At 44.8% G+C, this 57671-nt stretch carries 55 protein-coding genes (1 of these 55 running past the window's edge); 37 read left to right on the top strand and 18 right to left on the bottom strand.

What is annotated here, in order from left to right; all coding sequences use genetic code 11:
• Nucleotides 1–207: 207 nt before the first annotated feature.
• Together AS29_RS10095 and AS29_RS10100 are read right to left on the bottom strand one after the other, a co-directional pair.
• Complete coding sequence (locus AS29_RS10095) at nucleotides 208–387, bottom strand: hypothetical protein (RefSeq protein WP_035413651.1); 180 nt, start codon at nucleotides 385–387, stop codon at nucleotides 208–210.
• Between the two features lie 136 nt (nucleotides 388–523).
• A complete protein-coding gene (locus AS29_RS10100) occupies nucleotides 524–1066 on the bottom strand; it encodes a DUF3267 domain-containing protein (RefSeq protein WP_035413653.1) in 543 nt (180 codons plus the stop codon).
• A 168-nt stretch (nucleotides 1067–1234) separates the two neighbouring features.
• Here AS29_RS10100 and AS29_RS10105 point away from each other — a divergent pair, with 168 nt between their 5' ends.
• On the top strand, nucleotides 1235–1573 hold the full coding sequence (locus tag AS29_RS10105) for a DUF1878 family protein (protein WP_035413656.1): 339 nt from the start codon (nucleotides 1235–1237) through the stop codon (nucleotides 1571–1573).
• On the opposite strand, the gene AS29_RS10110 is transcribed toward AS29_RS10105, so the two are convergent.
• Both AS29_RS10110 and AS29_RS10115 read right to left on the bottom strand, forming a co-directional pair.
• Nucleotides 1567–2160: an HTH-type transcriptional regulator Hpr gene (locus AS29_RS10110; protein WP_035413658.1), complete on the bottom strand. Its 594-nt coding sequence runs from the start codon at nucleotides 2158–2160 to the stop codon at nucleotides 1567–1569. The genes AS29_RS10105 and AS29_RS10110 overlap by 7 nt on opposite strands.
• A 201-nt stretch (nucleotides 2161–2361) precedes the next feature.
• Nucleotides 2362–2718, bottom strand: coding sequence for a YtxH domain-containing protein (locus tag AS29_RS10115; protein ID WP_035413660.1), 357 nt, complete (start codon nucleotides 2716–2718; stop codon nucleotides 2362–2364).
• 205 nt (nucleotides 2719–2923) lie between these two features.
• On the opposite strand from AS29_RS10115, the gene AS29_RS10120 reads away from it, so the two are divergent.
• Nucleotides 2924–3109 (top strand): hypothetical protein, encoded by a 186-nt coding sequence (locus tag AS29_RS10120; protein WP_051860892.1) that lies wholly within the window; start codon nucleotides 2924–2926, stop codon nucleotides 3107–3109.
• 43 nt (nucleotides 3110–3152) lie between these two features.
• Here the strand turns inward: AS29_RS10120 and AS29_RS10125 are convergent, their stop codons facing one another.
• From AS29_RS10125 to AS29_RS10135, 3 genes are all read right to left on the bottom strand, one after another.
• Entirely contained in the window at nucleotides 3153–3668 is a 516-nt protein-coding gene (locus tag AS29_RS10125) for a tryptophan transporter (protein ID WP_035413664.1), read from the bottom strand.
• A 99-nt stretch (nucleotides 3669–3767) separates the two neighbouring features.
• Nucleotides 3768–4871 (bottom strand): 3-phosphoserine/phosphohydroxythreonine transaminase, encoded by a 1104-nt coding sequence (gene serC / locus AS29_RS10130; protein WP_035413665.1) that lies wholly within the window; start codon nucleotides 4869–4871, stop codon nucleotides 3768–3770.
• 141 nt (nucleotides 4872–5012) lie between these two features.
• Nucleotides 5013–5435: an HIT family protein gene (locus AS29_RS10135; protein ID WP_035413668.1), complete on the bottom strand. Its 423-nt coding sequence runs from the start codon at nucleotides 5433–5435 to the stop codon at nucleotides 5013–5015.
• 628 nt (nucleotides 5436–6063) lie between these two features.
• On the opposite strand from AS29_RS10135, the gene AS29_RS10140 reads away from it, so the two are divergent.
• From AS29_RS10140 to AS29_RS10150, 3 genes are read left to right on the top strand one after another with little or no spacing between them, the layout of a single operon-like run.
• Nucleotides 6064–6813 (top strand): ABC transporter ATP-binding protein, encoded by a 750-nt coding sequence (locus tag AS29_RS10140; RefSeq protein WP_035413670.1) that lies wholly within the window; start codon nucleotides 6064–6066, stop codon nucleotides 6811–6813.
• The gene (locus AS29_RS10145; protein ID WP_035413672.1) at nucleotides 6797–8017 is read left to right on the top strand and encodes an ABC transporter permease; all 1221 of its coding nucleotides are present in this window, start codon (nucleotides 6797–6799) and stop codon (nucleotides 8015–8017) included. The genes AS29_RS10140 and AS29_RS10145 overlap by 17 nt, the downstream gene beginning before the upstream one ends.
• Nucleotides 8018–8022: 5 nt before the next feature.
• Nucleotides 8023–8739 carry an EcsC family protein gene (locus AS29_RS10150; protein WP_035413674.1) on the top strand — a complete coding sequence of 239 codons (717 nt, stop codon included), beginning with the start codon at nucleotides 8023–8025 and terminating at the stop codon, nucleotides 8737–8739.
• A 46-nt stretch (nucleotides 8740–8785) separates the two neighbouring features.
• On the opposite strand, the gene AS29_RS10155 is transcribed toward AS29_RS10150, so the two are convergent.
• On the bottom strand, nucleotides 8786–10000 hold the full coding sequence (locus AS29_RS10155) for a M20 family metallopeptidase (RefSeq protein WP_035413675.1): 1215 nt from the start codon (nucleotides 9998–10000) through the stop codon (nucleotides 8786–8788).
• Nucleotides 10001–10218: 218 nt separating this feature from the next.
• On the opposite strand from AS29_RS10155, the gene AS29_RS10160 reads away from it, so the two are divergent.
• The gene (locus tag AS29_RS10160) at nucleotides 10219–11517 is read left to right on the top strand and encodes a hypothetical protein (RefSeq protein WP_035413677.1); all 1299 of its coding nucleotides are present in this window, start codon (nucleotides 10219–10221) and stop codon (nucleotides 11515–11517) included.
• Between the two features lie 646 nt (nucleotides 11518–12163).
• Here the strand turns inward: AS29_RS10160 and AS29_RS10170 are convergent.
• On the bottom strand, nucleotides 12164–12664 hold the full coding sequence (locus tag AS29_RS10170) for an antibiotic biosynthesis monooxygenase family protein (RefSeq protein WP_035413681.1): 501 nt from the start codon (nucleotides 12662–12664) through the stop codon (nucleotides 12164–12166).
• Between the two features lie 159 nt (nucleotides 12665–12823).
• Between AS29_RS10170 and AS29_RS10175 the strand changes: the two genes are divergently transcribed.
• From AS29_RS10175 to AS29_RS10205, 8 genes are all read left to right on the top strand, one after another.
• Nucleotides 12824–14965, top strand: a complete 2142-nt coding sequence (locus AS29_RS10175; RefSeq protein WP_035413683.1) for a transglycosylase domain-containing protein — start codon at nucleotides 12824–12826, stop codon at nucleotides 14963–14965.
• Nucleotides 14966–15019: 54 nt separating this feature from the next.
• Entirely contained in the window at nucleotides 15020–15235 is a 216-nt protein-coding gene (locus AS29_RS21355; protein WP_156505925.1) for a hypothetical protein, read from the top strand.
• Nucleotides 15236–15375: 140 nt separating this feature from the next.
• The gene (gene hemE, locus AS29_RS10180; RefSeq protein ID WP_035413685.1) at nucleotides 15376–16419 is read left to right on the top strand and encodes a uroporphyrinogen decarboxylase; all 1044 of its coding nucleotides are present in this window, start codon (nucleotides 15376–15378) and stop codon (nucleotides 16417–16419) included.
• Between the two features lie 113 nt (nucleotides 16420–16532).
• Nucleotides 16533–17465 (top strand): ferrochelatase, encoded by a 933-nt coding sequence (gene hemH, locus AS29_RS10185; RefSeq protein WP_035413687.1) that lies wholly within the window; start codon nucleotides 16533–16535, stop codon nucleotides 17463–17465.
• A 15-nt stretch (nucleotides 17466–17480) separates the two neighbouring features.
• Nucleotides 17481–18884 (top strand): protoporphyrinogen oxidase, encoded by a 1404-nt coding sequence (gene hemY, locus AS29_RS10190; protein ID WP_035413689.1) that lies wholly within the window; start codon nucleotides 17481–17483, stop codon nucleotides 18882–18884.
• Between the two features lie 279 nt (nucleotides 18885–19163).
• Complete coding sequence (locus tag AS29_RS10195) at nucleotides 19164–19736, top strand: TetR/AcrR family transcriptional regulator (protein WP_035413691.1); 573 nt, start codon at nucleotides 19164–19166, stop codon at nucleotides 19734–19736.
• A gap of 75 nt (nucleotides 19737–19811) precedes the next feature.
• Nucleotides 19812–22019: a YhgE/Pip domain-containing protein gene (locus AS29_RS10200; RefSeq protein ID WP_035413693.1), complete on the top strand. Its 2208-nt coding sequence runs from the start codon at nucleotides 19812–19814 to the stop codon at nucleotides 22017–22019.
• Nucleotides 22020–22287: 268 nt separating this feature from the next.
• Complete coding sequence (locus tag AS29_RS10205; protein WP_035413695.1) at nucleotides 22288–23313, top strand: LacI family DNA-binding transcriptional regulator; 1026 nt, start codon at nucleotides 22288–22290, stop codon at nucleotides 23311–23313.
• Nucleotides 23314–23432: 119 nt separating this feature from the next.
• Here the strand turns inward: AS29_RS10205 and yhfH are convergent, their stop codons facing one another.
• Nucleotides 23433–23567: a protein YhfH gene (yhfH, locus tag AS29_RS21020; protein WP_082883808.1), complete on the bottom strand. Its 135-nt coding sequence runs from the start codon at nucleotides 23565–23567 to the stop codon at nucleotides 23433–23435.
• 221 nt (nucleotides 23568–23788) lie between these two features.
• Between yhfH and AS29_RS10210 the strand changes: the two genes are divergently transcribed.
• From AS29_RS10210 to AS29_RS10225, 3 genes are all read left to right on the top strand, one after another.
• On the top strand, nucleotides 23789–24562 hold the full coding sequence (locus tag AS29_RS10210; protein ID WP_035413697.1) for an MBL fold metallo-hydrolase: 774 nt from the start codon (nucleotides 23789–23791) through the stop codon (nucleotides 24560–24562).
• On the top strand, nucleotides 24549–25538 hold the full coding sequence (locus tag AS29_RS10215) for a lipoate--protein ligase (protein WP_035413774.1): 990 nt from the start codon (nucleotides 24549–24551) through the stop codon (nucleotides 25536–25538). Before AS29_RS10210 ends, AS29_RS10215 begins: the two co-directional genes overlap by 14 nt.
• A gap of 489 nt (nucleotides 25539–26027) precedes the next feature.
• On the top strand, nucleotides 26028–27743 hold the full coding sequence (locus tag AS29_RS10225) for a pyruvate oxidase (RefSeq protein WP_035413701.1): 1716 nt from the start codon (nucleotides 26028–26030) through the stop codon (nucleotides 27741–27743).
• A 194-nt stretch (nucleotides 27744–27937) separates the two neighbouring features.
• Here AS29_RS10225 and AS29_RS10230 read toward each other — a convergent pair whose 3' ends face one another.
• Nucleotides 27938–28255, bottom strand: a complete 318-nt coding sequence (locus tag AS29_RS10230; RefSeq protein ID WP_035413703.1) for a DUF3784 domain-containing protein — start codon at nucleotides 28253–28255, stop codon at nucleotides 27938–27940.
• Nucleotides 28256–28569: 314 nt separating this feature from the next.
• Here AS29_RS10230 and AS29_RS10235 point away from each other — a divergent pair, with 314 nt between their 5' ends.
• The 3 genes from AS29_RS10235 to AS29_RS10245 all read left to right on the top strand — a co-directional run bounded on the left by AS29_RS10235 (nucleotide 28570) and on the right by AS29_RS10245 (nucleotide 31679).
• Nucleotides 28570–29217 carry a hypothetical protein gene (locus tag AS29_RS10235; protein ID WP_051860893.1) on the top strand — a complete coding sequence of 216 codons (648 nt, stop codon included), beginning with the start codon at nucleotides 28570–28572 and terminating at the stop codon, nucleotides 29215–29217.
• A gap of 126 nt (nucleotides 29218–29343) precedes the next feature.
• A complete protein-coding gene (locus tag AS29_RS10240; RefSeq protein ID WP_035413705.1) occupies nucleotides 29344–30906 on the top strand; it encodes a fatty acid--CoA ligase family protein in 1563 nt (520 codons plus the stop codon).
• A complete protein-coding gene (locus AS29_RS10245) occupies nucleotides 30903–31679 on the top strand; it encodes an enoyl-CoA hydratase-related protein (protein ID WP_035413707.1) in 777 nt (258 codons plus the stop codon). The genes AS29_RS10240 and AS29_RS10245 overlap by 4 nt, the downstream gene beginning before the upstream one ends.
• A 409-nt stretch (nucleotides 31680–32088) precedes the next feature.
• Here AS29_RS10245 and AS29_RS10255 read toward each other — a convergent pair whose 3' ends face one another.
• Nucleotides 32089–32460 (bottom strand): hypothetical protein, encoded by a 372-nt coding sequence (locus AS29_RS10255; RefSeq protein ID WP_035413711.1) that lies wholly within the window; start codon nucleotides 32458–32460, stop codon nucleotides 32089–32091.
• 79 nt (nucleotides 32461–32539) lie between these two features.
• Here AS29_RS10255 and AS29_RS10260 point away from each other — a divergent pair, with 79 nt between their 5' ends.
• The 10 genes from AS29_RS10260 to AS29_RS10305 all read left to right on the top strand — a co-directional run bounded on the left by AS29_RS10260 (nucleotide 32540) and on the right by AS29_RS10305 (nucleotide 41931).
• The gene (locus AS29_RS10260) at nucleotides 32540–33091 is read left to right on the top strand and encodes a helix-turn-helix domain-containing protein (RefSeq protein ID WP_035413779.1); all 552 of its coding nucleotides are present in this window, start codon (nucleotides 32540–32542) and stop codon (nucleotides 33089–33091) included.
• Between the two features lie 14 nt (nucleotides 33092–33105).
• Entirely contained in the window at nucleotides 33106–33828 is a 723-nt protein-coding gene (locus tag AS29_RS10265; protein WP_035413713.1) for an AzlC family ABC transporter permease, read from the top strand.
• Entirely contained in the window at nucleotides 33821–34129 is a 309-nt protein-coding gene (locus AS29_RS10270) for an AzlD domain-containing protein (protein WP_035413714.1), read from the top strand. The genes AS29_RS10265 and AS29_RS10270 overlap by 8 nt, the downstream gene beginning before the upstream one ends.
• Before the next feature lie 71 nt (nucleotides 34130–34200).
• A complete protein-coding gene (locus AS29_RS10275; RefSeq protein ID WP_035413716.1) occupies nucleotides 34201–35469 on the top strand; it encodes a M48 family metallopeptidase in 1269 nt (422 codons plus the stop codon).
• A 116-nt stretch (nucleotides 35470–35585) separates the two neighbouring features.
• Nucleotides 35586–36602, top strand: coding sequence for a DUF2332 domain-containing protein (locus AS29_RS10280; RefSeq protein ID WP_035413718.1), 1017 nt, complete (start codon nucleotides 35586–35588; stop codon nucleotides 36600–36602).
• A 21-nt stretch (nucleotides 36603–36623) separates the two neighbouring features.
• Complete coding sequence (locus AS29_RS10285) at nucleotides 36624–37790, top strand: GNAT family N-acetyltransferase (protein WP_035413720.1); 1167 nt, start codon at nucleotides 36624–36626, stop codon at nucleotides 37788–37790.
• 30 nt (nucleotides 37791–37820) lie between these two features.
• Nucleotides 37821–38357 carry a GNAT family N-acetyltransferase gene (locus AS29_RS10290; protein WP_035413722.1) on the top strand — a complete coding sequence of 179 codons (537 nt, stop codon included), beginning with the start codon at nucleotides 37821–37823 and terminating at the stop codon, nucleotides 38355–38357.
• A 345-nt stretch (nucleotides 38358–38702) separates the two neighbouring features.
• Complete coding sequence (gene aceB, locus AS29_RS10295; protein ID WP_035413723.1) at nucleotides 38703–40292, top strand: malate synthase A; 1590 nt, start codon at nucleotides 38703–38705, stop codon at nucleotides 40290–40292.
• Nucleotides 40293–40316: 24 nt separating this feature from the next.
• Entirely contained in the window at nucleotides 40317–41612 is a 1296-nt protein-coding gene (aceA, locus tag AS29_RS10300; RefSeq protein ID WP_035413725.1) for an isocitrate lyase, read from the top strand.
• Nucleotides 41613–41688: 76 nt separating this feature from the next.
• Nucleotides 41689–41931 carry a hypothetical protein gene (locus AS29_RS10305; protein ID WP_156505926.1) on the top strand — a complete coding sequence of 81 codons (243 nt, stop codon included), beginning with the start codon at nucleotides 41689–41691 and terminating at the stop codon, nucleotides 41929–41931.
• Here AS29_RS10305 and AS29_RS10310 read toward each other — a convergent pair.
• Entirely contained in the window at nucleotides 41923–42159 is a 237-nt protein-coding gene (locus AS29_RS10310; RefSeq protein ID WP_035413729.1) for an IDEAL domain-containing protein, read from the bottom strand. The genes AS29_RS10305 and AS29_RS10310 overlap by 9 nt on opposite strands.
• Before the next feature lie 256 nt (nucleotides 42160–42415).
• Here AS29_RS10310 and AS29_RS10315 point away from each other — a divergent pair, with 256 nt between their 5' ends.
• Nucleotides 42416–42937 (top strand): competence protein ComK, encoded by a 522-nt coding sequence (locus AS29_RS10315; protein WP_051860895.1) that lies wholly within the window; start codon nucleotides 42416–42418, stop codon nucleotides 42935–42937.
• Here the strand turns inward: AS29_RS10315 and AS29_RS10320 are convergent.
• Entirely contained in the window at nucleotides 42934–43287 is a 354-nt protein-coding gene (locus AS29_RS10320; protein WP_035413730.1) for a hypothetical protein, read from the bottom strand. The two genes, AS29_RS10315 and AS29_RS10320, sit on opposite strands and share 4 nt — an antisense overlap.
• 237 nt (nucleotides 43288–43524) lie before the next feature.
• On the opposite strand from AS29_RS10320, the gene AS29_RS10330 reads away from it, so the two are divergent.
• From AS29_RS10330 to AS29_RS10355, 6 genes are all read left to right on the top strand, one after another.
• On the top strand, nucleotides 43525–44142 hold the full coding sequence (locus AS29_RS10330) for a TVP38/TMEM64 family protein (protein ID WP_035413734.1): 618 nt from the start codon (nucleotides 43525–43527) through the stop codon (nucleotides 44140–44142).
• A gap of 170 nt (nucleotides 44143–44312) precedes the next feature.
• Nucleotides 44313–47804: a helicase-exonuclease AddAB subunit AddB gene (gene addB, locus AS29_RS10335; protein ID WP_035413736.1), complete on the top strand. Its 3492-nt coding sequence runs from the start codon at nucleotides 44313–44315 to the stop codon at nucleotides 47802–47804.
• A complete protein-coding gene (gene addA, locus AS29_RS10340; protein WP_035413737.1) occupies nucleotides 47797–51504 on the top strand; it encodes a helicase-exonuclease AddAB subunit AddA in 3708 nt (1235 codons plus the stop codon). Before addB ends, addA begins: the two co-directional genes overlap by 8 nt.
• 20 nt (nucleotides 51505–51524) lie before the next feature.
• Entirely contained in the window at nucleotides 51525–52706 is a 1182-nt protein-coding gene (locus AS29_RS10345) for an exonuclease SbcCD subunit D (RefSeq protein ID WP_035413739.1), read from the top strand.
• On the top strand, nucleotides 52703–56068 hold the full coding sequence (locus AS29_RS10350; RefSeq protein WP_035413741.1) for an AAA family ATPase: 3366 nt from the start codon (nucleotides 52703–52705) through the stop codon (nucleotides 56066–56068). Before AS29_RS10345 ends, AS29_RS10350 begins: the two co-directional genes overlap by 4 nt.
• A 15-nt stretch (nucleotides 56069–56083) precedes the next feature.
• The gene (locus AS29_RS10355) at nucleotides 56084–56386 is read left to right on the top strand and encodes an HNH endonuclease (RefSeq protein WP_035413743.1); all 303 of its coding nucleotides are present in this window, start codon (nucleotides 56084–56086) and stop codon (nucleotides 56384–56386) included.
• 146 nt (nucleotides 56387–56532) lie between these two features.
• On the opposite strand, the gene AS29_RS10360 is transcribed toward AS29_RS10355, so the two are convergent.
• The 4 genes in view from AS29_RS10360 to gerPC are tightly spaced (at most 41 nt apart) and all read right to left on the bottom strand, a layout consistent with a single transcriptional unit that may run on beyond the window.
• Nucleotides 56533–56751 (bottom strand): spore germination protein, encoded by a 219-nt coding sequence (locus tag AS29_RS10360; RefSeq protein ID WP_035413745.1) that lies wholly within the window; start codon nucleotides 56749–56751, stop codon nucleotides 56533–56535.
• Between the two features lie 41 nt (nucleotides 56752–56792).
• A complete protein-coding gene (locus AS29_RS10365) occupies nucleotides 56793–57200 on the bottom strand; it encodes a spore germination protein GerPE (protein WP_035413747.1) in 408 nt (135 codons plus the stop codon).
• A gap of 2 nt (nucleotides 57201–57202) precedes the next feature.
• On the bottom strand, nucleotides 57203–57379 hold the full coding sequence (locus AS29_RS10370; protein WP_035413749.1) for a hypothetical protein: 177 nt from the start codon (nucleotides 57377–57379) through the stop codon (nucleotides 57203–57205).
• Nucleotides 57376–57671, bottom strand: the 3' portion of a protein-coding gene (gene gerPC, locus AS29_RS10375; RefSeq protein WP_035413751.1) for a spore germination protein GerPC. It continues 319 nt past the right edge of the window; 296 of the gene's 615 nt are visible here — the last part of the coding sequence; its start codon lies beyond the right edge, outside the window; its stop codon occupies nucleotides 57376–57378. Before gerPC ends, AS29_RS10370 begins: the two co-directional genes overlap by 4 nt.

Consider the following 57671-nt stretch of genomic DNA (forward strand, 5'->3'; position numbering starts at 1 on the left):
GTTTATACATAAGGGCACCTCCGATAGTTATTGTGTGGTAACTTTAATTTTATCAGAAGGTGTCCTTATATTCTTCATTAAAAAATGAACACTAAACATAAAAAGAGAGGCCGTCGCAAACTTAATTGCGACGGCCTCTCTTATTTACTGAGATTTGTCCCAGCCTCTTTTTGTGTATAAGTTGATCGGAGCTGCAGATTCCGAGTTCTATGTATAAAGAATTTCAATATACGAAGAGATCAGCAGAATCGTAACAAGGACATTAATCATACGAAACACTCTCGTTTGACGGTCTTCAGGAATCTCACGAACTAAACAAAGCCTGTTCGTTAAAGTGTTGATGTAAAACAGAATGAAGACAGCAAAGAAAATGAACAAGATGATCACATGAGATCCCCCTTTCCTTACTGATACATATAAGATTACCAAATATTCGCTGAAAAAGATAGGAAAATGCCGGCACTCGCACGTGTTCTTCCAAAAGAAAAGAAGGAACCGTTATTTGCGGGTTTCCTTCTTTATTTTACAGCTTGTTTTCTATTAATATCTCTAATGCATTTCGGTCCTCTTCAACAATGCATGTTCTTGGTGCAGCTATAACTTGTCGGGCGTATATTAAATCCGGAACACACCAGCCGATGTGGAGGGCTGCAGCCAGGCAGAAGTAGTGTACGTATTCCGGCATTAGGATGCTTGCCTGAATACTCGCTGCCGTAAAAATAAGGAATGGAGAAAGCAGTGTGGCAAGCATGACTTGCTTAGTAATTCGGGCGCATGGCTTGAGCCGTACAATGGGAATCATTGCTGCATATTCCATTTTCATTTTTGGGATTTTGCCGCAAATCATTAGTGGAAGCGCATGGAGCAGTTTATGCAAAGGCAATATTAGAAATAAAATTGCTGCCAGGTAAAGTATATGTCCTGCAGCAAGCTTCCGGCTGGGGTCTACCAGCGATAGAGGAAGGTATAGGACAATAAAAGCCGTAATTGATGCCATTATAAAATATAGAAAGAGACGCTGAAACCCATAATCTTTTGATAGGTCGATGGTTTTCCAGCAGTTCATATCCGATCACCGTCCCTTGAAAAATAAATCCTTACCTACTGTACTTCCGGCTGAGATAAAAATCAATACGTTTGGAGAAATTGAGTGCAATATTATAAGAAAATCTTTTTCTGAGGAAGCTCTTCCGCTAAAATATGAGTATGTAAGAGAGAGAAAGAAGGGGTTTACGTGGACTCGTTTGAAGAACGGCTGAACCGGATGGAATTTCAGGTTCGTCTTCTTGCCTCATTGATTAAAAAAAATGAGCATCCATTTATGTATATGGTTATAGAAAAACAGCTGTCTGAAAAGGAACATCAGCAGGTTATGGAATTATGTGATAAATTGGATCGGCTTTACCAAAAACAAAAAGCGCAGGGATTTGTCCGTTTTGAAGGACTCCTTACGCTTTTTGTTCAAGAGTTAAATGAGAAGCTGGAGGTGAAGGAAACCGCTCAAGCCCTCTTCAAACAGGGATTATTTTCGCAGTTGATGAGCGATTTCCTGAGTATGTTAAACGATTATTGATTAGCAGCAGCTTTAGGCTGCTCCTCTTCCGTAATTTTCTTCAAGCGTCCATTCTCTTCGCCGAATTCCTTTTCGATATTGCTGAAAGAGCGCTCAAAAATCTCCATAAAGTCATCACCGTAAATGTTTCGGATGATGGCCATCATTTCGATAATCTCCGGGAATTTCCCATACAGATTCTGCAGAGGCATGGCCCCTTTAAATACGGCATTTCGGGTAGGATCATAATCCTCCATTAGCTGCAGAAGAATTCCCTCACCCTTAGGGGTCAGCTCGATGTACGTATTTCTTTTGTCATCCAGCTTTTTGGAGAATTCCAGATAGCCTCTTTCCTCAAGCTTTTTCGAAAAGTTGAAGGCAGTAGAGACATGCATCACTCCGAACTTAGCAATCTCCGAAATGGATGCTCCTTTCAGGTGGTAAGCAATCCAAAGAATGTGGTGTTCGTTTATGTTCAAATCATAAGGCTTGATCCATTGCTGCCAGTCTTTCTCAATTGATTTCCACAAGGCTTTGCTTAACTGAGCGATTCTCTGGCTGAAGAGCAATGCCTCTTTTACCGTGTAATCCTTTTCATTTGTCTTCAAATTCACTCACCTACTTTTCCGCATTTCTAATATTCTCTATTATCCCAAAAAAGTAAAGATTAATAAAGATGTAAATTAACAAAATTTTTAAAAAAATATTTTGAATCCAGTATTGTTATAAAAGAATACGGAAAAAAGGTGCTAAACCGACAAAGTTTGAGCACCTTTTTGTTACAGATATTTCTTATATGGAAATATTCATCAATTTTTAATTGTGTCTTCTAATTGTTTAATTTTTTCTTCAATGGCTTCAATTTCTTTTTGAAGATTCTCACGATGGGGCTCAATTTCTTCCTGGAATTCTTTTAAAGAGGTTTGAAGTTCTGTAGATACCTCTTTAATAACGTCTGCACTTTCCTTAGCAGCCTGAACCACCTGCTCCTTTAGGGCAATGCTTTCTTCTTTTAGCTGATTGATCGTATCCAGCATGCGATCTTTGCTGTCTTTAATTTGTCCTCGTAAATCTCTGCCGGAAGATGGGGCTGAAAGCAAAGCTGCTGCGCCGCCAGCAACGGTTCCGGCTAGAAGTCCAAGTAGTATGGATTTGGCTTTTGACATTAACTCATCACTCCCGTTCTCCGTTCTCTTAACACATTCAACATCATCATGAAGAAATCCTTCTTTACATGATACCCGTCATACGGGGACTTAAACGAAAATTCTTTCAAAGAAGAAGGACAGAATTCACAGCCAAAATCAAACATGTCTCATAGCGCGGATTTTATGGCATATACATAAGCGTAAAAGGAGGAGAATGGGATGTATGCTGGGGATACTATTCTACTTAATAAGTCTTGTTTTCTTATTGGTTTCTTTGCATTATATGAGGCAGGCGCAGCAGGCCGCTTCCTATCCGCCTAAATGGATACTCAAACAAAGGGCTATGATTATGGCTGGAGGAGCGGGGGTTACGCTGCTGGTTGGGATCATGCTGTCCTTGCTGCATTGACATAAAGAAAGGGACTGGCCGCAGTGGGTCAGTCCCTTTTAAGTTAAGCTGAAATTGGCTTTGATCGTTTATGAATGGATGTAACAATCGGGTAAATCAAGCTGATTGCAATCGTATTGAGTGCTGTGGCTGGAAGAACCACTGTAATAAACAGAGCGGTAAATCCGCCAGGAAGCCCAACGATCAGCAGCGCGCTTCCAAGGAAAATAACTCCTGAAAGGATTGTTCCGGCTGCAGTAAGGATGGATACTGTTGCAAGTTTAGAAGCCAGTTTGCCAGCCACTGTCAGCAGCAGGAAGAATGCCAGTGCTGTAAGGGGCTTGTCAACGATGTTCGGCAGCTGTCCGCCTGGGAATCCAGTCGTCAAGGCTGATAATATACCCGTTAATACTCCCAATAATAGTGTGTTTTTAAGGGTTGGAAAAAGGGCAATTCCCAAAAACATCATCGTCAGCATCATGTCCGGCTTCATTCCAAGGAATATAGGCGGGATAATACTGTGCAAAGCAAGGCCAATGGCAACAAACAGCGACATTGTAACAAGTTCTCTCGTTTTCATAACTCAACTCTCCTCTTCTTGGCTCAAAAGTATGCTTTCCAATGGTGAACTATTTTCCCATTGCAAAAGCGGTTAAATAGATTATAACAGGGGCCGCTCTTATTGAAAAGTAAAAGAACGGGCAGGATGATTTTTCCTGTAGCTGTTCATAAATTCGGCCAGCTTTTCACATGCTTCATAGGGGACTGCATTATAGATGGAGGCGCGGCAGCCTCCGATACTGCGGTGTCCGTTCAAACCGATAAATCCATGCTCGGAAGCTTTTGCAAGAAAATCCTTTTCGAGATCCTGATCAGGAAGAGTAAAGGTCACGTTCATATAGCTCTCGCTTCCATTAAGGGCATGCCCTCTGTAAAAGCCTTCGCTGCTCTCAATTGAATCATAAAGAAGAGCTGATTTTTCCTTGTTCTTCCTTTCGAGGCCTGCGGTGCCGCCTTGTTCCTCTGCCCATTCCAATACAAGTCCGAGCATATAAATCGCAAAAGTCGGCGGTGTATTATAAAGAGAATCAGCGGAAGCGTGAGTGTTGTAATCCAGAAATTTAGACAGGCTGTTTGTGCTCTGGCTTAGCCACTGTTTATTCGCGATGATGACGGTCACTCCAGAAGGACCGAGATTTTTTTGAGCACCGGCGTAGATGAGACCGAACTTCCCTGTATCCACTGGACGGGACAGAATATCACTCGACATATCCGCAACAAGAGGAACGTTTGTGTCAGGGAACTCATGCCACTGCGTTCCATAGATGGTGTTGTTGGATGTAATGTGAAGGTAGGCAAGATCTTTCTCATCACCCCATTCAGAACGGGAAGGAATGGAACGGTACAAACTTTCTTTTGAAGAAGCGATTACTATTGTCTTGCCTATCTTTTCGGCTTCTTTCAATGCTTTCTCCGACCATGAACCAGTCAATATGTAGCCCGCGGTTTCATTCTTTTTTAGAAAATTAATCGGAACCATTGAAAATTGAAGACTTGCTCCCCCTTGGAGGAACAGGATCTCATGTGTATCCGGAACATTCATCAGGTTTTTTAAACGTGCTTTCGCCCCGCTATGGACTGCATCATAATGCTTGCCTCTGTGACTCATTTCCATGATTGACATACCGGTGCCCTGGTAATTAACGAATTCCTTTTGTGCTTTTTCAAGTACTGGCAGCGGCAAGGCAGCAGGACCTGCGCTGAAATTCAAAGCTCTCACCATTTGTATAGCCCCCTAAAGCGTTAATTGAATAAATTAGTTTTATGGTATCACAAATAACTGAGAGTTTTGAATATTAATTGTTTTTTGTGCTTTGCGAAGACAGCAAAAAACAGCCCAATGAAGAGCTGTTCTATAAATAACTTATACGTTTATTCCATCACGAATTTGTGATGCGATTTCCTGAAGTTTTTCTGGAGTGTAGTCATTCGTATGAGTTTTCCATACTGCCCCAAACCCATCTCCTTTTCCATAGCGCGGGAGGATGTGCATGTGATAGTGAAAGACGGACTGTCCAGCAGCTTCACCGTTATTGTTAAGCAAATTTAATCCTTCAGGCTGAAATTGTTCTTTAATGGAGCGTGTAATAGCAGGGATTGCTTCAAAGAAATGACGAGAAATTTCAGGTGTCATTTCATAAATGTTTTCTTTATGTATTTTAGGAACAACAAGAGTGTGACCTTTCGTCACCTGGCTGATATCCAGAAAAGCAAGAACATGTTCATTTTCAAAAACTTTCGCTCCGGGAATTTCTCCGTTAATAATTTTGCAGAATATACAGCTCATCGAATCATTCCTTCCATAGGACTTGTTTAAGGGTAGTTTATCATAATGGAAAGACAGAGTGAAACTTCAGCGGGGTGTTTATCGTATATGAACAGAGCAGTGAAATAGGAGAGGAAGATTACGCTGATTAAACCATTGGATGTCAAAAAGGCAAACATGATGGCCGAAGAAATTCTCCCTGTGCAGCACCTGGCTTGAGGATGATAAAACGTTGCACAATAGGAAAAGCAGGGCCAAGCCGATCAGCTAGCCCTGCTTAAAGAAGAAGGGAAGGACTCATTTATAACGGTAACATGTCTTCGACAAACACCTCATTTACAGAAGTGACTGGCTTAAATTCGTTTCAATCAGAAATCTGGCCTTTAACAAACACCTCATTTTTAAGCGATGTGCTCGCGGATAAAATCCATGACTTTCCCTCTGGTGAAGTTTTAAGCAAATGCGTCTTTGACAAACACCTCATTCGCAAAAGTAAATGAACTTCCTTCTTCCTTAACTAGAATGTGCAGTTATCCTAATGGTTATGCTTGGATTATTTTAGCAATTAGATGCGCGGCAGCAAGACATGAGTCCTTCTGTTTTGATATGATGGGAACATAAAGTCTTATATATAGAAAGGAATAACGAGATGACACTTTTGCATGTAGATGGCGTAACGGGGGGATATACCCGAATCCCAGTTTTAAAGGATGTTTCGTTTACCTTGGAAAAAGGCCAGATCGTCGGACTGATCGGCTTAAACGGAGCTGGAAAGAGTACAGCAATCAAGCACATAATCGGATTCATGGAGCCCAGGAAAGGCAAAATTTCCATTAATGGGCAAACATTTGATGAAAATCATGAAGCCTATAGGCAGCAATTTACATTTATCCCTGAAACGCCGATTCTTTATGAAGAAATGACGCTGCATGAGCACCTTGAACTCACGGCGATGGCATACGGTCTTTCTAAAACGGAATTTGATGCAAGACTCACGCCGCTAATCAAAGAATTCAGGATGGAAAAAAGGCTGAAATGGTTTCCGGCTCACTTTTCAAAAGGAATGAAGCAGAAGGTAATGATCATGTGTGCCTTCCTGGTGGAGCCTGAGCTCTATATAATCGACGAGCCGTTTGTTGGTCTGGACCCGCTCGCAATCAATTCATTGCTTGAGCAGATGAACACGGCTAAAAAAAGGGGAGCGGGCATCCTCATGTCCACACATATTTTGGCAACAGCAGAACGATACTGTGATGCCTTTATTATTTTACATAACGGAGAAGTCCGTGCAAAAGGGACGCTTAGTGATTTGCAGAGAGAGTTTGGAATGACCGGAGCCAATCTTGATGACTTATACATTGAGCTGACAAAGGAAGAAGAATATGAAGAACGTTCTTGACCTTTGGGGTGCCCGTCTTGAGGAGCACATTAAAGAAATCCGCTCTTATCTAAAATACATGCTGAATGACCATCTGCTCATTGTTATGATATTCCTTCTCGCTGGGGGCGCATTAGGCTACCAATCATGGCTGAAGCAGCTTCCTGATGATTTTCCTGCCGAGATCATCATCTCGATTGTATTCGGGGCATTGCTAATTTTCTCAAGCGTGAGAACACTGTTTAAGGAAGCAGATCTTGTCTTCCTGCTGCCGCTTGAAAAGGAAATGGAGAAATATTTAAAGAAGGCAAAGCAGTTCAGTTATTTTCAGTCACTGCTGCCGCTGATCATTGTGTATCTTCTGCTTGGTCCGCTTTATCTGGCAGTATCGAATGATGGAATGGTTTATATGTACACAGGGATTTTGCTCCTCATCCTGAATTATGTGAATATGGAATGTGATTGGTATGTTTATTTTTCCCAAGAGAATTCGTCCGCTCTATGGGATCGTGCGGTGCGGTTTGCATTGAATACGGTGCTGCTGTTTTTTGCGCTCTCTCAGATGCCTGTTTATGCATTGATTGTAGCTGTGCTGATTGCTCTGTTTGTGCTCTATTTTAAACGGATTTCAAAAGGGAAAGGTCTGAAATGGGATCGCCTCATCCGTTCTGAAAACCGTAAAAAGCAATCATTCTACAGGCTTGCCAATCTTTTCACAGATGTGCCGAAGCTGAAAAAAGAGGCGCACAGGAGAGCGTACCTGGATTGGATATTGAATACTATTCGCTATGGAAAAGAACATGTCTATATGTACATGTTTGCCAGAGCTTTTATTAGGGGCACCGACTATCTCGGAATCTTTTTCAGGCTGACGGTTATATCCGGTCTTATTTTGGGCTTTGTGGAAATGAGTGTAACCGGTGCGGTTCTTCTAACGGCTGGAACGATCTTTTTAACAGGCGTTCAGCTGATTGTGCTCGTTCGGCATTTTGATATGCTTTCCGTGCCGGACCTATATCCTGTAGCTGAAGAAAGCAAAAGTAAAAGCTTTCTTGCTTTGCTGAGGAATATCCTGTTTGTTCAGGGGCTGATTCTGGGAGCCGTTCTTTTAATGAAAATGGAATGGATTGAGGGAGCAGCCGCTATTGGTGGGGGCATCGTTTTCGTCTTAATTTTCGTAAACGCTTATGCAAGGAAACGAATGGATAAGATGTACAGGGGGTAACAGCCATGAGCTACGAAAAAGAAGTTCTGGAGGAAGTCCTGCTCTGGAAGAAGAAATTTTCGAAACGTCCGGCATTCCTGCAAAGAAAATCAAAGGACATTCAAGCATACGTGACTGCCCGCATACCCGGAAAAATACATGATGCCCTGACAGAAAGTATCCGGCTTATGACAGAAATGACGATAAAAGGTTCCCAATGGACCAATATAGAAGTGCCGAACCTCGCAACTCTTAAGGAAAAAGATGATGCCGTCCGGTCGCTTCTATCCACGTATAAAAAAGCAGCGGCGCTTGAAGGAGCAGCAACAGGTGCGGGAGGATTCGCAGCGGGTATGGCCGATTTCCCTCTGCTGCTCGGCATTAAAATGAAATTTTTATACGAAGCAGCGAGCATCTATGGTTTTTCACCGAAAAACCTGCAGGAGAGGGTCTGTATTTTAATGGTTTTCCAGCTTGCCTTTTCAAGTGAACCTGTGAGGGAGAAAACGCTCAGTATACTGGAACGGTGGGAGACACAGCCTCTGCCTGTAGAAGATATGAACTGGCGTGAATTTCAGCAGGAATACCGGGATCATATAGATTTGGCTAAAATGCTTCAGCTCGTTCCTGGAATAGGAGCAGCAGTTGGAGGTACTGTAAATTACAGACTGCTCGACAAGCTTGGAGAAACCGCGATGAAGGTTTATCAGATGAGAATTTTGACTAACGGTGATTTGAATTAATCGATTAAAATAGAAGCGCCTGCCTCTTTCCGGCAGGCGCTTTCGTTTATTTGAATGCTGCACTTTCAGTACTAGTCTGATCGGCTGCTGCATGCTCATAATTCACAAAAAGAGAGGCAAAGGTCTTTGCTGCAATCAGCATGGCCTTTTCATCAAAATCAAATTTGGGGTGATGATGAGGCTGGGCTGCTTCTGGATCCGCCGGCATTGCTCCTGTGAAGAAGAAGCTGCCTTTCCGATCCTGAAGATAATAAGCAAAATCCTCCCCTCCCATTTGCAGGGGACTTTCCTCAACATTGTTTACACCGGGAATGCCGCCTGCGATTTCTTTCACAAACAGAGTTTCTTTCTCATGGTTGACGACAGCCGGATATCCCCTGTCATAGAGGCATGTATAATCTGCATCATAAAGCATGCATGCCGCCTTTACGGCCCGTTCAACTTCCTGCTCCGCCTGGTCTCTTACTTCTTCCTTAAAGGTTCTGGCTGTACCGATCAATTTTGCTGTATCCGCAATTATGTTAAAGGCATTTTCCGCTTTAAACGTGCCCACTGATACGACGGCCGCTTCAACAGGATCCACTTTTCTGCTGACAATCTGCTGCAGGTTTAAAATCACCTGAGAACCAATCACAATGGCATCCTTTGTTAGGTGGGGCTGTGCGCCGTGACCGCCCTTTCCTTTTATCACAATCTCAAAACGGTCAGCAGCGGCCATAATGGGTCCGGTACGGTATTGGATCGTTCCAAGAGGGGCTATGGACCAAAGATGAGTGCCGAACACGGCATCGGCACCTTCCAGACATCCCGCCTCTATCATGCTTTTTGCTCCGCCCGGCGCATATTCCTCTGCATGCTGATGAATAAGAAGAATATTCCCGCTTAACTGTTCCTGATGCTTCAGCATGACCTTTGCAAAAACAAGGAGCAGTGCGGTATGTCCGTCATGGCCGCACGCATGCATGACACCTGGAACGGTTGATTTGTAAGGAACCGATTTTTCATCGTGAATGGGAAGTGCATCAAAATCTGCACGGAAAGCTACTGTTTTCCCTGGTTTACCGCCTTTAATTAATGCAGTCAGACCATTGCCTCCCACTTTATCCTTTACTTCAACTCCAAGGCGTTCATAGTAGTCCTTAATAAAGGCAGCAGTTTTATATTCTTGGAACGAAAGCTCCGGATGCTGATGTAAATGCCTGCGGATCTCAACCATTTCTTCATAGTATCCGTCCAATTCCCCGTAAATTTCTGTAAGCATAAAACTCCCCCTATGTAAGATTTTACTATTCATGTTATAGAAAAAATCGGAAAATTACAACAATTAAAGACCCTAATCTCTAACTACAAAGTCTTTGTTAATGATCTTCTATATTAAAACTAAAAAAATTCTTGTACTAAAACACTATAACTTTATTGTCAATGCAATCAAATAATGGTATTATTTTAAATTCAAGGAAAAAATAGGGGGATTTTTAATTGTTTAGAAAATTGTCAAGTAATGCGTTTTTTTATGCGGTATTCTCATTCTTATTGATTTTTAGTTTTTCAGTGGAAGTTTTTGCAGTAACTGGGAATGGTACGCAAGAAACAGCGAGAAATGGCCACTTAGAAGTTAAAGAAGCTTATTTCTATGATCCCAATAAAGAATTACTAACAGAAGAACAAATAGTTAATAGCGATACTGATCAATACAATGTAACTTTAAGAATATATGACAATAATAAATTAAAATGGGCTGAGGCTGGAGAAAAAGTAGACATTGCATTAAAAGACTTTGATGGAACAGTTTTATTTAAAAAAACATTCTACACAAATAATTCTGGATATGTTTATGGACATATATTAACTAGCGAACTACCAGAAGAATTTTATCTTGATGTTTATATGGAAGCAAAAGTTATAAAAATAAACGGTGTAGCATCAGACGTATACACATCTCCTAATTTTAGTATTGATTTATTAAAAGAGGAACCAATAGATAATGAGCTTGAAGATAATGTCATTCATCCAATTACTCTAAATCCTATTGAAAGAGATAGAATGTTGAAATTAGGATTTAGTGAGAATGAACTGAATACCATAACCCAGGAAGAGTATTCAAATTACATTAATTTGAGCGGGGACCTAGTATCAGTTGAAGACACATATGTTAAAACAATATATAATCAGACTACAGATACTGTTTCTGCTGAAAAGGTTACAGAGCAGCAAGCACTTAATGAACTTCAAATGGCAACAGCTTCTGCAATTACTTGTAGAAAACCTAATGATTGTGTTCAAAATACAAGTTGGATGAGAATGCGAACTACTGCAAGTAAAACAAAAATTGGAAGCGTGTTAATCAAAAACTCTTTCCAATGGTTAAAAAACCCTAATTTTACTATGACCGATGCAGTTGCTCTGACTCACTCTACAAGCGTTGCTAAGATTCCTAGTTCTGTTAAATTTTCCTACAAATACACTGATACTAGAGGGGTTCACTCGGTTAAGCCAAAGCAGATAATTGTTGATCCTGTAGGTATGGCAGCCACATTTAATCTTAAAACATATGGCTCTAATACTGCACCCCGTAACCATAATGGTTATATATCTTATGAAGTCTTACCACAAAATAAGTATGACGTAAAAGCAAATGTATATGGTCATTATACACATACAGAAATTTCTATTCTGGGTATAGGACTTTCAGTAGCTCTTAAATCAGGAAGTATGAGTATTACTGGTGTAGCTAAAACCACTAAAATGCCTGATACCTATATTCTCTTTAACTGGTAATGGTAAATGTGTACATGGAGGAAATATTATGAAGTCAATAATAAAAAGCATCTGCTTAGGAATGCTTTTCAGTTTAATCATATTCTTTATAGTTTTTTCTATATTAGATAATAACCTTATAGTGGGATTGTTATTAATATCTCTTTTGTTAGGAACAGTAATTGGCTTATTAGTAGCTATTTATAAAAAGGTATCCATTATAGTAGATAGAAGAAATGAAAATTAATTATGAATAGCGAAAGTGGGGCTCTCTTGAAAAGAGAGCCCCTTTTTACGTTCTTAGAAAAATTGCTAGTAACCTTCTCTATTGTATAGACAGTTCTTGATATATCGCCTATCTTCCATATTATTTGATCAAAAGTTACCGTGAAATGAATCGATAGTTCCCAAATAAGCACATATAAACCATGCAAAACGATAAGCTCTACCCCAATGCAATCACTCCCAATAAAGGCTGCAATACACCTTACGCAAACAGCACAATTGGGTGACGCAATAAGAATTGACATGAAAAAAGGGGAAAATGGCGGAATTTTGTCATTTCCTAAGAAATAACCAAAAACCAAACAATATACTGTCAAATTAAGCCGGGCATGTTATAGTGATTTTTGAATAAAAAAAGGATCCGAATCCCGGATCCTCTTCCTTATTTGATTACTTGATACGTTGTTACATAGGACGGGCGGGGGAAGATGGATTTCTGATCAACGCCATCGCTCGTGCCTCTTTTTTTATGAGCATGCTCATAAGCTTTCGACTGCTGCCAATTTTTGAAGGATGCTTCATCCTCCCATAATGTCAGGATCACGTAAGTGTCATCGCGCATTGGACGAAGCACTCTGATTGCCGCAAAACCCGGCTCGCTTTCAATCATTCTTGCTCTTTCGCTAAATCGCTGTTCGAAGAGCGGTTTTCCTTCTTCCGTAACCGGAATGTTGTTCAGTACCGCAAAGCCTGCCCGTTCGAATGAACCGGTAGAATCCAGGACCTCATACTTTTTAGGTTCCTTCAGCACTGTCTCTCCGTCCGTTTCGTGAATCAGCATCGCATTGTCATCCGTATGCATAAGCAGCATGCTTTCATGCGAATTCGATTTTACAATACCTTCTAAATAATCAGCCGTTCCAAATGTCATGTACAAGTTCATCTGAATCACCTCGTTATTAATTATAAACTTTTAATGGGGTTTGAAAACCAATATGCCGCGTGGAGCGATTTGAAAAACGATTCTGCGTACATATTAATACCTTTAATTAACAATCCTAAAACATAACAGATTGGCCACATAATGGATCGGGGTGAAATAATGAAGCGTCTAATCGTAAGGGCAGGTACTGCAGCAGCCATTTTAATAGTTATTTCCATCGCCGGATACTTATTTATCCTGCTCGCCGGCAGTGCAATGATGGACGAGAAGAAGCTGGTTCTCCCATCAGCTACGAGGCTTGTAGATATGAATGGAAAGGAAATCACCCGGCTGTATGAGCAGAATCGGGAAATTGTCTCCATTAATGAGGTTCCGGAGCATGTTCAGCAGGCTTTTATTGCCGTAGAGGACCGCAGATTTTATGAGCATAGCGGGATTGATTTGAAATCAATCGGACGAGCTGTTTACAAGGATCTTACCGCAGGAAGCAAGGTAGAGGGCGGAAGTACGATAACACAGCAGCTCGCAAAAAATAGTTTTTTATCAAGGGAAAAGTCATGGCTTCGAAAAACGAAAGAAGCGATGATCGCCATAAATCTCGAAAATAAATACAGCAAGGAAAAGCTGCTGGAAATGTATTTAAATCAGCTGTATTTCGGTCACGGAGCCTATGGTGTCGAAGCTGCTTCCCGGTATTTTTTCCAGAAGAACGTGTCCGAGCTGACCGTTGCCGAAGGAGCCATGCTCGCCTCCCTACCGAAGGCGCCGTCCTCATATTCTCCCATTTTACACCCCGTAAAATCGAAAGAACGAAGAGATACAGTTCTTTCATTAATGCAGGAACAAGGTTATTTGACAGCTGAAGATACAGTCAGACTTCAAGGACAAACCCTTGCACTCAATCTCAGCAAAAAAATGGATCATCCCTGGCTTTACAGCTATGTCGACCTCGTCATGGATGAAGCTGAGAAATCGTACTCCATCTCCAACCAGGAGCTGTTAAGAGGAGGATATACCATCCAGGTTCCTCTGCAGCAGGATATTCAAAAAAGAGCGTATGACCTGTTCCAATCGAACAGCTACTTTCCGGGAACCGATCAGCATGCACAAGGGTCCTTTGTATTGCTCGACAACCGTTCAGGAGGCGTTATGGCTGCTATTGGCGGAAGGGACTATACACCTAAAGGGTACAACCGAGTAACTTCGAGAAGACAGCCTGGCTCTACTTTCAAACCGCTCGCAGTCTACGGTCCGTCAATGGAGGAAAAGCTTTATGAACCATATTCCCTGCTCTCTGACTCCTATCAAACCTACGGTGGAAGCTATGCTCCAGAAAATAATGATGACCGTTATTCAGGCCAGGTTACGATGTATGATGCTTTAATCAAATCCAAAAATGCTCCTGCCGTTTGGACAATGAATGAGCTTGGGGTAAATAAGAGCAAGTCCTATCTTGAAAAGCAGGGAGTTCCTGTTCCGGATAACGGACTGGCCATTGCTCTCGGCGGGCTCAAGGAAGGCGTCAATCCTTTGCAGCTCGCCAATGCGTATCGGATTTTTCCGGAGGCAGGAATGTATTCAGAGCCTTATTTTATTGAAAAAATAGAGGACCGTGACAAAAAAGTTATTGCTGAGAAGCAGCAGAAAGAAGTCAGAGTATACTCTGCTCAGACTGCCTGGAATATGACAAGGATGCTGCAGCATGTTGTTTCGGAAGGGACAGCCAAAAGCGGCAGCTACCCAGGAGAATTGGCGGGCAAAACAGGGACGACCTCTTATCCAGAACCAGCAGGGGCGGTCATGGATGCCTGGTTTGCAGGGTATACACCGGATGTAACCGGTGCTTTATGGATGGGCTACGATCAAACTTCCAAGGATAAGCATCTAACAGGCGGGAGTGCCTATCCCGCCAGGCTGTTCAAGAAAATTTTGAATGAATCGGAAACCGTACAGAAAACGGCCTTTGCTGTTCCCAAGGGAGCGGATGATCTCGAAAGCCCAATCCGATTAAAGCCGCTGGAACAGGTTGACGCGGATTTTGCTTTTAACCCGCTGGGACTCGTTACGGTTTCGTTAAAATGGAAAAAGCAGGAGGACCCGCGTGTAGAGTACAGAATCTATGAGAAATCCGGAGAGAATGAGAAGCTGATTGGGAGAGTGAAAAATGACAGCAGCTATGAAATCCCATTCAGCAACGTCTTCTCATCAGCATCCTATAAAGTGGTCCCGTTTAATGAGCAGACCAAACAAGAGGGGAAAGGAACCCCATACGCAGAGCCTAAAATCTTTTCGGGCAGGTAAAAACAGGAGCTCCCGGGCTCCTGTTTTTGTTCAATTAACTGGCAGGTTAAATGAATGATTCCTTTAATTTGTTTATTTGTTAAATATTTGGCTTTTTTAAAGAAATATGTTGATTTATTAACACCTGTTGATTGGAGCGGAAGGCGTGAGACTCCAGCGGGAACAGCGGGACAGGTGAGACCCCGCAGTGGCGAAGCCAGGAGGAGGATCACCGCCCGCCCAAGGATAAGCGAACGCCTGCAGCGTAAATCAACAGCCAAGTTCAACTGAGCTCAATATATAAGTCTTGCAAAAACGGCTCCTGTTTTTACGGCGATTTTTTGACAATTACAGTCATCTGCTATACTAATTGAATGATAAAGTTTATATTGTTAACAAATACATACGAGATCAAGTAAGGTGGGAGATTCATGGAGTCTAAACAATTCAATGATGCTTTTTTAAAGGCATGCAGAGGGGAAAAAACAGATCACGTGCCGCTATGGTTTATGAGGCAGGCAGGACGCTCCCAGCCGGAGTACCGCAAGATAAAGGAAAAGTACGGTCTTTTTGAAATTACCCATCAGCCTGAGCTATCCGCCTATGTGACGAGGCTGCCGGTTGAGCAATATAATACAGATGCAGCCATTCTTTATAAAGATATTATGACGCCGCTTCCTGCAATCGGTGTAGATGTAGAAATTAAAACAGGCATTGGTCCTGTAATCAGCAATCCAATCCGGAGCCTTAGTGATGTTGAAAAGCTTGGAGAGATAAATCCGGAGCAGGACATTCCCTATATTCTTGAAACCATCCGGATCCTCACACAGGAACAGCTGAACGTGCCGCTTATCGGTTTTGCAGGAGCGCCATTTACCCTTGCGAGCTACATGATAGAAGGCGGCCCATCAAAAAATTACAATAAAACGAAAGCGTTCATGTACGCAGAACCGAAAGCATGGTTCGCTCTTATGGACAAGCTTGCTGATACGATGATTACGTATGTGGAGTCACAGGTGAAAGCAGGAGCAAAAGCGATCCAAATTTTTGATTCCTGGGTTGGTGCCTTGAATGTGCAGGATTACCGTACCTTTATAAAACCAGTGATGAACCGGATTTTTACAAGCCTGGCACCTCTTAATGTTCCGCTTATTATGTTTGGCGTAGGTGCAAGTCACTTAGCGAAGGAATGGCATGACCTGCCGCTCGATGTAGTGGGTCTTGACTGGAGATTGCCGATTAACGAAGCACGTGCAATGGGTCTGACGAAGACGCTGCAGGGCAATCTGGATCCAGCGATATTGCTTGCTCCGTGGCATGTCATTGAGGAGCGTTTGAAGGAGATCCTGGACGAGGGAATGAAATCCGACAGCTATGTATTTAATCTTGGTCACGGAGTATTCCCGGAAGTTCAGCCGGAAACGTTAAAAAAAGTAGCCTCCTTTGTTCACGAATATTCCGCTTCAAATAAATGATTGAAAAACATTCCAAGAGCATCCCGCTTGGAATGTTTCGGTCTGAAATGGCAAAATGGATACCATAGGGAAAAGGATTGTGTTTCTTTTCACAAAACAGAAGAGGTGCATGAATGATGAAAAAGAAGATGGGACTTCTTGTGATGGCTTACGGAACTCCATATAAAGAAGAGGATATTGAGCGCTATTATACGCATATCCGCCGCGGCAGACCGCCTGCTCCTGAAATGCTGCAGGATTTAAAGGACCGCTATGAAGCAATTGGGGGGATCTCTCCTCTTGCCAAAATCACTCGTGATCAGGCAGAAAAGCTTGAGAAGCACTTAAACAGCATCCAGGATAACATTGAATTTAAAATGTATCTTGGGCTGAAGCATATTGAACCTTTCGTTGAAGATGCAGTAAAGCAAATGCATGAGGATGGCATAACAGAGGCCGTAAGCATTGTTCTGGCTCCGCATTATTCTACCTTCAGCATCAAATCCTATAATGGACGGGCAAAGGAAGAAGCCGAAAAACTTGGCGGGCTTACTATTACTTCTGTTGAAAGCTGGTATCAGGAGCCGAAGTTTATCCGCTATTGGTCGGACAGAGTAAAAGAAACGTTTAATGCCATGTCCGAAGAAGAACGGGCAAAAGCAGTACTGATTGTTTCTGCCCACAGCCTGCCGGAGAAAATTATTGCAGCAGGCGATCCTTATCCGGATCAGCTTAAAGAAACAGCTGAGCTGATTACAGAGGCAGCCGGCGTTGAAAATTATGCCATTGGCTGGCAGAGTGCAGGAAATACCCCGGATCCTTGGATTGGACCGGATGTTCAGGATTTAACACGCGAGCTGTATGAGGAAAAAGGCTTCCGCAGCTTTGTTTATACGCCAGTTGGATTCGTTGCTGATCACCTCGAGGTCCTTTTTGATAATGATTACGAATGCAAGGTTGTAACAGATGAACTAGGTGCTGCCTACTACCGTCCTGAAATGCCGAACGATCAGGCTGAATTTATTGATTGCCTGGCAGCGGTCATAATGAAGCATCTTCAAAAGTAATGTAAAGAAGGCGAAATGATGGAAAAGAAAAAAAGAGTAGCGATCCTCGGCGGAGGGTTGACCGGTTTATCCGCTGCTTACTATCTTCAAAAAGAGCTTCAGGAGGATGTGGAAATCACACTTATTGAAGCAAGTCCGAGGCTCGGGGGGAAGATTCAGACGGTCCAAAAAAATGGATGCATCATTGAAAGAGGACCTGATTCTTTTCTTGAACGAAAGGCAAGCGCACCTCAGCTCGTCCGGGAACTTGGTCTTGAAAACCAGCTGGTCAACAACTCTACCGGCCGTTCATATGTCTTATTGAAGGACGGTCTTCACCCCATTCCTGGCGGAGCTGTTATGGGGATTCCCACACAAGTCCGCCCATTCGTCACATCCGGTCTGTTTTCGTTGTCCGGGAAGCTGAGGGCAGCTGGAGACTTTGTTCTTCCTAAGGGAGAGCATAAAGGTGATCAATCGCTCGGCCAGTTTTTCAGAAGAAGACTCGGGGATGAGGTAGTAGAAAATCTGATCGAGCCGCTTCTTTCAGGCATATACGCCGGAGATATTGATAATCTTAGCCTGATGTCTACGTTTCCGCAGTTTTATAAAACGGAACAGGAGCATAGAAGCCTGATTTTAGGAATGAAAAAATCATTGCCTTCCGCGAGTCAGAAACACGATCCTTCCAGGAAAAAAGGAATATTTCAAACTCTGACCGGTGGACTCCAATCATTGATTGAAGCGCTTGAAAGCAGCCTCAATACAGTCAGCATAATGAAAGGCACTAAGGTAACTGCTCTCAAGAAATCGCCGTCTGGAACTTATACAATCGAGCTTAGCGGGGGAACTGTTATGGACGCGGATGCTGTCATTATGACAATTCCGCATGAATCCGCCGGCATATTGATGAAAGATCGCGAGTTTGATTATTTCAGAACAATGCCGTCTACATCGGTTGCAAACGTAGCGATGATTTTCCCTAAAGAAAACGTTCGAATGCTGAAAGAAGGCACTGGCTTTGTTATATCAAGAAACGGCGGTTATTCCATTACTGCCTGCACATGGACGAATAAGAAATGGCCGCATACAGCACCGGAGGATAAAGTAATTTTGCGGGCGTATGTCGGCAAACCAGGAGATGAAACCATCGTCGATCAAACGGACGAGCAGCTTGTAAACATTGTCCTGGAAGACTTGAAAAAAGCGATGGATATAACCGGATTGCCGGAAGACTACGTCGTAAGCCGCTGGAAGCAGGCGATGCCTCAGTACAATGTCGGCCACCGCGACAATGTTCAGCGAATCTATAATTATGTCAGCCGAGAATATGCTGGTCTTTTCCTTGCAGGTGCTTCCTTTGAGGGGGTTGGACTGCCCGATTGCATCGATCAGGGGAAAGCTGCAGTGAAACAAGTTAAGCAATATTTGTCTTTTTAGAGCCAGCTGAAAAAGCGGCTTTTTTTCTTGGCTAGCCCCTCGGCCGCTTCACCGGTTCAATCAAAGTCAAAAAGCGACTTTGCCTATCCCAGTTTCACCGTCTTTAAGGGAGGCCTGCACGATGCAGGTCAGTTCTGCGTTGCGGCAGGACGCCGAGCTTTTAGCAGAACCTCCTTACGCCGCTTCCACTTTTCTTCTTGCAATCTTTTCTTAAGGAGAGTATATTGAAAGTACTAACTGACTAAAATGTTCATTTGGTCATTTTTAGGGGTGGAATTGGTGAGTGTAGACCGGAAGCAGTTAATTATCGAGGCGGCAACAAAATCCTTTACGCAGTTTGGATACAAAGCAACGACGATGGATCTTGTAGCGAAGCATGCTAATGTAGCAAAAGGAACGATTTATACGTTCTTTAAAAACAAGGAAGAACTGTTTGATGAAATCATTACCACTCTTTTAGCCGAAATCAAGCATGCAGCTGATGAGGCGATCAGTCCGGAATGCAGCTTTTTTGAGAATGCTCACCGTGCACTGTACAGCGTACTTGAGTATCGGAAAAAGCATCAGCTGACGATCAAGATCTTTCAGGAGAGCACCGAGCTCGGTACTCCTGCAGTCCAGGAAGTTGTAGCCCGTCTAGAAGGAATGGTGACCGGCTATATAAAGCAAAAGATTCAAAAGGCGATAGCTAAAGGAGAAATCCGGCCATGCGATCCGGAGCTGACCTCGTTCTTGATGCTGAAGCTTTACATCTCTCTTATTTTTGATTGGGAGAAACATCACGATCCTCTTCCTAAAGAAAAAATAGCCGAACTATTTGAACTTTATTTTCTAAAGGGATTATCCGCTTAGGGTATCCTGTCTTTTTTGCTGAAAAATGACTAAATGAACAAAATAGTCAGATGTACAATACAGGAGGTTTTATACATGTCACTGCTCGCAAAAGAGTGGAAGGCGCTAATTACCAATAAGAAAGTACTGATTCCCGTCATAGCGGTTCTGTTTATCCCCGTCTTGTATGCGGGAATGTTCCTCTGGGCGTTTTGGGATCCATACGAAAATCTGGAAGATCTTCCAGTAGCCGTAGTGAATCAGGATAATGGCGCTGAATATGAAGGTGAAAATCTTCAAGTCGGTAAAGAGCTTGTGGATAATTTAAAAGATAATCCCAAGTTTAAATGGCAATTTGTAGATGAAAAAACAGCAGATCAAGGTCTTAAAGATCAAAAATACTACATGAAAATTGAGATCCCGGATAATTTTTCAGCAAATGCGACAACCTTGCTGGATGATCAGCCGAAAGAGCTTGAAATGAAATATGTTCCGAATGAAGGATTTAACTTCCTTTCTGCCCAAATTGGGAATACAGCAGTGGAACAAATCAAGGAAGAAGTAGCAAATGAAGTAACCAGGACCTATGCCGAAAGCATCTTCGGAAAAATTGGAGAGGTAGCAGACGGACTTGGTGAAGCAAGCGACGGTGCAGCAAAAATTGATTCCGGAACAGGTAAGCTTAAAGACGGATCTGGAAAATTAAAGGAAAATTTAGCGAAGCTTGCAGAAAGCTCCGTTACCTTTAAGGAAGGCTTGCAATCAGCTTCTGACGGTACGACAAAGCTTTCTAAAGGTGCCGCTGATCTTGATAAGGGACTTGGCCAGCTGAACCAAGGATATTCAAAGGTTGAAAACGGCTCAAAGGCTCTTGCGGATGGGAATGCCAAGCTGGCTGCAGGTTCAAATGAACTGTACAGCAAAATGCAGGAACTAAATCAAGGTGTGCCTCAGCTTACGGATGGAACAAAGAGAGTAAGTGAAGGTGCCGCTGCCCTTAACCAGGGATTGACCCAGTTTGATGCCGGACAGCAGGATGCGAAAAAAGGTGCAGAACAGCTTGCAGCTGGCATCGATCAGCTTCAGGCAAACATGAAGCAGCTGGCACCTGTACTTGCAGCTCTTCCGGAAGAGAAGCGAAACGAACTCACTGCTGCGCTTGAACAGCTGAACCAGGGCAGTGATAAACTATCAGCCGGAGTCGGCAAGCTTGCTGAAAATTCAACCGTTATTGCCGGAAAATCTGGTGAGCTTGCTCAGGGAGCTTCTGCTGTTTATGATAATCAGCAAAAGGTTCAAGACGGTGTAAGTAAGCTGACTGAAGGTCAAGGAAAGCTAAACACTGGTTTGACTGATGCTTCCAACGGAGCTAATGAATTCAGCCAGGGCGTAGCATTATTCGGACAAAAATTAGGTGAAGCAAAAGAAGGATCTGCGCAATTGGCAAGCGGAAGCACGGATCTGAATTCCGGAATTTCCAAGCTTTCAGATGGATCTGGACAACTTGAATCCGGAGCAGGCAAGCTTGCAGATGGAGCTTCTGATCTGGATAAAGGGGTCGGCGATCTTTCTGGCGGTACCTCTGAACTCAGCACGGCACTGGCAGATGCTGCAGACCAAACGAAAGATACAAAAGGATCAGACCCGCTTTATGACATGATGGCAAAGCCTGTTGATGTCAAAAACGAAAAGATTAATGAAGTGCCGAACTATGGAACAGGCTTTACGCCTTACTTCCTGTCACTTGGATTATTCGTAGGAGCATTGCTGATCTCCATTGTCTATCCTCTTAGACAATCGGTGGGTGAGCCAAAATCAGCCCTTTCCTGGTTCTTCAGTAAATTTGGCGTATTGCTTGCAGTAGGAATTATTCAGTCCTTAGTGGCAGACGCAGTTCTGCTGATGGGTCTTCAAATTGAAGTGCAGAGTGTTGGTATGTTCATCCTGTTCAGCATCCTGACCAGCTTAACATTCCTTGCACTGATTCAATTCTTTGTCACTTCTCTCGGCGATCCTGGTCGATTTGTAGCCATTATTATTTTGATTTTGCAGCTGACAACCTCAGCAGGAACCTTCCCGCTTGAGCTTATTCCAGAGCCGCTGCAAATCTTTAACTACTGGCTGCCGATGACGTACTCTGTTGCTGGATTTAAAGCCGTTATTTCAAGCGGCGACTTCAGCTACCTTGGTACCCAATCTCTTGTACTGATTGGCATGATGCTGCTTATGATAATTGGTACGATCACTTATATGTTTTTCCAGGTTCGGAAAAACAGACAAGAGGTTTCTGAAGAAGCTCTTTAATAGTGGAAAAACCCCGGTTCCTTTATAAGGACCGGGGTTTTTTAGTTTAATATACTACTTGGCTTTCATAAGCATTGATGTAAGAGATCCAACCTCACTGGCCAGCAGCTCCAGCTGAGATCAGCAGTTGAGTTTAATAGGCTGCTTGTTCATGAACAGAACAGCATGAAAAAGTATTCTCTATGAATCTTATATTGAAATTATGAAAGCATTTTCATATAATGGAAAATGTAAGCGCTTGCTTATGTTGGAGAGAGGTGGGAGAGAAATGGCAACGATCGAAGACGTGGCAAGAAGGGCAGGGCTTTCCCGGACAACTGTGTCAAGGGTGATCAACGAACACCCCTATGTATCTATCGCGAAAAAAAAGAAAGTGATGGAGGCCATGGAGGAGCTGGGGTATGTTCCTAACTCGGCTGCGAGAAGTTTAAGAAATCAGCGAACAGGTGTGATTGCGGTTCTGATTCCACGGGTGATGAATCCTTTTTTTAGCCAGCTCATTGAAACACTCGAGCACGCAGCATCAGAAAGCTTCCACCAGCTCATTATATGCCAAACACAATATTCCGCCAAAAAGGAATTAATGTACTTAAATCTGCTCAAAACAAGGCAAGTGGATGGAGTTATCCTCACATCAGCTGAGAATGACTGGAGTGTTATTGAGGAATACCTCGATTACGGACCAATCGTTCTGTGCAATGAATTCGAAGAAAGAGCCAATGTCCCCATGATTTTTATGGATCAAAAGGAAGCGGGCTATAAGGCAACGAAGCACCTGATTGAAATGGGGCACCGTAAAATTGCTTACTGCTGCGGGAGATATCGAAGCAATGTTGCCAATGCCCGCGAGGAAGGGTTTAAAAAAGCACTGGCTGAAGCGGGAATTGCTTTCGATGAAATAGATGCATTTCGTGAAGCGATAACGAGTGAAGATGGAATCGATATTTTCAATGCCATACGATCAAGAGGTTCTAACAGGCCGACCGCTATCTTTACAGGCTCTGACGAAGTTGCAGCAGGGGTTATATCAGAAGCAGCACGCTGCAATTGGAACATTCCGCGTGACCTTGCCGTAACAGGCTTCGACAATCAAGTGATTACTGAACTAATGCATCCAAGAATCACGACTGTAGAGCAGCCGGTTTGCGAGATGGCACTGAAAACAATGGAAGTCATGATGGAAAGAATCAGATTAAGGCAATTCACCGGCAGGGAAATGCACAAATTTTCTATGAAGCTGATTATCCGTGAATCTACGAAAATGCAGGCTGAACTGGCAAGGATTCCATATTAAATGGAAGAAGCCGGTTTGGCTTTTTTTATGGCATTGAAGAGTGGAGTGGGGATCTTTAAATTTCCTCCGCCTCCGTTAATCGGCCACAAAAAAAAGAGCCTCACCGGCTCTTTTTTCTATTACAGATCCTGCACATTCATACAGCTGCTGCAGGTATTTCCATAGCATTCATGCTGTTCTTCGATTTCTTTTCCGCATTCTGCGCATTGTTTTCCGGGTAAGTTTCTGAAAAATTCAGTCAACTTAACTAACATGTTATCCCCTCCATGTCGTTTTGATATTTATATTGTATTATAACAGTGAGTAAAAGGTCAATACCTGTTTTGTAACAAAGTGTGAAAACAGCAAAAATGGGCAGATGGTCTCCGCATATAAATTGTTGCTGAAACACATAAATGCTTTGAGCTTGCGGTTCCGAGGCTGAATTGGGTATATTGAACGGTAGGGAATCATTTAGAAAGCGGGTGAGGGAACGATGAAATTAACCGTAATCGGGCACTGGGGCGGTTTTCCCGGTCCGGGAGAAGCTTCATCCGGGTATTTGCTGCAAAAGGACGGTTTCAATTTGCTGATTGATTGCGGAAGTGCTGTATTATCACAGCTGCAGTTTTATATATCTTTGAAAGAGCTGGATGCGGTACTGATTTCCCATTATCACCATGATCACGTTGCAGACGTTGGCCCCCTTCAATATGGTCGGCTTGTGGCCGGTTATCTGGAAGAGGACATTCCCGTTTTGCCGATTTATGGACATAATGGAGATATAGAGGGCTTCAGCAGGCTAACCTATAAACAAGCAACGCTTGGCAATGTTTATCATCCAAACGAAAAGCTTGAAATTGGACCCTTTCAAATAAGCTTCCTGAAAACAAATCATCCGGCAGAATGCTATGCGTTCCGGATAACAGATGGAGAGTCTGTCATTGTTTACACAGCGGATTCAAGTTTTAAAGAGGAATTTATTCCTTTCGCTAAAGGGGCTGATCTGCTGATTTCCGAGTGCAATTTTTACGCAGGGCAAGATGGAAAAAGCGCAGGACATATGAATAGCCATGATGCTGCAGTTATTGCTAGAGATGCCGGTGTAAAGCAGTGCATCCTGACACACTTGCCGCATTTTGGAAATCATGAAGATTTACTTGCGGAGGCACAGACCCTGTACGAGGGGCCGCTTTCTTTAGCAGCAAAAGGGTTAACATGGTACCGAGACAAGGGAGGAAACGCGAATGGCTCAAATGCTGTTTATTGATAATAACCATATTACAGATCCAAGAATGAATCTTGCAATTGAGGAGTACTGCCTCAAAAATTTGGACCCCGAACAATCCTATCTGCTGTTTTACATTAATGAACCTTCTATTATCATCGGGAAAAATCAGAATACAATAGAAGAAATCAATACGAAATATGTGGAGGAAAAGGGACTCCATGTAGTAAGAAGGCTATCGGGCGGAGGAGCAGTGTATCATGACCTCGGCAACCTGAATTTTAGCTTTATAACGAAGGATGACGGGGACAGCTTCCATAACTTTAAAAAATTTACCGAACCGGTAATTGAAGCCTTGAAGAAACTTGGTGTCGATGCTGAGCTCAGCGGACGCAATGATATTCTCGCTGAAGGACGGAAGATCTCTGGCAATGCCCAGTTCACGACAAGAGGGAGAATGTTCAGCCATGGAACACTTTTATTCGATTCTGAAATAGAGAATGTCGTGTCAGCTCTCGTTGTGAAAAAAGATAAGATTGAATCAAAAGGGATAAAATCAATCCGCAGCCGCGTTGCAAACATCAGTGAGTTTTTGGAAAAGAAAATGACGATTGAGGAATTCAGATCGCTTCTGCTAAGCTATATTTTTGATACGAACGGGGAAGTGCCTCAATATGTTTTAACAGAGGATGATTGGAACAAGATTCGCAAGCTTTCAGAAGAACGCTATCAAAATTGGGATTGGAATTACGGGAAGTCTCCGAAATTCAATCTCCAGCATTCCCATCGCTTCCCAGTGGGACAAATTGATGTCCGTATGGAAGTAAGCAAAGGAATGATCCATGAGTGCAAAATTTACGGAGATTTTTTCGGCGTAGGCGATGTTACTGAAATAGAAGAGCTGCTAACCGGATCGCGCTATGAAAAATCCGAGCTTGAAAAGATGATGAGACCCGTCAATGTCCAGCATTATTTCGGAAATGTATCGAAAGAACAGTTTTTGGATTTGCTTTATTAATTGGGAGGCTGGCGTATAAGGGATTCCTTAGACGTCAGTTTTTTTGTGAGAAAAAAGGCTGGGGCGGTGCCTGACCCGCAATTCTTCACCGCAATGGGGGACAGAGACGAAGGATGCTGAACCCTTGTGTATCAACAGATTGAAGAGGTGGGTGCCAGAGCTTTAGTGCGATAAAATTTTCGGGGACTGGCACGGTGCCAGTCCCGTTCTTCTTCACCGCAGCGGGGGACAGAGAGGCAGGCCGCTGAATCCTTACGTACCAAAAGTTTGAAGAGGGTGGTGCCTGAGCTTTAGTACGGTAAAATATTTGGGGACTGGCACCTCCACCGCCACTGTCATCAAATAATTCCTTTTTTTGCGTTTTACCCAATGATTTTAAGCAAAGCGTCTTACCGTTTCCTGCTCCAGCCTTCCTTTCTAAGATTCAAAATTCTCGAAGCGGGTATGAAAGAAAGTAGGCTTTCTTGATACAGAAAGGGATGAATAATCATGGCCAGAACTGGGGAAATCATGGCTGAGATCCTGGAAAAGTGGGAAATCGACCATCTTTACGGAATGCCGGGAGATTCCATTAATGAGTTTGTAGAAGAATTAAGAAAAGCGAAAAATGAATTGCAGTTTTATCAGGTTAGACATGAAGAGGTAGGGGCCCTTGCAGCAGCTGCCTACGCAAAGCTCACAGGAAAAATTGGCGTTTGTCTTTCTATTGCAGGACCGGGAGCTATTCATTTGCTTAACGGACTATATGATGCAAAAGCCGACGGCGCTCCTGTATTGGTATTGGCCGGGCAGGTACATAGCACGCAGGTAGGAACCGACGCCTTTCAGGAAGTCAATTTGGAGCGTATGTTTGACGATGTCGCCGTATATAACAAGCGTGCCGAATCCCACGAGCAGCTCCCAGATATGCTGAATCAGGCAATCCGAACAGCTTATGCTGAAAATGGGGTGGCTGTTTTAATCGTGCCGGATGACCTGTTTGCTGAAAAAGCGGATTGGGATCAGCCCTTAACCTCTGATATATTAGCAGATACAACCGGATTCCCGGATCAAAAAGACATGAAGCTTGCTGCAGAAATGATTGAGAGGGCCAAACGGCCGGTGATTCTCGCAGGAAAAGGCGCTCTCGGTGCAAAAGAAGAATTGGCCTTATTTGCCGAAAAAATTGGCGCACCTGTCGCCGTTTCCCTTCCAGGGAAAGGCGCGATTCCAGATTTGCATCCTCATTGCCTTGGTCATCTCGGACAGCTCGGGACTAAGCCATCCTATCAGGCAATGCAGGAAACCGATTTATTGATTATGATCGGAACGTCCTATCCTTACCGGGAGTTTTTGCCGGAAAAGGCGGACGCGATTCAAATTGATCGTGAAACAAAGTTTATTGGCAAGCGGTATCCGGTTGCATGCGGGCTGAATGGGGATTCAAAACGAGTCCTGGAATCGCTGACAGCCATTATTCCGTATAAAGAGGATCGGAAGTTTCTTGAGGAAAGCCAAAAGCGGGTGAAAAGCTGGAGGAAGGAAATCGAAAAAGATAAATCAGAAGAAACCGATCAACTCATGCCTCCGCAGGTTATGGCAGAGGTGCAGCAGGTTCTTGATGACGACGCAATTCTCTCTGTAGATGTAGGTAATGTTACGGTCTGGGCGGCGCGGTATCTTGACCTCGATCGGCAAAAAATGGTCATTTCGAGCTGGCTTGCCACAATGGGCTGCGGTCTTCCTGGAGCAATTGCTGCCAAGATTGCCGAACCGGATAAGCAGGTTTGGGCGTTTTGTGGAGACGGCGGCTTTTCAATGGTCATGCACGATTTTGTAACAGCGGTCCGCTATAAACTGCCCATCGTCATTGTTATTTTCAATAACCAAAAGCTCGGTATGATTCATTACGAGCAGCAGGAAATGGGCCACATTGAATATGGAACTGAGCTCGGCAGCATAGATTTCGCAAAGTTCGCGGAGGCATGCGGCGGAATTGGTGCCCGCATCCAAAACCGCGAGGAAATGAGGCTTGCTCTCAAGCAGGCACTGAAAGCGGATAAACCGGTGATCCTGGATGTTCAGGTTGAAGAAGAACCCCCTCTTCCCGGAAATATTTCGTACGGTCAAGCTGTTCATTACACAGAATACATGGTCAAGAAATTCTTTTCAGATAAAAGTGTCACACTTCCTCCGATTGGGAAAAGCATCAAGCGATTGTTTTAAAGAAGGGCCTGCGGGCTTTTCTTTTTTTATTTTTGACCGTTTTCGCAAACCGTTTGCTTTGAATAGGAAAAAGCATGGCTGATTTCCGCTTCAATTAACTAAACTATTTTTTTCTTTTGGCTATGTTAATGATTAGTGTGGATTCAATTAATGTATTCAGGACTTCAAGATGTGAAGTCCACTTTTGATTATCATTAAACTTTCTTTTTGAATCTATCTCTTGTATTGGAATACACCAATGCAAAAATAATTAGAGTTAAAAGCAGAATAAGACCAATAACAAATAAAACTTGGTTTTCTAACATCTCATTCAATGCAAATAATAATATGCTCAAGCTAATACCATACATAATTTTACCCATAAATTTGCACAAAGCTACTTCATCGTATTGAGCCTTTTCAATGTCAGACATTGTATTATAACCTGCAAGTATTGATGCTCCTTTTCCTTTCGATAGTGTGATAGCGAAAATAAAGAAAGGTATTGAAATAACAAGCATAGCAGCTCCCATAAAAATTTGCCTCCTTTCTATAAGTTTCTCTATTGGCCAGAGAATCGAAGTTTAAAATATTTATACGTTCTTAGTGAATTATAAGTTTCATTAATTGGAAATAGACAGCTCTCTTTTCAATGTATGATCACTTCGGTGCTAACCTATATCTAGGAATTAAACCAAATGAAATAATGGTTGAGGTCTTTTACCAGATGTTGATCTGCTGATTAAAATTTTTTCGAGTTATTGAACAAGAAAAGAGTTATATTTTTTAAAAAATTCCGCCTTTTCCCGTGTTAAAATGGAATTATCAAGAAATCAGGAGGCGGAAAATGACATTATTAACCTGGATAAGTATTTTATTGCTTGCTGTGCTGATCTTTATGGTTATGCGGCTGCATGAATCGGCTAAAAGAAAAATTGCGATTGGAGCAGCTGGAATTCTTGCTGTCTTTTTCCTCATGCTTGACCAGCCGGTGACAAACAGACAAGCCTCTGTGGTAGAGGAAACGCCGGTAAAGACAGACTCCTCCTCTGACGAAGAAATTGTAAAGCTTAAGCAGCAGCTGAAAGAGGCTGAGAGCACCGGAAAGGAAAATGAACAGACTGCTGAAAAGCTGAAGCAGCAGCTTGCTGATGCAGAAGCGAAAAAAACGCAGGACATTCAGGCAGCCGTTAAAGCAGCGGAAGACAAAATGACTAAAGCTCATCAGGAAGAGATGAAGCAGGTTCTGGATCATGCCTTCAAGCAGTCTCAAGAAAAAGCAGAGCCGGTCCAAGCTTACGATGACAGTGCCGGCGAGCCTGAAACACCGTCGGATAAGCCGTCCGAATTCGATCCTTTTGGACCTGACCTGGATTGCGGAGATTTTTCGTCACAGGCTGATGCACAGGCGGTTTATGACGCTGCCGGAGGCCCTGGAAAGGATCCGCATGATTTAGACCGTGATCATGATGGCATGGCTTGTGACGTCAATTAAGCTCTCCATTTTTAGGAAGAAAGTCGGTTTAAGCCTTGTCCATTTCGTTTTCTTTTAATATAATATATTTAGAATTTTTTTAAAATATAATGAATGACTATTCATTCATTGTTAGGGGTTGGGAGAATGAATGTAAGTTCACGGTTATCTGAAACAGCTGGGCAATATGGGGAAAAGCCAGCTTATTATTTTGAAGGGCAAGCTGTTTCTTACAATCAGCTTGATGGGATGGTCAGCCAATTTGCAGCAAATCTGCAGTCAATGGGCATTGAAAAAGGGGATCATGTGGCATTATTGCTTGGGAATTCTCCTTATTTTGTCATTGGCATGTATGGAGCATTAAGAGCAGGTGCAACCGTTATTCCGGTGAATCCAATTTATACACCGGCTGAGATTGGCTATATCCTGAGCAATGGAGATGTCAAAGGGATCATTGCACTGGATTTGCTGCTGCCGATGTTTGAACAAATGGATGCTCAGCTCCCTGGACTTGAGCATATAATTTTTTGTGAAACACCTCCATCAGAAAATAAGCCATTCAATATAGAAGACGCATCGATCCGGACAAAAATGAAATCGTTTACAAGTATGCTGTCAGCGGGCAGTTCTGTCTTTAGCCCTCCAAAGCTTGATGAAGAGGATCTTGCTGTCATTTTGTATACATCCGGAACAACAGGGAAGCCGAAGGGCGCCATGCTGACTCATAAAAATATTTACAGCAACGCTTCGGATGTTGCCGCGTATTTAAAAATGAATGACCAGGACAAAGTCGTTGCTACCCTCCCGATGTTTCATGTTTTTTGCCTGACAGTGTCTTTAAATGCCCCGCTAATGAACGGTGCTTCGCTCATTATTGTTCCGCGGTTTAGCCCTAAAGAGGTCTTCAGGCTGATCAAGGAATATCAGGCAACCGTATTTGCGGGAGTTCCGACCATGTATAACTTTATGCTTCAATATGAGAATGGACTTCAAGAAGATGTGGAGTCGCTGAGGCTGTGCATTTCGGGAGGAGCCTCCATGCCTGTTGCGCTTCTGAAGGGCTTTGAGCAGAAATTTAAAGTGGTTATTTCCGAGGGGTACGGATTATCGGAGGCGTCGCCGGTAACGTGCTTTAATCCTCTGGACCGGCCGCGAAAAGCCGGATCAATCGGGATGAACATCCTGAACGTTGAAAACAAAGTGGTGAACGAACTTGGCGAAGAAGTCCCTCCGAACCAGGTAGGAGAACTGATTGCGAAAGGGCCTAATATCATGAGGGGCTATTACAAAATGCCGGAGGAAACCGCCCACACGATTCGTGACGGATGGCTTTATACGGGTGATCTTGCCAGAATGGATGAGGAAGGCTATTTCTACATCGTCGACAGGAAAAAGGACATGATTATTGTCGGCGGGTATAATGTATATCCGCGCGAAGTAGAAGAGGTTTATTACAATCATCCTGAAATTACAGAGGCTGCGGTGCTTGGAATACCAGACCCGGAGCAGGGGGAAGCGGTTCTATGCTATATTGTGACGACGAACCCGAATTTAACAGCGGAGTCACTAATTGAGTATGGGAAAGGGCAGCTTGCAAAATATAAAGTACCATCCGTCATAGAATTTTTGGATGAACTGCCTAAAAATACAACCGGCAAAATTCTTCGCCGTGCACTCAAGGAGCAAGTTGCGGAAAGATCACGTTTATGAGTCTGATTGATTTTTCAAAGGGAAATGGCATAGCCCATGTCACCATTAATCGTCCGGACGTACTGAACTGCTTCAGCTACCAGACGCTCCTTGATCTGGAACAGGCAGTGGAAGAAATCCGGATTGACCGGGAAATTCGAACCGTCATTATCAGAGGAGCCGGCGAAAAAGCGTTCAGTGCAGGAGCGGATCTGAAGGAAAGAAAGACACTTACAGATGAACAGGTGAAACGGAATCTGTTTAAAATGGGCGAAGTGCTGACGAAAATAGAACAGCTTCCTCAGCCTGTCATTGCAGCGATTAACGGCTTTGCATTTGGCGGAGGGCTGGAGCTTGCATTAGCCTGCGATTTCAGGATTATGTCGGATCATACTCAAATCGGCCTTACCGAAACAGGACTTGGCATTATCCCCGGAGCAGGGGGAACGCAGCGCCTGCCAAGATTGATTGGTACGTCCAAAGCGCTCGAACTTATTGTAAAAGCGAAAAAATTGACTGCAGCAGATGCGCTTGCTTACGGCTTAATTAATGAAGCCATTCCATCTGAGCAGCTGATGGATACATGCATGGACTGGGCTGCAGCTATCGCCCAAAACGCGCCTATTGCCGTCCAGCAGGCTAAGTTCGCAGTGAAAAATGGAATGAACACTGATTTGCAGACAGGCATGCAGATTGAACGGAAGGCATACGAAGTAACCATTCCAACGGAAGACCGGTTAGAAGCGCTTCAGGCATTCAGCGAGAAACGAAAACCGGAGTTTAAAGGGAGATAATGAATGAGCGGCTGGCTTAAAAAGGGGAAACGATGCCTCTTTTGGGGTCAGCTTTTTTGTGCGGAGTCGGTGCCCGGAGGACTAGTTGGCTGGGTTTTACTACACTGGGTGCGGCCGGTGCCAGTCCCGTCATGCTTCACCGCATCAGGGGACAGAGGCTCCATCCGATTAACCCTTGTGGCTCAATGGCTTTCGGAGGAGGTGCCGGAGCTTTAGTGCGGTAAAAACTTTGGGGACTGGCACGGTGCCAGTCCCCTTATGCTTCACTTCAGCGGGGGACAGTGGCATCTGCCGATAAACGCTTATAGCCCAACGGTTTTCAAAGGAAGTACCAGAGCTTTAGTACGGTAAAATACTGCGGGACTGGCACCACTTCTTTGAGCTCCGCCTTCCATCCTTTTTTCGTTTTTCATTTAGCCCAAGCCTCATCTGCAATAGAACTTACTTCAGGATTAGAATGATAATTATAGTCTTTTATCCGGTTGGTGCTAAAAAACAACATCTCCGTTTTCCCCTCAAAAAGCTTGATTGAATAGGCATATCCGGCTCCTTTATCCTGGTTTTTATCCGGTATGAATTTGACATTTTTCAGGTTGGCAAGGAATTCTTTTACTTTGGATTTTTCCTTTATGGTTTTCGTTTCGCCATTTCCTTTTGTAAGGTGAATTTCCGTTACCTTATTCAAATTTTTCCCGTAAATTTCAGAAAATGTTTCGGTCTGAGGCATACAGCCGGCTGCTATGCCTGCTAACAGAATCGCCGATATAAGAATTTTTTTCATGAATATCCCCTTAAATAATCAAACTTGTTCAAAAAATCAAACAATTGTATACTATATAAAACAAATTGAAGGAGCAGAGATGATTGATATTCAAAAGCAGATTTCGATGAATCTAAAACGGATCCGTAAGATGAGGGGCTTAAGTCTGGACCGGGTTTCCGCCCTTTCCGGGGTGAGCAAAGGAATGCTTTCCCAGATTGAGAACGGGGATTCGAGCCCTACCGTGTCCACTCTTTGGAAAATTGCCAATGGTCTGGAAGTCTCTTTTTCTTCTTTAGTCGAAGAAAAAGAGAGTGAGGTTTCAGTTGTTAGGGGGATAGAAGCAGCGGCGATTAAAGGAAATGAAGGTTTGTATCAAGTATTCTCCTATTTTCCTTACGAGGAATCCCGCCGGTTTGAAATTTACCGGATGGAGTTGCTGCCAGGCTGCCGTCAGGTATCGGACCCGCACCATGGAGGAGCAGAGGAATATTTGTATGCGGCAGAAGGCAGTATTTCAGTTGAAATTGGAAGCCGGGTAATCACTCTGGGTAAAGGGGACGCATTGAGATTCAGGGCTCACGAGAATCATATTTATGAAAACAAGACCAATGATAAGGCGGTTTGTCATCTGCTAATCTATTATCCATGATAGGAGGGGATCGTATGCAGCCAGCTGCTGCATATGAAAGAAAATCATCGTTCGGAGAAGGGATGCAGGCGGGCATTTCGATTGCGGTCGGGTATATGCCGGTTGCCCTGACGTTTGGGTTAATTGCAAAATCAACCGGCTTAAGTTTGGCTGAAGCGGTGATGATGAGCTTGTTTGTTTTTGCGGGAGCGGCTCAATACATATCATTGAATCTGATTGCAGCCGGAACGGGAGCTTTTGAAATTGTCTTTACCACATTTATTTTGAATATCCGCCATTTTCTGATGGCTGCATCTCTAAATGAGCGGGCGGAGGAAGCTCCTTCATGGAAAAAAGCACTATATGCATTCGGGATAACGGATGAGACGTTTTCGGTTGCATCGCTGAAAGAGGGCAGGCTCACCACAGGCTACATGTTTGGATTAATTTTCATTTCTTATTCAAGCTGGGTTGTGTTTACCGGAATTGGCCACTGGGCAGGAAACCTGCTGCCGGTTCTCCTCCAGGAGAGCATGTCGATTGCTTTGTACGCACTTTTTATCGGTCTCCTTGTGCCTTCACTAAAAGGCCAGCGCAAAGTCATGGTCCTTGCGGCAAGTGCGGCCGTCTTTAATTCCCTCCTTGTTCTATCTGGATATTTATCAGGAGGCTGGTCGATTGTGCTTGCCACGCTTATCTCTGCTATAGGGGTCGAACTGATCTGGAGAGGGAGGAAGGAGGCAACGGAAAATGAGTGAATCCATGATTCTCCTTATTGCAGGTATGGCAGTGGCTACCTACATTCCAAGAATGGTCCCTTTTCTTGTTTTCAGAGGTTCGGCTCTCCCGGATTTCCTGCAGAATGTATTGAAAAATGTCCCTTATGCCATTCTTGGGGCATTGATTGTTCCCGCCATCTTCATGACGGATAAAGGATTTATATTCGGTGCTGTGGGAGCGGCTGCCGCATTCGCGGCCGGGTACCTTGGCTGGAATGTTATTTTCGTTGTGCTTGCTTCAATTCTCGCAGTCATGGGATACGCGTACTTTTTTAGCTGAGCAGTTCTATTTAGGCCCTGTTTGACTTACACTAGTACAAACAGGGCTTGGTTCATGAGGAGGACGGCAGCATGCGAAGATGGCTGACTGCATCGGTACTTGGTTATTTTCTGTACGGCCTTTTTATTTATTGGTATTTATTTATGACGTCAGATGGAGCTCTCCCGCAGCATTTGGAAGGGACACCGGCTGATCCGAAAACTTTTATGAATGGCAGGGAGCTGCTGCTTTCTGAACAATATTCGAAAATAAAAGACTTTCTCTTTTTTGTGACAGCACCATTTGAATGGTTTTTGTTTTTAGTCATGCTCATAACGGGACTTGCGCGCAAGTTTCAGCATTGGGCAGAAGGAACATCCCGTTTTTTTGCAGTGAGAACCGCCATCTTCTGGTTCTGGGTTTCGCTTGTCATAAGTACGGTGTCTCTGCCGGTTGAATACATCAGCTATTATTTATCCAAATCCTATCACATTTCCACACAGTCCTTTCCGAGCTGGATGAAGGATCAGCTGATTGATTTTTGGACAAATTACGCCATTATGGTCCTGATTGTGGGAGTACTCGTCTTTCTAATCCGTAAATTTCATAAGCGCTGGTGGCTGGCAGCATGGGCGCTGTCGGTTCCGTTTTCCTTATTTATGATGTTTCTGCAGCCAGTCGTTCTCGACCCTCTATACAATGATTTTTACCCTCTTAAAAATAAAGAGCTGGAGACGGAAATCCTGGAAGTGGCAAAGCGGGCTGATATACCGGCCGAGCATGTGTATGAAGTGAATATGTCGGAGAAAACGAACTCGATGAATGCATATGTAACAGGAATCGGCTCCAACTCAAGAATCGTCTTGTGGGATACCACGCTTGAAAAGCTTGATGAAAAGGAAATTTTGTTCATCATGGCCCATGAGATGGGGCACTACGTAATGAAGCATATTTATATCGGAATCGGCGGATATCTGCTGCTTTCGTTTGCAGGACTTTTCCTCGTCAAACAGCTAATGGAGTGGCTGATCAGTCAAAGAGGAAAGAGGCTGAACATTCAGTCCTCTGGACAGCTGGCTGCTATGCCTCTTTTCTTCCTGCTGATCGGGGTGCTTTCCTTTGCATCCAGTCCACTGACAAACGCAGTTTCCCGCATGCAGGAAAAATCTGCGGATATGTACGCAATTGAAATGACCCGGAATAAAGAGTCCGCGGTCCAAAGCTTTCAGGCGCTGACTAAAAGCAGCTTAAGCCGGGTGAATCCGCCTGAGCTTGTAAAGCAATTCAGCTACACCCATCCAACGATGGCCGAGCGGATTACGTATATGGATGAACTGGTTATCCTGGAAAATAAAAAGTAGCTTGTTGGAGTGCGCAATCCTTAAATGGGTTCGCACTCTTTTTCATACGAAAGGAAAAAGGGAATGGGGGAGGAAGTGAAGAAAGTAGTATAGTGGATCATTCGAGGGGGGATGGAATGAGAACAGCTAAGCCGTCGCAATTATTTTTGAATTTCTCGGCAAACGAATGCAAAGGCTCAAGCAGGCTGTACGAAATTCTGTCAAAAGAGATGGCTCAAGACGAAGAGCTGCTTGTGCTTTCCTTAAAAGCGAAAACGGGACAGCCTCTTCCGAATCTGTTTTTTGGAGCAGTCCATTATCTGCTGCTGAAAGGAGCAGATCACAGGCTTTATGACATTTATCAAAATCCTGTGGATGAGGGGATCTGGTTTCCTATGTTTAAAGAGTTTTGTCTTGCGCATAAAAAAGAAATTGCCCTTTTGCTTGAGACGAAGCTTGTCCAAACGAATGAAGTGAGAAGATGCGCTTATCTTTTTCCTGTTTTTCAATACATATATGAATGGACGAACAAACCGCTTGCCTTGCTTGAGATAGGTACGAGCGCCGGGCTGCAGCTGCTTTGGGATCAGTATGCCTATTCGTATGGAACGGGAGAGGTGTATGGGAACACCTCATCCGATTTACGAATACAGTCGGAATGGATTGGGGGAAAAGAGCCTTCTTTGAAAAAGCACGTTCCTCCGGTCTCTGTAAGAATGGGATTTGATTTAAATATTGTGGACCTAAAGGATCAAGAGGAGTACTTGTGGATGAAGGCACTCATTTGGCCCGAACACAAAGAGCGTCTTGCAATGTTTGAGCGGGCAGCAAGCTTAGCGGGCTCGCAGCCTGTCCAATTTTTTGAAGGGGACGGGACGGCGCTGGTGGCATCCGCTGCTGAAGCCGTTCCAAATGACTCCGTCTTATGTGTGTTTCACACACACGTTGCCAATCAGATGCCTGATGAAGCAATAGAGCGGCTGCTTTCAAGCATACAGGAAATAGGACGGAGACGAGATGTGTTCCACCTCTACAATAATATAGAGGATCGCTTTCTGCACTTAGATTATTGGCTGGATGGGAAAGAGTATACGCAAACAATAGCGGAAACCGATGGCCATGGGCGCTGGTTTAAATGGCTGCTGGAAAAATAGCTAACTATAGGAGGCAGCATAATGAACGTTATTCAGCTAGGAAAAGAATGGTTCAAAGAAGCAACGAAGCTATCAGAATATGCATTTATTTATAAGGTTCCTGAATCCGAATTGGAAGAAAGATTGCAGGTAATGGAAAGGCATCATCAGCTGTTCGGAATTTTAGAGAAGGAGGAGCTTGCCGCAAAGTTCCATTTCCTGACCCATGATATCTATTTTAATGGACAAACATTGAAAATGGGCGGATTGGCTGGTGTGGCGACCTACCCTGAATACAGAAGACAGGGACATGTAAGGGAAATGCTGACGTTTGTCCTTGAAAAAATGAAGAAGGAACATATAACGGTATCTATGCTTCATCCGTTTAATGTTGCGTTTTATCGAAAATACGGATGGGAGCTTTTCAGCAGCCGCCAAAAGACGACGTTATCGGCTGGTGACCTGAAAATCCAGAAGCATGTTGGGGGTAAGGTTAAGCGCTACAACAAAGAAACACATAATGAAGATATTGAACAAATTTATGAGTCCTTCGCATCCCGCTATACCGGGATGCTTGTCCGTGACCGGGAGTGGTGGATGCGTGCCATTTATGATGAGGAAACAACTGCCGTTTATTACAATGAGAACGGAGAGCCAACCGGATACATTCTCTATCAGTTTAAGGAAAAGAAACTCCTTGTAGATGAATTTGTTCCGCTGGATCCGGAAGCAAGACATGGCCTTTGGAATTTCATTTGCCAGCATGATTCGATGGTTAAAGAAATAGAAATGGACACCCATGAAGCGGAGCCGCTCTTTTTTACCCTGCCTGAGCCGAGATTAAAAACCGATCGCAGACCATACTTTATGGCGAGGATTGTAGATGCGGAAGCGTTTCTTTCAAACTATGCATTTACGCCTGGAGCAGAGGTACTGGTTCATGTAACCGACCATCATGCACAGTGGAATAACGGATCATACTTAATTGGACAAAACGGAGCGGCTAAAAAAATATCAGATGCTGAAGCATTAGCATCAGATCTTGAGGGAGTAGATCTTTCCATTAACGCACTGACAGCCATTCTCTTTGGCTACAAATCCCCTTCAGAGCTTTTTCAGCTTGGACTGGCAGAAGGCAGCGCTGAAGAAATCATGCTGATGGAAAAAGCTGTACCTAAGCATGAGCCATTCTTTTATGACTTTTTTTAAATGATGATGAAAGAGCAGGAGGATTCTTACATGCTACCAGGCAACAAGATTTACCTTAGATTCTTTACACTCGAGGATGCCTCTGAAAGGCTTCGTCTGCAGCTGGAAAACAGAGCTTTTTTCGAAAAGTTCTCTATGGAGCGGCAGGAAAGCTTTTATACTTTGGAAGCCCAGGAACAAGCGATTGCCAATCAGATTGAAGGCAGGGAAAAGGATGAGGAATACCAATTTGGTATTTATACAAAAGACGATGTCCTTATTGGAACCATCAACCTCTTCTTCGTTGCGCGCGGAGCGATTCAGAGCGGATTCATCGGATATTTTCTTGATGAACGGTTTAATGGCAGAGGGTATACAACAGAAGCTGTAAATTTGCTTGTTCAATACGCATTTGAAGAATTAAAGCTTCACCGGATTGAGGCGGGAGTGATGCCTCACAACATCGGTTCCATTAAGGTCTTGACCAAGGCCGGCTTTCATAAAGAAGGTCTGGCGAGAAAAAATGTGAAAATCAATGGCAGGTGGGAGGATCATGAGCTGCTGGCGATTGTGAATCCGAAGGACTGAAATAAATACTAAGATTAGCAGCACAACCCAAGGACATGGATTGTGCTGCTATTTTTATGCAGAGGTAAATATACGGTGACTGCCCCTGGAACGTTGAGTCCGCACAGATATAGTTAAACACCTTCGAAAAATAAGGTACATTGCTGCCGCTATTTTTCGGAGGTTTTTTTGCGTGGCAGTACTGCGTGACACTTCAATTTCCTATTGTTAGTTTTTTACAAAATCAACTTTTAAAAAAATAATTCTACAAAGTTATCAAAAAAGTGTTTCTTTTTCAAATAATCTGTTATATATTAATCTTAGATTTTTAAATCTGTATTATAACAATTTGGAGAGGTGATATTCGTGGCAACCCAAACAGCCGGTATTCGAGTGATTGGGGAATTGGAAGATGCATACAAGGATTTGCTCAAACCTGAAGCCCTCGCACTTATCGGGCAGCTTGAAGAAAAATTCGGGCCCAGGCGCAGAGAGCTGCTTCAAAAAAGGCAAGAACGCCAAAGTCAGCTTCAAGCAGGAAAATTATTTGATTTTTTAAAGGAAACCGAAAGCATTCGAAACGGACAGTGGACCATTGCTCCGCTTCCGGACGATCTTCTGGACAGACGGGTTGAAATCACAGGCCCTGTTGACCGGAAAATGATCATAAATGCTCTGAACTCCGGTGCGAAAGTCTTTATGGCTGATTTTGAAGATGCAACCTCGCCTGCCTGGAGCAACATGATGGAAGGGCAGCTGAATTTAAGGGATGCGGTTCAGCGGACAATCCGTCTCCAACAGGCGGACGGAAAAGTTTACAAACTGAACCCGCAGCCTGCTGTCCTAAAGGTCCGTCCAAGAGGCTGGCATTTGGAAGAGAAGCATGTCCTGCTTCATGACGAGAGGATTTCGGGGAGTTTGTTCGATTTTGGATTGTATTTTTTCCATAATGCACGGACACTCATTGAGAACGGAAGCGGTCCATACTTTTATTTGCCGAAGCTTGAAAGCCATCTTGAAGCAAGACTTTGGAATGATGTCTTCATTTTTGCGCAAGAGGAGCTTGGAATTCCACGCGGCACGATAAAAGCAACGGTACTGATTGAAACGATACCTGCAGCCTTTGAAATGGATGAAATTCTTTATGAACTGAAGGAGCATTCAGCGGGCCTTAACTGCGGCAGATGGGATTATATCTTCAGCTATTTAAAAAAGCTCCGCGGCCAATCGGATGTGATTTTGCCAGACCGGGCGCAGGTGACCATGACCTCTCCATTTATGAGAGCGTATTCTCTGCTTGTCATTAAAACGTGTCACAAGCGGAACGCTCCGGCAATAGGGGGAATGGCGGCACAAATCCCGATTAAGGACAATGCGGAAGCAAACGAGGCAGCGATGAACAAGGTGAAAGCTGACAAACTCCGCGAAGCAAGCGACGGTCATGATGGCACTTGGGTTGCTCATCCGGCACTCGTCTCCATTGCATTGGATGTGTTCAATGAATACATGCCGGGCAAAAATCAAATCGAAAAACAGCTAGAAGAATTGGAAGTGACGGCATCCGATTTGCTTGAAGTACCCGGTGGAACGATTACAGAAGCAGGTCTTAGGATGAATATTGATGTCGGCATCCGCTATCTGGCTTCCTGGCTTTCCGGAAGAGGAGCCGCCCCGATTCATCATTTGATGGAGGATGCGGCCACCGCTGAAATATCCAGAGCCCAGGTTTGGCAGTGGATTCGGCATGATAAAGGGAATCTGGATGACGGAAGACCGGTGACGATGGAGCTTTACGAGCAGCTTAAGAGGGAGGAAACGGCAAAAATTGCGGAAGAACTCGGGGATAAGTTTTATACGCAAATGAAGTTTCCAGAAGCCGCTGATGTATTTGACGAATTAGTAAAGAATGACGAATTTACCGATTTTCTGACACTGCCAAGCTACGAAAAAATTTAACGAAAACAAAGGGGATGGATTTACATGGGGAGAAATGAACGAATCAATCAGCTGAATGAACAGTGGGAAATGGACAGCCGCTGGAAGGACGTTACCCGCACATACACGGCAGAAGAAGTAATCAGACTGCGCGGCTCACTTGATGTGGAGCATACTTTGGCAAGACGCGGCTCTGAAAAGCTTTGGGATATGCTTCATAAAGAGGATTATGTGCATGCACTTGGCGCATTAACGGGGAATCAGGCGGTTCAGCAGGTGAAAGCGGGCTTAAAGGCCATCTATTTGAGCGGATGGCAGGTAGCGGCCGATGCCAACCTTTCTGGCCATATGTATCCGGATCAAAGCCTGTATCCGGCCAACAGTGTTCCAAGTGTTGTAAAGCGGATCAATCAGGCGCTGCAGCGCGCGGATCAGATTCAATACTTGGAGCAAGAAGGAGAGATTGACTGGTTCGCCCCGATTGTAGCTGATGCGGAAGCAGGCTTTGGCGGGCAGCTCAATGTATTTGAGCTTATGAAGGGCATGATTGAAGCGGGAGCCGCGGCTGTCCACTTTGAAGACCAGCTTTCCTCTGAAAAAAAATGCGGGCACTTGGGAGGCAAGGTTTTGCTTCCAACCCAAACAGCGGTGAAGAATCTTATATCCGCAAGACTTGCAGCAGATGTAATGGGTGTACCAACTTTGATTATTGCGCGTACGGATGCGGATGCGGCTGACCTGATCACAAGCGATGTTGATCCTGCCGACCACCCGTTTATCACAGGGGAACGCACACCGGAAGGGTTTTTCCGCACTAAATCAGGCATTGACCAGGCGATAGCAAGGGGACTTTCCTATGCGCCTTACGCGGATCTGGTCTGGTGTGAAACGAGCGAACCTAACCTTGAACAGGCTCAAAAGTTCGCGGATGCTATTCATGAAAAATTCCCTGGCAAGCTGCTTGCTTACAACTGCTCCCCATCCTTTAACTGGAAGAAAAAGCTGGATGAAGCGACGATTGCAAGCTTCCAGAAGGAACTCGGCAAAATGGGCTACAAATTCCAATTTGTTACACTTGCCGGCTTCCACGCTTTAAATCATGGCATGTTCGAGCTTGCCCGCAAATACAGAGACTTCGGCATGGCCGCTTACTCCGAGCTGCAGCAGGCTGAATTCGGCAGTGAACAGTACGGCTACACGGCAACCCGCCATCAGCGCGAGGTCGGTACCGGGTACTTTGATGAAGTATCGCAAACAGTAAGCGGAGGAACCTCCTCTACTACGGCATTGAAAGGATCAACAGAAACAGAGCAGTTTACGTCTGAGACAACAACTGTATAAGAGGTAAGAAGCGGACGTGTGTGACGACCGCTTCTTTTTGTTTGTGGGATTTGCGGCACGAGGAACGGGGAGCTGCATGTCGATTGCAGGACGTAATTTGCTGCTAACGGGCAATTTTTTGCCGATAACGAGCAATTCCGTGTCGATTACGGGCAGGTTCATGTCGATTACGGGCAGTGTCGTGTCGATTACGGGCAGGTTCATGTCGTTAGCGGGCAATTTCATGTCGATAACGGGCAAAACGGTCATGATCCCCCTATCGGCCAGGCTCGCACCAAACAAAAAAGCCGATCCAAAAGGATTGGCTTCGTTATTGTAGACAGTGAATCACGTCGGCGTATTGCTTGGATAAATCCATAAATAATGGCTTGTTTCTTTGATCGAGAGCATCATTGATTTGAGTTTCGAGGAGCGCCAGTTTTCGTTTCAGTCCTGCTTCGTCCAGAATCATTTGAATGTAGATATCCAGCATTGACGCGGCTTCTGCTTCGTTCTTCATTGTGTGACGGGACTTCATAAGCTCTGCATACGATTTTTTGTTTTTCATAGGATCACCCCTGATGCCTTTTTCTTATTATATGGACTGAGTGGAAGAAAATCAACTAAATATTTATAATTTTTAGATAATTTATATTCGAGGTTATATTTTGCATTAGATCTGCAGTAAAATCGCAATTTGAATTGATTTTTTGTTAAAAGATTACATTTCTATTAGGTTTATGTAAATTTGTGGATCCGTGTAAGGTCGGCGTGGTAAATTTTTCTTGGTTAAATATACCTAACAAATTCGGGGTGAATCAATCATGGAAAAAATCAGTCAATATGAGGCAAATCGGTTAACAATGGCAATTTTAAGCAATGAAGGGATCGGATCATCTTTTGTTTTGGAGGTGGAAAAGGAATATGAGGTTTCCATGAGACCTTTGGATATCGTAGATCGGAGCTGCCGTTATTTTGGGTCAAGCTATCAGGGGAGAAAGACTGGCACGAAGGACACGATCGGCATCACCCATAAGCCTCCGATTGTTGTAGACGCAGGAAACTCCATCTATCTTTTCCCGACAGCCGCATCTTCCAGACCGCATTGCTCCTGGATTTCTCACCAGCATATTGAGGACTTTTCACCAGCTGGGGAAGCAGAAACACTTGTAATATTCTCAAACCGTAAATCATTTACCCTGCCTGTATCCATCCACTCTTTTGAAAACCAGCTTTATCGTACCGCCCAGCTTCGTGCTGTAATTTCATCCAGGGTGGAAAATGAAAAACGGTTATTCACCCAGCTTTTATACAGCAGAAGTCCAGGCGAAACGTTTCATACTTAAACCTTAACCAAATACTCCGTCAGCAGCTCGCACACTTTATTGCGGATCCTGGGATTAAAATAGTTGTGCTGTTCCTCATATCCCTGGTAGAGGAAGGAATACATCGTAAACGCTTCGTCATGCTTGATTTTGGTGACTTTTATTTTCTGGCGGTGAAGCTCCCGTTTGACCTGCTGAAGATCCTTTTGGGCAAGCTTGAGGGATTCTTCGATCAGGTGAAGGTATGGCTGCTTCAATTTGAATGGGCTTTTTTCAACAACGGAGAGATCGCGGTTCAGGATAGAGATGGTCATGGGCAGGTAGATGGCCTGGTCGATCATATCTCTCACTTCTTCAGGTATTCTTGTCATGTTCATTGGCCTCGCTTTATCCTCTGTTTTATCCTCTTTGACAGGCGGTCGTTCACCTGATGCAGAAATTTCAGGACAGAGAAGTTCTATCTTTTATTATAGAACATTTGTTCGTAATTTATTCTATTCCGATTTAAAAAAAATTTCAATAGTGATTTCATTTCCAGCACCTGCTTATTTAAGTTTTCCCCGAAAAACGGTAAAATAGGAGGATACATAAATCTTAAGGAGCTTGGAATGGACCTGCATACGCTGTTTGATTCGTTTACTTTAGAAAAAATGATGAAAATCTTTGAACAGTACCGCTCATTCGGGCCCCTTCTTGGAATAGGCCTGCCGATGCTTGAGGCATTTTTACCCTTCCTTCCGCTTGTCGTTTTTATTGTGGCAAATGTGAATTCGTTTGGCTTTGGCCTGGGCTTTTTTTTATCATGGCTTGGGGCATCAGCTGGTGCTTTCATTGTTTTCCTGCTGGTGAGGAAATTTGGACAGGAGCGCTTTTTCCACTTTTTAAGCCGGCATAAAGGAATCAGCCGGATGGTAAGCTGGGTAGAAGAAAAGGGATTTGGCCCGCTGTTCATATTACTGTGCTTTCCGTTCACTCCTTCAGCCGCAGTGAATGTTGTCGCCGGATTATCAAGGATCAGCATCTGGAATTTTATGCTCGCTGTTTTTACCGGAAAGCTGGTTATGATTTTCATTGTGAGCTATGTGGGCCAGGATTTGCACGCCCTGATCACAGACCCGATGAAATCGATAACGGCTGCTGCGGTTCTCTTGGTCATGTGGATTGTCGGCAAGATTCTCGAGAAAAGACTGAACACAAAAATGGGTCGGAAATTGGACAAGCGGTAAGCTCGGATGATGATACGTCCGGGCTTTTTATATCCCCATTCCGGTACTAAAGAGAAAAGATAAGACGCTTTTAAAACTATATGCAGTGGACTTGTCCATTTATTTGGAAGATGAAAACGAACGTGTATTCGTATATAATGAATACACGTATTAAAAAGGAGGCTGTTTATATGACAATCCGCTTTTTGGCGGGACGCTCCGGCAGCGGCAAAACCACAATGATTTTGAACGAAATTAGAGAAAAGCTGAATGAACAGCCGGACGGTCCGCCGATCCTTTTTCTTGTACCTGATCAGATGACATTTGCCATGGAGTATGAGCTTGCCCGCACTCCGGGATTAAGCGGCATGATCCGGGCTCAGGTATTCAGTTTTTCACGGCTCAGTTTAAGAATTCTTCAGGAAACGTCAGGCGCGGCCAGACAGCCGATTACATCAACTGGTGTCCAGATGATGCTGAGGAAAATTATAGAAGATGAGAAACAGAACTTTAAAGTGTATGGAAAAGCCAGTGATAAGACCGGTTTTATTCAGCATGTAGAAGCGATGATTACGGAATTCAAACGATACAGCATAAACCCGGCTGAACTGCTTGGGCAGATCCAAGCGATTCAAAAACAGATGAATGAAAAGGAAAGAGTTCTTTCAGGAAAGCTTGAGGACTTGCATGCCATTTATGAACGGCTTGAAGAAGCGCTCACGGGCCGGTATGTAGACGCCGAGGATACGCTCGGAATGCTTTCGGAACGAATTCCCGAATCCTCCTATCTTGAAAAAGCAGAGATTTACATAGATGGTTTTCATCATTTCACGCCAATGGAAATGGAGGCGGTGAAAAGCCTTCTCGCAAAAGCAGCCCGGGTAACCGTCAGCATTACGGCGGATAAATTGTTTGACAGGCATTTGCCGCATGAGCTGCATTTGTTCCGGATGACAGGGATGACATACACCCAATTCAAGAAAATGGCCGAGGATCTTCACATTGAAACTGAGGAACCGGTCTTGCTGAATGAGCTTCCAAGATTCATCGGTTCTCCCTCTCTTCAGCACTTGGAGCAAAATTATGATTCAAGGCCATCACAGCCATTCAAAGGGCTGACGGACATCTCCATCTGCCAGGCGGCAAGCCACCGTGCGGAAATAGAAGGAATTGCCCGCCGGATTCAGGAGCACGTCAGGAAAAGGGGAGCCCGTTTCCAGGACACAGCGATTTTACTGCGCCATCCATCCAGCTATCATGATTTAATTGAACAGGTATTTACAGATTATGAGATTCCTTTTTTCATAGATCAAAAGCGTTCCATGCTTCATCACCCTCTTGTAGAATTGATCCGGTCTTCCCTGGAGGCTGTTACGGGCAGCTTTCGATACGAAGCAATGTTCCGTACGATAAAAACGGATCTGCTTTTTCCAGCGGGAGCGGATAAACGTTCCTTAAGAGAAGAGATGGATCTACTCGAAAACTATGTGCTTGCACATGGAATAAACGGGTCAAGATGGACCTCCGAAAAAAGGTGGATTTACAGAAGGTTCCGTTCCCTGGAGGGCGGAAACGCAGTGACGGATGAAGAACTGAACAAGGAAGAACAAATCAACCGGCTGAGGGAGCTTGCAGCGAAGCCGCTTAAAGAATTGGCTGCAGGGCTCAAAAAAGCAAAAACGGGAGTACAAAAAGCAACGGCTTTGTTTCTGTTCCTTGAAAATCTTGAAATTCCTGCGAAGCTCGAAGAACTTAAACAGGAGGCAGAATTGGCCGGAGGTCTTGTTGAGGTCCGGGAGCATTCTCAAGTTTGGGATGCAGTAATTGGCCTTTTGGATGAATTTGCAGAAATGATCGGAAATCATCCCATATCCTCCGCGCAGTTTACGGAAATGATGGATACCGGTTTGGAAAGCTTAAAGTTTTCTCTTGTTCCTCCGGCGATTGATCAGGTGCTGATTGGGGACATGGAGCGTTCCCGTTTTTATGGTTTGAAGCATACATTCGTGGCCGGTGCAAATGATGGGGTTATTCCGGCAAGACCGGTCGAGGATGGCATACTCTCGGATGAGGACCGCGAGCTTCTTGAACAGAATGGGGCTGCAATGGCGCCGTCAGCAAGACAGCAGCTGCTGGATGAAAATTTCATAATTTATATGGCGCTCGCGAGCGGATCGGAGCACCTGTCTGTTTCGTATCCATCGGCGGATCCGGAAGGGAAGACGCTGCTGCCTTCTATTTTAATCAGCCGTCTGGAGGAACTTTTTCCGGATGCGGTGAAAGAGTGGTTTGTAAATGAACCGGAATCCCTGGAGGAGCATGAACAGTTATCCTTTATGCCGAACAAATCTGTTGCACTGACATACTTAAGCTCCCAGCTGCAGACGTGGAAGAAGCAATATCCGGTGCATGACAGCTGGTGGGATGCTTACAATTATTTGATTGAGCACGATCAGAGCGGCAATGTGGAGATGGTCATCGGAAGCCTGTTTTATAAGAATCAGGCAAAGCCGTTGAAGCAGGCTGTCACAAAAGAGCTTTATGGCCAGCATATATTGGGAAGTGTGTCCAGGATGGAGCAATTCAGAAGCTGTCCGTTCTCCCATTTTGCGAGCCACGGACTGAAGCTGAGGGAACGCGAGCAGTTCCGTCTTGAAGCTCCGGATGTCGGCCAGCTGTTTCACTCGGCGCTCAAGATGATTTCTGACAGGCTGGGCGAAATGAACGTATCCTGGAGGGATGTCACGAAGGATCAATGCAGATCTCTATCGAGTGAAGCAGTAAACCGGCTGGCTCCCATGCTCCAAAAAGAAGTGCTTATGAGCTCGAACCGTCATCAGTATTTGAAAAGCAAACTTGAAAAGATTATTGCCAGGGCGGCGGGTGTGATTGCTGAACAGGCAAAGGCTTCTCTATTTACGCCAATCGGACTGGAACTTGGCTTCGGCAAGGGCGGCCCGCTGCCGCCAATGAGATTTAAGCTCGATAACGGCTATACGATGGAGCTGACGGGTAGGATTGACCGGGTAGATTCAGCTGAAAGCTCCAGAGGCCTTCTGCTTCGAATCGTGGATTACAAATCGAGCGACCGCGCCCTGAATCTAAGCGAGGTTTACTATGGTATCGCTCTGCAAATGCTCACCTACTTGGACGTTATTATTTCCTATTCCAAAACATGGCTTGGCGTGGAAGCGAGTCCTGCGGGCGTGCTCTATTTCCACGTTCATGATCCAATGATTCAGGCCGGCGCAAAGCTTAGTCTTGAGGATCTTGAGGAAGAAGTATTTAAAAAGTTTAAAATGAAGGGTCTGCTTCTTGGAGAAGAGGAGACGATTCAGCTCATGGATCAGACGCTTGAAAGCGGTTCGTCCAATATTGTGGCAGCCGGCTTCAAAAAAAGCGGCGGCTTCAGCTCAAGCTCCTCGATCGCGAGCAATGAAGAGTTCGATATGCTGCGGCGCCATGTGAGAAGTGAATTTAAGCAGATTGGAACGGAAATTACCAATGGGGTGACAGATATCAGCCCATACAGGATGAAGGATAAAGTGCCGTGCACATTTTGTCCGTATAAAGGAGTCTGCCAGTTTGACCAATCCCTTAAGGACAATGATTACCGGGTTCTGAGAGAAGAGAAGAATGAGCAGATATTTATGCGTCTGAGAGAGGAGGCCGACAATGAATAATCACATTCCCAAACCGCCGGGTAGCCAGTGGACGGATGACCAATGGTCAGCGATTGCTTCTTCCGGACAGGATATTCTTGTAGCGGCGGCGGCAGGATCCGGAAAAACTGCGGTTCTTGTGGAACGCATGATTCGGAAGATTACGAGCCGGGATAACCCGGCTGATGTCGACCGGCTTTTAGTCGTTACGTTCACCAATGCATCGGCTGCTGAAATGAAAAACAGGATTGGCGAAGCGCTTGAGGAAGCATTGAAAAGCAATCCGGCTTCGCTTCATTTAAGACGACAGATTACCTTGCTGAACCGGGCATCCATTTCAACGCTCCATTCCTTTTGCCTGAATATGATCCGAAAATATTACTACATGATTGACCTTGATCCCGGCTTCCGAATTGCCGACCAGACAGAGGGAGCCCTTTTAATGGATGAGGTGCTCGATGATTTATTTGAAGAGGAATATGGAAAAGAGAATAATGAATCGTTTTTTGACCTGGCAGACCGCTATTCCTCTGACCGGAGTGATCTTGCCCTGCAGGACTTAATCCGTACGCTTTACGATTTTTCGAGATCAAATCCGAATCCGGATGAATGGCTTAGCCAGCTATCAAGTCTTTACGATGTGAACGAGAATTGCCGCTTGGAAGACCAGCCATACTTCCCAGTCATCAAAGAAGATATCGAGATAAACATAGGTCTTGCAAAGGAAAGGCTCGAACAGGCGATGCGGCTGATCCGGATGCCGGGCGGCCCAGCTCCGAGAGCCGATGATGTTTCCGATTATCTAAATCAGGTAAACAGTCTCCTGGAAAAGGAATTTTCCTGGGAGGAGCTTGCAGCAGGCATGTCCTCCCTCAAACCGAAGCGGGCAAAGCCTGTGAAGGGTGAAGAGTACGATCCGGTTCTAACCGAAGAAGTGAAAACATTAAGAGACAGTGCCAAGAAGCAGCTTGAAAAAGTGGAAGAAGACTGGTTTAAACGTGATATCCGCCGCTCACTCCATGACCTTGGCGAATTGAAGCCCGTTATTGATACGCTCGTTCAGTTTGTGAAAAGATTTGGGGAGCATTTTCAGCAAAAGAAAAAGGAAAAAGGCCTGGTGGACTTCTCAGATCTTGAGCATCTGTGCCTTTCCATCCTTTCAGTAAAAGATGAACATGGCCGCCTTCTTCCCGCCGAACCGGCTTTAGCGTGCCGTCAGCAGTTTACGGAAGTCATGGTGGATGAATATCAGGATACGAATCTTGTGCAGGAAGCGATTCTCCAGCTCGTCAAAAAAGAATCGGAAGAAGCAGGAAATCTATTTATGGTAGGGGATGTCAAACAGTCTATCTACCGCTTTCGTCTTGCGGAACCGATGCTGTTCTTAAATAAATACAAGCGGTTTACACCGGGCGCTGAGACCACCGGACAGCGCATTGATTTAAATAAAAACTTCAGGAGCCGTTCGGAGGTGCTGGACGGCACAAACTTTCTATTTAAACAGCTGATGGGAGAGAAGGTTGGCGAGATCCATTATGATGACCAGGCAGAACTGAAGCTTGGTGCAGCCTATCCGGAGAGTGCAGGAATGGAAACCGAGCTTCTGCTTGCTGATCGGAGCGGCCTTGAAGAGCTGGAAGACGAGCCGGGAGCTAATGCCATGAATGAACCGGAGGCTGATACCGTTCAGCTTGAGTCAAGGCTGATAGCAAAAAAAATCCGGGAGCTAGTTGACAGCCGGTCTCCAATCTATGACCGGAAAAAGAAGGGAACCCGCGGTATCATGTACCGGGATATTGTTATCCTGCTCCGTTCCATGCCATGGGCGCCGCAGATGATGGAGGAGCTGAAAAAACAGGGAATTCCGGTGTATGCAAACCTTTCCGGAGGATATTTTGAAGCGACAGAGGTGGCAATTATGATGTCGCTTCTGAAAACGATCGACAATCCGTCCCAGGATATTCCGCTTGCCTCTGTTTTAAGGTCGCCAATTGTCGGTTTGAATGAGACCGAAATGGCGGCAATTCGTACGTACGATAAAAAAGGACCCTACTACGAAGCGTGCAAAGCAGCGCTTGAGCATCCTATTCCATCGGACAGGGCATTAGCAGAGAAGCTGCTTCGCTTTTTCACCCGCTTGAATGAGTGGAGAAGCGAAGCGAGGAAAGGTGCAGTATCCGACCTGATCTGGAGAATTTACAGGGAAAGCAAATTTTTCGATTTTGCAGGGGGGATGCCGGGCGGAAAGCAGCGGCAGGCAAACCTCCGTGCCCTTTACGACAGAGCCCGTCAATATGAGGCTACTTCCTTCCGCGGCCTGTTTCGTTTTCTGCGTTTTATTGAAAGAATGCAGGAAAGAGGGGACGACCTCGGGGCTGCGAGAGCGCTTGGCGAACAGGAGGATGTTGTGCGGATCATGACGATCCACAGCAGCAAGGGACTGGAATTCCCGGTTGTATTTACAGCGGGGCTTGCCAGACAGTTCAATATGATGGACATGAACAAAAGCTTCCTGCTTGATAAGCATCTTGGATTCGGTACGAAGTACATCCATCCGGAGCTGCGATTCAGCTATCCGACTCTTCCGCTTCTTGCGATGAAAAAGAAGCTGAAAATAGAGCTGCTTTCTGAGGAACTGAGGGTTCTTTATGTGGCATTGACGAGAGCGAAGGAAAAGCTGTTTCTTGTCGGAACCGTGAAGGATCGGGAGAAGGCGCTTCTCAGCTGGAAAAGGGCTCTTTCCAATCGGGACTGGCTGCTGCCTGACGGCGACCGTCTTCAAGCAAAGTCCTATCTGGACTGGATTGGTCCTGCCCTGACACGGCACTCGAGCGCCATTGAGCTTCACGAGGGGGAAGCGCCAGAGTCTGAACTGGCTGAGCATCCTTCCAGATGGAAGGTTCAATTCGTCCATCAAAGCGAATTGCTGGAGCCTGATGCGCAGCGCGAGGAGATGGAGCTTAAAATTATGGAGGCTCTTTCGGAAAGAAAGCCCATTCCGCTGACGACTCCCTGGAGTGAAGAAGTGGAAAAAGAGTTGTCATGGGTGTACCCTCATTTGGCATCCTCCCATCAAAGCTCAAAGCAGTCAGTTTCTGAGATAAAGAGAATGCAATCCTTTAAGGATGAATTTTCGGAGCAGCCTCCTGCCAAGGAAGGGACTGTGATTTATGACCGTCCGAAATTCCTTCAGCAGAAGATGCTGACAGCAGCAGAACGGGGAACCGCCATGCATGCGGTCATGCAGCATCTGCCGCTTGGAGGACCTGTCACACGTGATGTCGTTCTCTCGACGGTTGACGATATGAGAAGGAGAGAGCTGCTGACGGAAGAACAGGCAGACATTATTGAACCGGAATCAATCGTATCCTTTTACTCATCAGAAATCGGACAGAAAATGCAGCACGCAAAACGGGTGCTGAGAGAGGTACCATTCAGTTATGCCCGTACACCAGAACACACCTCCGCAGAGGACAAGGTACTTGTGCAGGGAGTCATCGACTGCCTGATTGAGGATGAAGATGGGTTGACGATCGTAGACTACAAGACGGATTCCATTAAAGGGAGATTCGGAGGGTTTTCAGAAGCGGAAAGCACGATGCGAAGCCGCTATGAAATACAGCTCCAAATTTACAGTGAAGCCGTTGAATCTATTTTTAAAAAGCCGGTTACTCGAAGGGTGCTGTATTTCTTCGATGCAAATCAGCTATTGGACGTATAAATGCAGAAAGGGGACGGAAGATGAGGATATTGCACACAGCAGACTGGCATCTGGGGAAAACTCTGGAAGGCCGCAGCCGCATCCCGGAACAAGCCGCTTTTTTGGACGAGCTTGCCGATATTGTGGAAAAGGAGAAAATCGACACAGTCATCATGGCGGGGGATGTGTTTGATACCGTCAATCCTCCATCCGCAGCAGAAAAATTATTTTATGAGAGTTTAAGCAGGCTTTCCGACAAGGGCAAAAGACCGGTTGTTGTGATTGCCGGGAACCATGATAACCCTGAAAGACTCGCAGCAGCTTCCCCTCTTGCCGGGGACCATGGCATCCATTTAATCGGCTACCCGGATGATCACATGCTGAAGGTGGATGTTCCGCTTGCAGGCCAGACAATGAATATTGCCGCGCTTGCCTATCCATCTGAGTCACGGCTGGAACAGGTTTTATCTGAGAACTTTGATGAACTCCTGATGAGAAACCATTATGATACAAAAATTAAAAGTCTTTTTGAAAGCATGTGCCGCGGCTTCGGATCCAATACGGTAAATGTGGCGATGAGCCATCTTCACGTAGCGGGAGGCAGCACCTCGGATTCCGAGCGGCCGATTGAAGTAGGGGGAGCCTATACAGTCGCAGCAGACAGCCTCCCAGCTGCCGCTCAGTATGTGGCGCTCGGCCATCTTCATCGTCCGCAGACGATTAAAAGAGCTTTAACTCAGGCTCGCTATTCCGGCTCTCCGCTTGCATACAGCTTTTCTGAGGCGGGCTATGCTAAATCAGTGACAATCATTGATGCAGTGCCGGGGGGAGCAGCGCACGTGGAGGAGATCTTTCTTTCCAGCGGCAAGCCTCTAGTGCAGTGGAAAGCGGTGAGCGGAATGGCCCAGGTACATGACTGGCTTGAGCAGGGCAAGGATGCGAACGCATGGGTAGACCTTGAAATTCATCTTACAGATGCTCTTTCCATTGAAGATATTCAGAAGCTTAGAAAATGGCATCCCGGGATCGTGCATATCCGTCCGGTATTCCAGTCAGATGGTGCAGTCCTTCAGCCTGAGTCCAGATCGACCGTTCCGATTGACGAGCTTTTTGCCAGGTTTTACGAAAGGCAAACAGGGGGAGCCAAGCCGGATGAGAAGCTGATCCGGCTGTTCAGGGAACTCGTCAGTGAAGAAGACACGGAGGAGGGAGAAGGCGCATGAAACCAATCGAGCTCACTATATCCGGTCTTCATAGTTTCAGAGAGAAGCAGACCATTGATTTTGAAGGTTTATGCGATGGCGGGGTGTTCGGCATTTTCGGTCCAACCGGAAGCGGAAAATCCTCAATCCTGGATGCAATCACCCTCGCCCTGTATGGAAAAGTGGAACGTGCTGCAAACAATACCCACGGCATCCTGAATCATGCAGAGGACCAGCTCTCTGTTTCTTATACGTTCGAGCTTCAAAATGGAACATCTGTCAAACGGTATAAGGTGGAAAGAACCTATAAAAGAACGGATGAGCACCGTGTGAAAGGCTCCATTTCCAGGCTGGTGGATTTGCAGGCGGAACCGGTTGTTTTAGCTGATAAAGCAAGTGAAGTGAATGAGAAGGTTCACGAATTGCTTGGACTGACCATTGACGATTTTACAAGGGCTGTAGTTCTGCCACAGGGCAAATTCGCTGAGTTTTTATCATTAAAAGGCTCTGAACGCAGACAAATGCTGCAAAGGCTATTTCATCTCGAACAATATGGAGATGAACTTTTAAAGAAGCTTCGCGGCAGGCTTTTCAAAGCAAAATACCGCCTAGGTGAAACAGAAGCAGAGCAGGCAGGCCTCGGTGACGCTTCAAAAGCTGCTTTACTAGCCGCGGAAACCGAATGGCAGTCAAGCTCACTTCTGCTGGAGAAACGGGTAGCTGAACGGAGAACGGTAAGAGACACATACGAGGAACAGAAAAAAGTATGGGAGCTTCAGCAGGAAGAGAAGCAGCTGAAGGAAAAAGAAGTGAAGCTTGAGCGACAGGCAGAAGAGATGGAAAACATTGAGCATCGCTTGAAAATTGCCGATCAGGCTGAGAGGCTGAAGCCGTATGCTGATCATCTCGAATCATCTGAAAAAAGACATGCTCTGCTAGTAGAAGAAGAAAAGAAATGGTCCGCCCAATGGGAGAAAGAAAAGGAAAAAGCGGCGGAAGCAAAACAGGCATTTGAAGAAGCAAGGAAGCAAAAAGAAATAAATGAGCCTGTTCTGGCGGTTAAAAAAGAGCGTCTGACCCAGCTTCTTGAAGTAGAAAAAGAGCGCGATCTGCGCAAAAACGAAACCGGAAAGCTGACAATAGAACTCGAGCGTTTGGAGCAAGCCCGTCAAGCGGCGAAGCAGGAGTTTGATCACGCAGGGCAGCAGCTGGAGAAAGCAAAGCTTAAGCAGCAGCAGCTAAAACTCGAGCTCGGAAAACTTTCGGTTTCTTCGGCTTACAGGCAGAACATACAGGCTGCTTCCGATTTGCAGAAGGAATGGAAGCATGCGGAAGACCAAAAGAAGGAAGCGGAACAGCTTCATTCACAGCTGCTTCTTCAGCAGCAGAGTGCAGAAAAGGATATGAAAGACCGGACAGGCAAAAGAGAGTTAGAAAGTGAAAAGCTCATGTCGGTTTACAGCGGACTTCTTCGCACATTCGAACGGACGAGTGAACTGAAAAATAGGCTGGAACGCATCATTGCTTTTGGCAAGGAAAAGACAGCAGCTGCTAAAGTGAAGCTGGAACAGGAACGGGTGCACTCGATTGCCCGACAGTTATCCGCTTCCCTTCAGGAAGGAGAGGCTTGTCCTGTCTGCGGATCAACAAGCCATCCTATGCCTGTTCATGGCGAGCAGGAGGAAGGAAGCCGGCTGCAGCTTGAACAATTGGAAAAAGAACTGGAAGATAATCGAATGCTGCTGCAAGAAACAGAGCTCTTAAGAGTCAAAATGGAAGAGCTCTCAGCCTACCTTATCGGTGAATTCAGCTGGATTGCAGACGAAAGCGTCCATTCAGAAAGTGCGGCTGCCCTTGAACAGACAGAAGCGGACTTCCTCACTGACTTAAAGGGTTTAAAACAGGATCTGCTGCACATCAGAGACAAGGCATCTGCAAGTGTGAAAATGCTTCAGCAGCTGAAGAACGAGGAGCAGCAATCCGCCCAGCTTATGGAAAGATGCAAGCTGGATCTTAAAGAAGCATTGGCTAAGCTTCAGCTGCTTAAGGAAAAAGACCAGGCATTTGAAAAGCAGTGGGCTGCTTCTTATCCAAATATGAAGCAGGAAGAAGTTCCGGATCGACTAAAGGAGATGCTAGAGAAGGATACGCAATTTGAAGGACTTCAGACGAGGGTAAATAAAAGCGTTGAGTATATAGAAGAACAGGAGAAGCTCAGGCAGACCGCACAGGAAAAGCTGGCAGAAATCGATAAACTTCAGATTCAGACAGCTGAGAAAAAACAAGCCTCCCAGGAAAGACTGGATGAAAAAGAGCGTGTGCTTGAAAAAGAAAGTCAAAATGGCACCATTCCAGCTCAGCTTGCAGGGATTGAAAATCAGCTATCCCAATTAACAGAACGCGAGAAACAGCTTCGCTCTCAATATGAGAAAAAAGACAAACAACTAAAGGAAGCGGAAAAGGAATTGGCAGCAGCAGGGAAAGGTCTGATTGATGCCGCAAAGTCTGTTGAGGATGCAAGGAACAGCTGGCATAAACAAATTGGACAAACGGCTCTTCGTACAATGGAAGACGTTCATTCAAACCTGCTTAATCAGGAGGAAAAGGAAAGCTTTGCTTCCCGACTGGAAGCATTCAGGGATAATTGGAAGCAATGCAAGGCAGACTTAAAACGACTGAGCGAACAGCTTCGTGATCGGAAGCTGGATGAAGAAACATGGCTGAAAACGAATGAGCTTATCTCGGAATGCGAAGCGCTTGTAAGCGAGGCGGAAGGACTGAAAGGTGCTGCAGCTAAAGCCCTGGAGCTTTTAAAGGAAAAGCATGATCGCTTTGAAAAGCTTGAAGAGCAGCGTCTTGAAGTTTCCGGCCAGATTGCTGATCTTGAAAAACTACAGGCTGTTTTTAAGGGGAATTCCTTTGTAGAGTACATTGCAGAGGAGCAGCTTCACCATGTAACAAGAGCGGCTTCAGAACGTCTCGGCCTTCTTACACGGCAGCGATATGCTATTGAAGTGGATTCACAGGGCGGCTTTATTATGAGAGACGATGCCAACGGAGGAGTCAGAAGGCCTGTATCAAGCCTTTCCGGCGGAGAAACCTTCCTAACCTCGCTCGCGCTTGCTTTATCGCTTTCCACTCAAATTCAGCTGCGTGGAGAATACCCGCTGCAATTTTTCTTCCTTGATGAAGGATTCGGGACACTCGATGCTGATCTGCTTGATACGGTTGTAACAGCCCTTGAAAAGCTGCAATCCAATAATCTGTCTGTCGGCGTCATCAGCCATGTTCCGGAGCTGCGGGCAAGGCTTTCAAAAAAACTTGTGGTAACACCTGCTGATCCCACGGGGAGAGGGACGGCTGTCGCTTTGGAAACTTTGTAAACGGGGTGACTGGTTGTGGGGAAAAAACAATTGGGCAGGTGCGGGCTCTGCCGCAGAAACGATGTGGAGATTACCGTTCACCACCTCATTCCGAAAGAAATGGGGGGTGCTTATTTAGCCACCGTCAATTTGTGCATCCCATGCCATAAACAGATTCATGCCCTCTACACAAACGAAGAGCTGGCTGCCAGACTTTCAACAATTGAAAATCTTCAGAGGGATGAGAAGCTTTCCAAGTTTATTAAATGGATCCGCAAGCAGCCATCCACCAAGCTTATCCAGACAAGAAAATCAAATGAGCGAAAGAAAAAGAGGTAATTTGTCGCATGTGACCGATATAGGGGAAATCTGATAAATGTGATTGACCGATATCCTTAAGCGAATGGCAGCTGAAATCACATAAACCAGTTTTCAGATTTAAAATACAGCGAAAAGAAAGAGCACCGGAGCCGGTGCTCTTTTTTTCAGTTATTCGCAACAATATTCTGATCGGCTACATCAGGATCAATCATATTCGTTGCACTGATTCCGTTATTTAAAATCCAGAAGTCACCCGTGTTTCCTCCGCCAGAGCCTGCAGCTGATTTGGAAGAACTTTTAGGAGACAAATAGAACGTATCACCAAAGTTCACGACTCCGCCGGAAACGGTATTGATCTTGATAGGGCCGACGATGGCTGGCATGGCAAACACCCTTTATTATCTAAGTCATATGACCAGTATATTCAGTCTTCGCCGGATTGTTCTTCGGGATCCAATTCTCCCTTTGGCCGGAAGAGCTGTCTCGTATGCTTAATACGTGCTTCTGCATCAATCAGATCCGTAGAACCAATGTGAAAGACGCCCGAAGTGGAAATAGCAAGAATCTTTACAAACTTTGTACGGATAAATGGCTTTTCATGAAAGTAGACTGGATTGACAAACTCTGATTTGATTGGTCTTGGCATGGGCAGCTGGAAAATATCGTACCGGCTGAAGTCCCCTTCATTGTCATAAAAAACCTCTGCTTCACGCTGCACAGCAAATACATTGCATTTTGGAAGAATTTCGCGGGAATCCCCGATATTAAAAACAGACGAAATACCGACAGTGTTCACATAGGCTGCATCCACAATAGAATTTCTGTTATACATCGTTATTGCGGAGCCAAAGGTACGAATGGACCTATGATTAAGGATTCAGGAGGGGTATCAAAAATAGCAGATGCCCCCACATTATTTACATCCCCGATTAAAAAGACGGAGGATGTGGCCACAGCTGTGACTCGGCAAAATACGACATTGATATCCTTGTTTACGACCGTAAAATTCATGGCTGTTCTCCTTTCACTTCCACAGGTAGATATTTAATAAAATGGTCAACGGATTGTGCTATTTCCTCTTTAACCCTTTGGGTAATTTGATCAGCTTGAAATTCCGGATCGCCTTCCTGAAAATTAGCGGTTTTCATATAATACTGGACCCTTGTATCGATTTGTTTGCGGATGTCTTCGATGACCATTTTTCTCTGTTCATCATTCAGCTTTCTTGAGTGGCGCTGCTCCTGGGCTTCGAGCATGTTTATGCACTCTTCGCTTAAGTACGTATTCAGCTGGTCAAGAGCCA

It is taken from the genome of Bacillus sp. SJS, assembly GCF_000732485.2.
Taxonomy (GTDB): Bacteria; Bacillota; Bacilli; order Bacillales; family Bacillaceae; genus Metabacillus_B; species Metabacillus_B sediminis.

What these genes read in the sequence shown, in the direction of transcription:
- AS29_RS10360 (WP_035413745.1), bottom strand. Translation starts at nt 56,751, where the DNA reads ATGCCAGCCATCGTCGGCCCTATCAAGATCAATACCGTTTCCGGCGGA.
- AS29_RS21355 (WP_156505925.1), top strand. Translation starts at nt 15,020, where the DNA reads ATGATTCCTTTAATTTGTTTATTTGTTAAATATTTGGCTTTTTTAAAG.
- AS29_RS10330 (WP_035413734.1), top strand. Translation starts at nt 43,525, where the DNA reads ATGGACCTGCATACGCTGTTTGATTCGTTTACTTTAGAAAAAATGATG.
- AS29_RS10240 (WP_035413705.1), top strand. Translation starts at nt 29,344, where the DNA reads ATGAATGTAAGTTCACGGTTATCTGAAACAGCTGGGCAATATGGGGAA.
- serC (WP_035413665.1), bottom strand. Translation starts at nt 4,871, where the DNA reads ATGGTGAGAGCTTTGAATTTCAGCGCAGGTCCTGCTGCCTTGCCGCTG.
- addB (WP_035413736.1), top strand. Translation starts at nt 44,313, where the DNA reads ATGACAATCCGCTTTTTGGCGGGACGCTCCGGCAGCGGCAAAACCACA.
- AS29_RS10320 (WP_035413730.1), bottom strand. Translation starts at nt 43,287, where the DNA reads ATGACAAGAATACCTGAAGAAGTGAGAGATATGATCGACCAGGCCATC.
- yhfH (WP_082883808.1), bottom strand. Translation starts at nt 23,567, where the DNA reads ATGTTAGTTAAGTTGACTGAATTTTTCAGAAACTTACCCGGAAAACAA.
- AS29_RS10200 (WP_035413693.1), top strand. Translation starts at nt 19,812, where the DNA reads ATGTCACTGCTCGCAAAAGAGTGGAAGGCGCTAATTACCAATAAGAAA.
- AS29_RS10260 (WP_035413779.1), top strand. Translation starts at nt 32,540, where the DNA reads ATGATTGATATTCAAAAGCAGATTTCGATGAATCTAAAACGGATCCGT.
- AS29_RS10235 (WP_051860893.1), top strand. Translation starts at nt 28,570, where the DNA reads ATGACATTATTAACCTGGATAAGTATTTTATTGCTTGCTGTGCTGATC.
- addA (WP_035413737.1), top strand. Translation starts at nt 47,797, where the DNA reads ATGAATAATCACATTCCCAAACCGCCGGGTAGCCAGTGGACGGATGAC.
- AS29_RS10100 (WP_035413653.1), bottom strand. Translation starts at nt 1,066, where the DNA reads ATGAACTGCTGGAAAACCATCGACCTATCAAAAGATTATGGGTTTCAG.
- AS29_RS10280 (WP_035413718.1), top strand. Translation starts at nt 35,586, where the DNA reads ATGAGAACAGCTAAGCCGTCGCAATTATTTTTGAATTTCTCGGCAAAC.
- AS29_RS10265 (WP_035413713.1), top strand. Translation starts at nt 33,106, where the DNA reads ATGCAGCCAGCTGCTGCATATGAAAGAAAATCATCGTTCGGAGAAGGG.
- AS29_RS10210 (WP_035413697.1), top strand. Translation starts at nt 23,789, where the DNA reads ATGAAATTAACCGTAATCGGGCACTGGGGCGGTTTTCCCGGTCCGGGA.
- AS29_RS10125 (WP_035413664.1), bottom strand. Translation starts at nt 3,668, where the DNA reads ATGAAAACGAGAGAACTTGTTACAATGTCGCTGTTTGTTGCCATTGGC.
- AS29_RS10345 (WP_035413739.1), top strand. Translation starts at nt 51,525, where the DNA reads ATGAGGATATTGCACACAGCAGACTGGCATCTGGGGAAAACTCTGGAA.
- AS29_RS10120 (WP_051860892.1), top strand. Translation starts at nt 2,924, where the DNA reads ATGCTGGGGATACTATTCTACTTAATAAGTCTTGTTTTCTTATTGGTT.
- AS29_RS10230 (WP_035413703.1), bottom strand. Translation starts at nt 28,255, where the DNA reads ATGGGAGCTGCTATGCTTGTTATTTCAATACCTTTCTTTATTTTCGCT.
- AS29_RS10155 (WP_035413675.1), bottom strand. Translation starts at nt 10,000, where the DNA reads ATGCTTACAGAAATTTACGGGGAATTGGACGGATACTATGAAGAAATG.
- hemH (WP_035413687.1), top strand. Translation starts at nt 16,533, where the DNA reads ATGATGAAAAAGAAGATGGGACTTCTTGTGATGGCTTACGGAACTCCA.
- AS29_RS10170 (WP_035413681.1), bottom strand. Translation starts at nt 12,664, where the DNA reads ATGAACTTGTACATGACATTTGGAACGGCTGATTATTTAGAAGGTATT.
- AS29_RS10140 (WP_035413670.1), top strand. Translation starts at nt 6,064, where the DNA reads ATGACACTTTTGCATGTAGATGGCGTAACGGGGGGATATACCCGAATC.
- AS29_RS10245 (WP_035413707.1), top strand. Translation starts at nt 30,903, where the DNA reads ATGAGTCTGATTGATTTTTCAAAGGGAAATGGCATAGCCCATGTCACC.
- AS29_RS10290 (WP_035413722.1), top strand. Translation starts at nt 37,821, where the DNA reads ATGCTACCAGGCAACAAGATTTACCTTAGATTCTTTACACTCGAGGAT.
- AS29_RS10270 (WP_035413714.1), top strand. Translation starts at nt 33,821, where the DNA reads ATGAGTGAATCCATGATTCTCCTTATTGCAGGTATGGCAGTGGCTACC.
- AS29_RS10205 (WP_035413695.1), top strand. Translation starts at nt 22,288, where the DNA reads ATGGCAACGATCGAAGACGTGGCAAGAAGGGCAGGGCTTTCCCGGACA.
- AS29_RS10175 (WP_035413683.1), top strand. Translation starts at nt 12,824, where the DNA reads ATGAAGCGTCTAATCGTAAGGGCAGGTACTGCAGCAGCCATTTTAATA.
- AS29_RS10275 (WP_035413716.1), top strand. Translation starts at nt 34,201, where the DNA reads ATGCGAAGATGGCTGACTGCATCGGTACTTGGTTATTTTCTGTACGGC.
- AS29_RS10370 (WP_035413749.1), bottom strand. Translation starts at nt 57,379, where the DNA reads ATGAATTTTACGGTCGTAAACAAGGATATCAATGTCGTATTTTGCCGA.
- AS29_RS10285 (WP_035413720.1), top strand. Translation starts at nt 36,624, where the DNA reads ATGAACGTTATTCAGCTAGGAAAAGAATGGTTCAAAGAAGCAACGAAG.
- AS29_RS10310 (WP_035413729.1), bottom strand. Translation starts at nt 42,159, where the DNA reads ATGAAAAACAAAAAATCGTATGCAGAGCTTATGAAGTCCCGTCACACA.
- hemY (WP_035413689.1), top strand. Translation starts at nt 17,481, where the DNA reads ATGATGGAAAAGAAAAAAAGAGTAGCGATCCTCGGCGGAGGGTTGACC.
- AS29_RS10350 (WP_035413741.1), top strand. Translation starts at nt 52,703, where the DNA reads ATGAAACCAATCGAGCTCACTATATCCGGTCTTCATAGTTTCAGAGAG.
- hemE (WP_035413685.1), top strand. Translation starts at nt 15,376, where the DNA reads ATGGAGTCTAAACAATTCAATGATGCTTTTTTAAAGGCATGCAGAGGG.
- AS29_RS10255 (WP_035413711.1), bottom strand. Translation starts at nt 32,460, where the DNA reads ATGAAAAAAATTCTTATATCGGCGATTCTGTTAGCAGGCATAGCAGCC.
- AS29_RS10215 (WP_035413774.1), top strand. Translation starts at nt 24,549, where the DNA reads ATGCTGTTTATTGATAATAACCATATTACAGATCCAAGAATGAATCTT.
- AS29_RS10305 (WP_156505926.1), top strand. Translation starts at nt 41,689, where the DNA reads ATGTCGATTGCAGGACGTAATTTGCTGCTAACGGGCAATTTTTTGCCG.
- AS29_RS10150 (WP_035413674.1), top strand. Translation starts at nt 8,023, where the DNA reads ATGAGCTACGAAAAAGAAGTTCTGGAGGAAGTCCTGCTCTGGAAGAAG.
- AS29_RS10365 (WP_035413747.1), bottom strand. Translation starts at nt 57,200, where the DNA reads ATGTATAACAGAAATTCTATTGTGGATGCAGCCTATGTGAACACTGTC.
- AS29_RS10225 (WP_035413701.1), top strand. Translation starts at nt 26,028, where the DNA reads ATGGCCAGAACTGGGGAAATCATGGCTGAGATCCTGGAAAAGTGGGAA.
- AS29_RS10145 (WP_035413672.1), top strand. Translation starts at nt 6,797, where the DNA reads ATGAAGAACGTTCTTGACCTTTGGGGTGCCCGTCTTGAGGAGCACATT.
- AS29_RS10115 (WP_035413660.1), bottom strand. Translation starts at nt 2,718, where the DNA reads ATGTCAAAAGCCAAATCCATACTACTTGGACTTCTAGCCGGAACCGTT.
- AS29_RS10135 (WP_035413668.1), bottom strand. Translation starts at nt 5,435, where the DNA reads ATGAGCTGTATATTCTGCAAAATTATTAACGGAGAAATTCCCGGAGCG.
- aceA (WP_035413725.1), top strand. Translation starts at nt 40,317, where the DNA reads ATGGGGAGAAATGAACGAATCAATCAGCTGAATGAACAGTGGGAAATG.
- AS29_RS10315 (WP_051860895.1), top strand. Translation starts at nt 42,416, where the DNA reads ATGGAAAAAATCAGTCAATATGAGGCAAATCGGTTAACAATGGCAATT.